This is a genomic window from Streptomyces sp. NPDC050211 (assembly GCF_040656035.1).
In the GTDB taxonomy this organism is placed as follows: domain Bacteria; phylum Actinomycetota; class Actinomycetes; order Streptomycetales; family Streptomycetaceae; genus Streptomyces.
In genome coordinates, this window is record NZ_JBFALC010000066.1 from 1 (window position 1) to 53137 (window position 53137).

The 53137-nt window shown below is 70.0% G+C and carries 45 protein-coding genes and 4 pseudogenes; 16 read left to right on the plus strand and 33 right to left on the minus strand.

Annotated elements, in window-relative coordinates; translation table 11 throughout:
• Positions 1-1262 precede the first annotated feature (1262 nt).
• On the plus strand, positions 1263-3827 hold the full coding sequence (locus AB0I98_RS40515) for a DUF4157 domain-containing protein (protein ID WP_362950735.1): 2565 nt from the start codon (positions 1263-1265) through the stop codon (positions 3825-3827).
• A 138-nt stretch (positions 3828-3965) separates the two neighbouring features.
• Here AB0I98_RS40515 and AB0I98_RS40520 read toward each other — a convergent pair whose 3' ends face one another.
• From AB0I98_RS40520 to AB0I98_RS40530, 3 genes are all read right to left on the minus strand, one after another.
• A complete protein-coding gene (locus AB0I98_RS40520) occupies positions 3966-4343 on the minus strand; it encodes a hypothetical protein (protein ID WP_362950663.1) in 378 nt (125 codons plus the stop codon).
• Positions 4344-4669: 326 nt separating this feature from the next.
• Entirely contained in the window at positions 4670-5854 is a 1185-nt protein-coding gene (locus tag AB0I98_RS40525) for a GDSL-type esterase/lipase family protein (RefSeq protein WP_362950665.1), read from the minus strand.
• 16 nt (positions 5855-5870) lie between these two features.
• The gene (locus AB0I98_RS40530; RefSeq protein WP_362950666.1) at positions 5871-6449 is read right to left on the minus strand and encodes a TetR/AcrR family transcriptional regulator; all 579 of its coding nucleotides are present in this window, start codon (positions 6447-6449) and stop codon (positions 5871-5873) included.
• Positions 6450-6659: 210 nt separating this feature from the next.
• Here AB0I98_RS40530 and AB0I98_RS40535 point away from each other — a divergent pair, with 210 nt between their 5' ends.
• Positions 6660-7076 carry a DUF6010 family protein gene (locus tag AB0I98_RS40535; protein WP_362950668.1) on the plus strand — a complete coding sequence of 139 codons (417 nt, stop codon included), beginning with the start codon at positions 6660-6662 and terminating at the stop codon, positions 7074-7076.
• Between the two features lie 67 nt (positions 7077-7143).
• The gene (locus AB0I98_RS40540) at positions 7144-7806 is read left to right on the plus strand and encodes a lipoprotein (protein WP_362950670.1); all 663 of its coding nucleotides are present in this window, start codon (positions 7144-7146) and stop codon (positions 7804-7806) included.
• Positions 7807-8010: 204 nt separating this feature from the next.
• On the opposite strand, the gene AB0I98_RS40545 is transcribed toward AB0I98_RS40540, so the two are convergent.
• The 4 genes and pseudogenes from AB0I98_RS40545 to AB0I98_RS40560 form a co-directional block, all read right to left on the minus strand.
• Entirely contained in the window at positions 8011-8643 is a 633-nt protein-coding gene (locus AB0I98_RS40545; RefSeq protein WP_362950671.1) for an SRPBCC family protein, read from the minus strand.
• Positions 8636-8998 (minus strand): metalloregulator ArsR/SmtB family transcription factor, encoded by a 363-nt coding sequence (locus tag AB0I98_RS40550; protein WP_362950673.1) that lies wholly within the window; start codon positions 8996-8998, stop codon positions 8636-8638. Before AB0I98_RS40550 ends, AB0I98_RS40545 begins: the two co-directional genes overlap by 8 nt.
• Positions 8999-9115: 117 nt before the next feature.
• Positions 9116-9523, minus strand: a pseudogene (locus AB0I98_RS40555) (alkaline phosphatase family protein); the annotation flags it as partial.
• Between the two features lie 92 nt (positions 9524-9615).
• Positions 9616-10512 (minus strand): LysR family transcriptional regulator, encoded by an 897-nt coding sequence (locus tag AB0I98_RS40560; protein WP_362950674.1) that lies wholly within the window; start codon positions 10510-10512, stop codon positions 9616-9618.
• A gap of 104 nt (positions 10513-10616) precedes the next feature.
• On the opposite strand from AB0I98_RS40560, the gene AB0I98_RS40565 reads away from it, so the two are divergent.
• Complete coding sequence (locus AB0I98_RS40565; RefSeq protein WP_362950676.1) at positions 10617-10967, plus strand: DoxX family protein; 351 nt, start codon at positions 10617-10619, stop codon at positions 10965-10967.
• A 171-nt stretch (positions 10968-11138) separates the two neighbouring features.
• On the opposite strand, the gene AB0I98_RS40570 is transcribed toward AB0I98_RS40565, so the two are convergent.
• The 4 genes from AB0I98_RS40570 to AB0I98_RS40585 all read right to left on the minus strand — a co-directional run bounded on the left by AB0I98_RS40570 (position 11139) and on the right by AB0I98_RS40585 (position 14244).
• Positions 11139-11585, minus strand: a complete 447-nt coding sequence (locus tag AB0I98_RS40570; RefSeq protein WP_362950678.1) for a hypothetical protein — start codon at positions 11583-11585, stop codon at positions 11139-11141.
• 33 nt (positions 11586-11618) lie between these two features.
• Positions 11619-12071 (minus strand): SHOCT domain-containing protein, encoded by a 453-nt coding sequence (locus tag AB0I98_RS40575; RefSeq protein ID WP_362950680.1) that lies wholly within the window; start codon positions 12069-12071, stop codon positions 11619-11621.
• 134 nt (positions 12072-12205) lie between these two features.
• Complete coding sequence (locus tag AB0I98_RS40580; protein ID WP_362950682.1) at positions 12206-13549, minus strand: hypothetical protein; 1344 nt, start codon at positions 13547-13549, stop codon at positions 12206-12208.
• A gap of 32 nt (positions 13550-13581) precedes the next feature.
• Positions 13582-14244: a DUF308 domain-containing protein gene (locus tag AB0I98_RS40585; RefSeq protein ID WP_362950684.1), complete on the minus strand. Its 663-nt coding sequence runs from the start codon at positions 14242-14244 to the stop codon at positions 13582-13584.
• A gap of 217 nt (positions 14245-14461) precedes the next feature.
• On the opposite strand from AB0I98_RS40585, the gene AB0I98_RS40590 reads away from it, so the two are divergent.
• Positions 14462-15871: a DUF2252 domain-containing protein gene (locus tag AB0I98_RS40590; protein WP_362950686.1), complete on the plus strand. Its 1410-nt coding sequence runs from the start codon at positions 14462-14464 to the stop codon at positions 15869-15871.
• A gap of 3 nt (positions 15872-15874) precedes the next feature.
• Here the strand turns inward: AB0I98_RS40590 and AB0I98_RS40595 are convergent, their stop codons facing one another.
• The 11 genes and pseudogenes from AB0I98_RS40595 to AB0I98_RS40645 form a co-directional block, all read right to left on the minus strand.
• Positions 15875-16072 (minus strand): hypothetical protein, encoded by a 198-nt coding sequence (locus tag AB0I98_RS40595; RefSeq protein ID WP_155056339.1) that lies wholly within the window; start codon positions 16070-16072, stop codon positions 15875-15877.
• A gap of 126 nt (positions 16073-16198) precedes the next feature.
• Entirely contained in the window at positions 16199-16714 is a 516-nt protein-coding gene (locus tag AB0I98_RS40600) for a hypothetical protein (protein ID WP_362950688.1), read from the minus strand.
• A gap of 15 nt (positions 16715-16729) precedes the next feature.
• Positions 16730-18346 carry an MFS transporter gene (locus tag AB0I98_RS40605; RefSeq protein ID WP_362950737.1) on the minus strand — a complete coding sequence of 539 codons (1617 nt, stop codon included), beginning with the start codon at positions 18344-18346 and terminating at the stop codon, positions 16730-16732.
• 147 nt (positions 18347-18493) lie between these two features.
• Complete coding sequence (locus tag AB0I98_RS40610) at positions 18494-21151, minus strand: LuxR C-terminal-related transcriptional regulator (protein ID WP_362950689.1); 2658 nt, start codon at positions 21149-21151, stop codon at positions 18494-18496.
• A gap of 110 nt (positions 21152-21261) precedes the next feature.
• A pseudogene (locus tag AB0I98_RS40615) lies at positions 21262-22297 on the minus strand (trehalase-like domain-containing protein).
• A gap of 723 nt (positions 22298-23020) precedes the next feature.
• Positions 23021-23995 (minus strand): formylglycine-generating enzyme family protein, encoded by a 975-nt coding sequence (locus AB0I98_RS40620; protein ID WP_362950691.1) that lies wholly within the window; start codon positions 23993-23995, stop codon positions 23021-23023.
• Positions 23992-25476, minus strand: a complete 1485-nt coding sequence (locus AB0I98_RS40625; RefSeq protein ID WP_362950739.1) for a sulfatase-like hydrolase/transferase — start codon at positions 25474-25476, stop codon at positions 23992-23994. The genes AB0I98_RS40620 and AB0I98_RS40625 overlap by 4 nt, the downstream gene beginning before the upstream one ends.
• Positions 25477-25564: 88 nt before the next feature.
• A complete protein-coding gene (locus AB0I98_RS40630; RefSeq protein WP_362950693.1) occupies positions 25565-26551 on the minus strand; it encodes an aliphatic sulfonate ABC transporter substrate-binding protein in 987 nt (328 codons plus the stop codon).
• A 67-nt stretch (positions 26552-26618) separates the two neighbouring features.
• On the minus strand, positions 26619-27398 hold the full coding sequence (locus tag AB0I98_RS40635) for an ABC transporter ATP-binding protein (protein ID WP_362950695.1): 780 nt from the start codon (positions 27396-27398) through the stop codon (positions 26619-26621).
• Positions 27395-28207 carry an ABC transporter permease gene (locus tag AB0I98_RS40640; protein ID WP_362950697.1) on the minus strand — a complete coding sequence of 271 codons (813 nt, stop codon included), beginning with the start codon at positions 28205-28207 and terminating at the stop codon, positions 27395-27397. The genes AB0I98_RS40635 and AB0I98_RS40640 overlap by 4 nt, the downstream gene beginning before the upstream one ends.
• Before the next feature lie 19 nt (positions 28208-28226).
• Positions 28227-29468: an ROK family transcriptional regulator gene (locus AB0I98_RS40645; protein ID WP_362950699.1), complete on the minus strand. Its 1242-nt coding sequence runs from the start codon at positions 29466-29468 to the stop codon at positions 28227-28229.
• 291 nt (positions 29469-29759) lie between these two features.
• Here AB0I98_RS40645 and AB0I98_RS40650 point away from each other — a divergent pair.
• A pseudogene (locus AB0I98_RS40650) lies at positions 29760-31081 on the plus strand (family 43 glycosylhydrolase).
• On the plus strand, positions 31065-32366 hold the full coding sequence (locus AB0I98_RS40655; RefSeq protein ID WP_362950700.1) for a hypothetical protein: 1302 nt from the start codon (positions 31065-31067) through the stop codon (positions 32364-32366). The pseudogene AB0I98_RS40650 and the gene AB0I98_RS40655 overlap by 17 nt, the downstream one beginning before the upstream one ends.
• A gap of 36 nt (positions 32367-32402) precedes the next feature.
• Here AB0I98_RS40655 and AB0I98_RS40660 read toward each other — a convergent pair whose 3' ends face one another.
• Both AB0I98_RS40660 and AB0I98_RS40665 read right to left on the minus strand, forming a co-directional pair.
• Positions 32403-33704 (minus strand): alkyl sulfatase dimerization domain-containing protein, encoded by a 1302-nt coding sequence (locus AB0I98_RS40660; RefSeq protein WP_362950702.1) that lies wholly within the window; start codon positions 33702-33704, stop codon positions 32403-32405.
• Positions 33704-34411, minus strand: a complete 708-nt coding sequence (locus AB0I98_RS40665) for a DUF3159 domain-containing protein (protein WP_362950704.1) — start codon at positions 34409-34411, stop codon at positions 33704-33706. The genes AB0I98_RS40660 and AB0I98_RS40665 overlap by 1 nt, the downstream gene beginning before the upstream one ends.
• 195 nt (positions 34412-34606) lie before the next feature.
• On the opposite strand from AB0I98_RS40665, the gene AB0I98_RS40670 reads away from it, so the two are divergent.
• Genes AB0I98_RS40670 through AB0I98_RS40700 form a run of 7 tightly spaced genes read left to right on the plus strand, consistent with a single transcriptional unit; the run spans position 34607 to position 42761 of the window.
• Complete coding sequence (locus tag AB0I98_RS40670) at positions 34607-35530, plus strand: MBL fold metallo-hydrolase (RefSeq protein WP_362950706.1); 924 nt, start codon at positions 34607-34609, stop codon at positions 35528-35530.
• A 40-nt stretch (positions 35531-35570) separates the two neighbouring features.
• A complete protein-coding gene (locus tag AB0I98_RS40675; protein ID WP_362950741.1) occupies positions 35571-36704 on the plus strand; it encodes a VOC family protein in 1134 nt (377 codons plus the stop codon).
• The gene (locus tag AB0I98_RS40680; RefSeq protein WP_362950708.1) at positions 36701-37660 is read left to right on the plus strand and encodes a fumarylacetoacetate hydrolase family protein; all 960 of its coding nucleotides are present in this window, start codon (positions 36701-36703) and stop codon (positions 37658-37660) included. Before AB0I98_RS40675 ends, AB0I98_RS40680 begins: the two co-directional genes overlap by 4 nt.
• Positions 37657-39561, plus strand: a complete 1905-nt coding sequence (locus tag AB0I98_RS40685; RefSeq protein WP_362950710.1) for an acyl-CoA synthetase — start codon at positions 37657-37659, stop codon at positions 39559-39561. The genes AB0I98_RS40680 and AB0I98_RS40685 overlap by 4 nt, the downstream gene beginning before the upstream one ends.
• On the plus strand, positions 39558-41078 hold the full coding sequence (locus tag AB0I98_RS40690) for a bifunctional 3-(3-hydroxy-phenyl)propionate/3-hydroxycinnamic acid hydroxylase (protein WP_362950712.1): 1521 nt from the start codon (positions 39558-39560) through the stop codon (positions 41076-41078). The genes AB0I98_RS40685 and AB0I98_RS40690 overlap by 4 nt, the downstream gene beginning before the upstream one ends.
• On the plus strand, positions 41075-42082 hold the full coding sequence (locus tag AB0I98_RS40695; protein WP_362950714.1) for an amidohydrolase family protein: 1008 nt from the start codon (positions 41075-41077) through the stop codon (positions 42080-42082). Before AB0I98_RS40690 ends, AB0I98_RS40695 begins: the two co-directional genes overlap by 4 nt.
• Positions 42075-42761, plus strand: coding sequence for a TetR/AcrR family transcriptional regulator (locus tag AB0I98_RS40700; protein ID WP_362950716.1), 687 nt, complete (start codon positions 42075-42077; stop codon positions 42759-42761). The genes AB0I98_RS40695 and AB0I98_RS40700 overlap by 8 nt, the downstream gene beginning before the upstream one ends.
• Before the next feature lie 47 nt (positions 42762-42808).
• Here AB0I98_RS40700 and AB0I98_RS40705 read toward each other — a convergent pair whose 3' ends face one another.
• The 9 genes and pseudogenes from AB0I98_RS40705 to AB0I98_RS40745 form a co-directional block, all read right to left on the minus strand.
• The gene (locus AB0I98_RS40705; protein WP_362950718.1) at positions 42809-43966 is read right to left on the minus strand and encodes a serine hydrolase; all 1158 of its coding nucleotides are present in this window, start codon (positions 43964-43966) and stop codon (positions 42809-42811) included.
• A 138-nt stretch (positions 43967-44104) separates the two neighbouring features.
• Positions 44105-44314 (minus strand): 4-oxalocrotonate tautomerase family protein, encoded by a 210-nt coding sequence (locus AB0I98_RS40710; protein WP_362950720.1) that lies wholly within the window; start codon positions 44312-44314, stop codon positions 44105-44107.
• A gap of 159 nt (positions 44315-44473) precedes the next feature.
• Positions 44474-44917, minus strand: a complete 444-nt coding sequence (locus AB0I98_RS40715; RefSeq protein WP_362950722.1) for an SDR family oxidoreductase — start codon at positions 44915-44917, stop codon at positions 44474-44476.
• Between the two features lie 142 nt (positions 44918-45059).
• A pseudogene (locus AB0I98_RS40720) lies at positions 45060-45167 on the minus strand (hypothetical protein); the annotation flags it as partial.
• 113 nt (positions 45168-45280) lie between these two features.
• Positions 45281-46939: a sulfatase gene (locus AB0I98_RS40725; protein WP_362950743.1), complete on the minus strand. Its 1659-nt coding sequence runs from the start codon at positions 46937-46939 to the stop codon at positions 45281-45283.
• Positions 46822-47814, minus strand: a complete 993-nt coding sequence (locus AB0I98_RS40730) for a hypothetical protein (RefSeq protein ID WP_362950724.1) — start codon at positions 47812-47814, stop codon at positions 46822-46824. Before AB0I98_RS40730 ends, AB0I98_RS40725 begins: the two co-directional genes overlap by 118 nt.
• 32 nt (positions 47815-47846) lie before the next feature.
• On the minus strand, positions 47847-48455 hold the full coding sequence (locus AB0I98_RS40735; RefSeq protein ID WP_362950726.1) for an N-acetylmuramoyl-L-alanine amidase: 609 nt from the start codon (positions 48453-48455) through the stop codon (positions 47847-47849).
• Positions 48456-48485: 30 nt separating this feature from the next.
• Positions 48486-49964, minus strand: coding sequence for a sulfatase-like hydrolase/transferase (locus AB0I98_RS40740; RefSeq protein WP_362950728.1), 1479 nt, complete (start codon positions 49962-49964; stop codon positions 48486-48488).
• 55 nt (positions 49965-50019) lie between these two features.
• Positions 50020-51381, minus strand: coding sequence for a family 43 glycosylhydrolase (locus AB0I98_RS40745; protein WP_362950730.1), 1362 nt, complete (start codon positions 51379-51381; stop codon positions 50020-50022).
• Between the two features lie 386 nt (positions 51382-51767).
• Between AB0I98_RS40745 and AB0I98_RS40750 the strand changes: the two genes are divergently transcribed.
• Together AB0I98_RS40750 and AB0I98_RS40755 are read left to right on the plus strand one after the other, a co-directional pair.
• Entirely contained in the window at positions 51768-52403 is a 636-nt protein-coding gene (locus AB0I98_RS40750; protein ID WP_362950732.1) for a chorismate mutase, read from the plus strand.
• Positions 52404-52800: 397 nt separating this feature from the next.
• Positions 52801-53137 (plus strand): amidohydrolase family protein (locus AB0I98_RS40755; RefSeq protein ID WP_362950734.1); only part of this gene is annotated, 337 nt, incomplete at its 3' end.

The following is a 53137-nucleotide window of genomic DNA, read 5'->3' on the forward strand; positions in this document are numbered from 1 at the left end:
GGCGGATCTCCGCCCAGTCCTCCACGCTGATCACCCATCCTCCCGGCCTGACTCAACGAGTCAGGCCGCCAAGGAGGGCCACAATTCATCCGGTGGAAGTGGTCTCACATTGAGCCGTTGCCGACACCCATCACCTCGGCCACTCGTTGAGGTTGGTGGGGCGAGCCCATTCCGCGGTGACCTCTTGATACGCCCGAGCCTTCGAGCTCCCGCGCAGACGCGGACGCGACGAGCGCCGCACTGTGGCCTCTGTCTGTAGATGGCCATTTGCTCTTGGCGACGGTGGGGCCGTTGAAGCCTGCCCGGCATGCCGGTCGTTCGGGCATGCGCAATGGTATGGATGGCGTTTCTGCTCGGCATCGGAGTGTCCCTTGCGGCAAACGTCTCGGCGGCACCCACACTCGCCTGGAAGCCGGTGCTCGTCGCGGGATGGCCGCCGGTCGCTCTGCTGTTCTCGGTGGAACTTCTCGCACATCGCTCCACCAGTTCGCGACAGGCGACGGGCTGCGTGGCGTGGTGGCGGTACCCCTCATGCTCGGCGCCGGGCCTGCCCATGCGCTCGCCCCGGACTTGCTGCTCAAGCCGGTACTCGTGGAACTCGGCGCCATCACGCGCTGTCGGGAACGCAGGGAGCGCAGCCAGGAGAGGCTTGACGCGCCCCCGACGGAGCGCCCCGCCTGCCGTTCAGCGCCGCTGGTGACCGAAGCGAGCACCGTTCAGGGTGAGGCCGTGCACGGCGGGGTCCACACGACGTTGGGAGTGGGTGCGGACGTGGCGGGCTCGATGACGGCCAAGGGCTCGCCCCCACTCCAACACCGGCGCCGCCGCCATGTTGGCAGCCGGGGGAGATCGTGATCCCCAAAGCACTGACTGCATCGGCGTCACCGTTCTCCTGGTCCTGCTCGACCGCAGCCACCAACGGTGGCTTGTCGAGCAAGACGAGACCGTCTCGGGATGAGGCATGACGTCTGCCCCCCTTCCCGCGTGCCCGGTCATTGCCCGATCGGGCGCCAAAGTCTGCCCCCGCAGCCCTGGTCGTACACCGTCACCCGCATGTATCAAGAAAGGTCGCGACGTTAACCGTGGGGGATGAGTACTCAGTGCGGACGCAGGGCAACGACAGATCGGGCAACCAGAGGAAGCCGGACCGGGGCCCCGCCTCAACGACAGGAGCGTCGGCCGCCACGCAGCGACGGGGCGCGTCATCGCCGCAGGGACTGCTCGCGCTGCAGAGCACGGTGGGTAACGCAGCCGTGGTCCAGATGCTCCACCAGGTCGGCCATCATCGGGCCCACGAGGAGCACCAGCACAGCGACAGTTGCGGCCACCAGAGCACCGCACCCCCCGCCGTACAGCGCTCCGCCGTCCACAACGTCCTGCGCGCCCTCGGCCGGCCCCTGGACGATGCCACCCGCACCGACATGGAATCCCGCCTCGGGGCGGACTTCTCCGACGTCCGCATCCACACCGACGGCGCCGCGAAGGCCTCCGCCGCCGAAGTCGGTGCCCGCGCTTACACCTCGGGCAGCCATGTGGTCGTCGGCGAGGACGGCGCCGACAAGCACACCCTGGCGCACGAGCTGACGCATGTCATCCAGCAGCGGCAAGGGCCGGTCGCTGCCACTGACAACGGTGAGGGTCTGCGGATGTCGGACCCTTCCGACCGGTTCGAGCGGGAGGCGGAGGCCAACGCCCGTCGGGTGATGAGCGGCCCCTCCCCGCAGGGCCGCCTCTCGGGCGCCGACGCGCCCCCAGCGTCGGGCGGTGGGGACTCCGCGTCGTCGCTCCCCGTGCAGCGGGTCTTCCAGGGCGGCCTGAGCGGCTACAACACCCCTCAGGCGATAAGGGAGTTGAAGGAGCAGATCCCGGGGTCGGCGCCGAAGTGGAGTGCGGTCGATGCGGCACGCACCGGCGCGACGCCCTATGACAGCCTCAGCGGCCTCGCGTCGGCACTGGGTCTCCTGCCGCCGCAACAGCCCGGGGCCACGTCGGCTTCGGGGGTTGCTCCGGCGTCCACCACCTCGGCCGCGACCGCCCCGGCCCGCCGCCCGCGGCCGGTGCCCAGGCTCAAACCGGCCGGGCTCACCAGGGCTGGGCAGCAGCCGAGCTCCGCGGCCACCCAGCAGCAGATCCCCCCGGCCTCGGCGCCGGCCCTGGCAGCGCACGCCCCCATCACCGAGCCGCCGGCGCCGGTCGAGGAGCGGGAGAAGGGGGTCGCCGATCAGATCTCGGTGGAGGACTTCGCGGCGAACTCCGCGCAGGCCCGGGACGAACTGGAGAAGGAGCGAGCCGCTCCGCACAAATACCTGCGCCGACGGGCCGCAAGCCAGTTGAACGACGCGGTGTTCCAGCAGATGGCCGGATCTGTGAAGATCACCAACAAGAACAAAGTCATGCCGCACCTCATCGACCAGCTCTACAGCTGCCTGGAGTGGACCGGCCGCGCACCCATCGCGGTCTTCACCCATGAGGCCCAGGGCAAGGGCGACCTGATGCTCGGCGTCAAGACCGCCGACGCCCTGCGCGAGAACTTCCCGCGGACCGATGCGAACCAGAACGACATCGCACTGCTGACCGCCGAGGCAGCGCACAAGAAACAGCCGGGCGTCTTCGAGGGCTCCGGCCACCCATTCACGGTGCTCGACGGCGCCACCCCCATCGCTCCACCACTCACTCGCGGCAAGGGCCCCACCCACGCGGTCGTCGCTCCGCAGCTGGCCGCTACCAAGAACTTCCAGAAGAGCGTCAACCAATGGGGCAGCACGGTCTCCGCGATGACCGAGTACTCCAAGAAGGAGTCGCTACCGCCGGACGCCGCCGGGACCGGCTACACCACCGGACTCGGTGAGGGAGAGGTCGGCATCACCTTCGACGCCGGCCTGCGGGCCTACAAGCAGAACCAGGACAGCATTGCGGGCGAGGAGAACAAGCGGGCCGCCCGGCTGGAGAACCTCCAGGCGCTGAAGTCCAAAGATCTCCTGACCGCACTCTTCCCGGAGGACCAGGAGCAGGCGGCGAAGGACTATGCCGCCGCCGCCACTTCCCGGCTGTACTTCGCCTACTCCAACAAGAGCGCGATGCGGTTCGCGCTCACCGTGGCCGAGGTCGAGAGCGGCAAGAACAACGACGTGCACGTCGTCCAGTCCTCGCCCACGCAGATGCCGACGCTCGATGGCACCGTGAAGGACGACCTCGCGGGGCTCGGGGTGGCCAAGGTCCGGCTGGTGGAGGTGTCCTCCCAGAAACCTGCCCCGACGGTCACAGTCCACGAAACCGGCGGCGCCGGCAAGACGATGCACTGGATCATGACCGACCGCGTCCCGCACGACGACATGCTGACGCTGATCAAGGCGAGCGAGCCGATCGTGATGACGACCGGCAACCAGAGCACCTCCGAGGCGCTGTCGGCCGGCAAGACCATCATGTACGAGAGCATCGGCATGGAGCAGAGCAAGGCGTTCCGGCAATCGCTGTACGCCGGCGCCGGGGTCAAGCAGCCGGATATCGACAGCATTGCCGCCGTCAGCGGGGACTACGACCAGCGGGGCACCCCCCGCCCCGGCCAGCCTCAGTTCAAGGCCGCAGCGGCAGCTCTGCAGAACATGCAGCAGGAAGACAAGATGGGGGCCTTCAGCGACAAGGCCTCCGCCACCAAAGATCTCGGCCGCTGGATCGGCGGACAGCACCTGCGCGACTTCCTGATGAAGACCGAGCTCGCCTCCGACCTGCTGAACAGGGAAGAGAAGCTCAAATCGGACTACCGGAAGGCCGATGCCTACAAGAGCTTCGTCGACCACCTCCTCGGACTCCCGCGGAGCGAGTCGTAGCCTTTCTGGCTGGCGGGGCGGTGGCACCAATCGGGTGCCGCCCCGTTCAGTCTCCCGGGCCCTGTTGCCCACTCGGCCGCATCGCACCAGTCCGGCTCCGTCGGTCCTGTGACGCTCGAGCCGCGCAATGTGCTGTCGTCACTCGATCCAACGGGCGGCGGCCTCGTAGGTAGTGGCTGGGGTGCTGTTGAACGCGATGGCCGCATTGGGTGCGTGCCGCCGAACCAGGTTGATTACCTGCTCGAGGAGTTCAACTTGCTCGTCCGAGTGCCGCAGGCCGCCGCCGACGGTGACGCACTCCCACGGATGGGCTTGCAGCGCACTCCCGACGATCGCTTCCACGTCGTCACTTCCATCGAGGCCGATCAGGCAGATCTCGACGCCGACGTCATGTTCGGCGAACTTGGTCAGCCCCGCCTCGATCGCCTTGGCCACCGGCTCGGGATCCCACGGTCCCGGCACCCGATACGGGTCAAGTCCGATGACGAGGACGCGGGGTGAAGCAGTGGCGTCCATCTCTGGACCATACACGTCGAACGACCCGCGAATCAGGACGTGATGTTCAAGCCGCGTGACACGCCGATCCACAGATCTTGACTGTTCCTCGGAGACGGCAGCAGGGCTGCTGCGCGCAGTTGCTGGATGCGGTGCTTGAACGTGTAACGCCCGCCAGTCCATCGCCTCTTGCTCACTCAGCACGCCATCGGCCGAGGGGCTTCGTCGGTTCCGTGTCCTTCCTTGCGCGAGTCCCGTATGAGCCGGTTGAGCATGTCTCGTGGCTCTGCGGAGACACGACGGTCCGATCACACCGGCACGTCGGAGCGCCCGGCCGGCTACCGGTCTCAGGAGCCGTCGTCCGCGAAGGGGCCGTCGGCGGTGAAGGCGCGTGCGGCGAAGCGTTCGCCCATACGGCGGTGGGTGGCGGCGTCCGGGTGGAGTTCGTCGGGGAGCGGCAGTTCGGCGTAGTCGGCCTCGCCGTAGAGTTCGCGGCCGTCGAGGTAGTGCAGGTTCGGGTCGTCCGCCGACCGTTGCGCCACGATGCGGGCCAGCTCCTCGCGGATCACGCGCAGCGTCAGCTTCCCGCTCGCGCGTTCCGCCGGATCGCCCAGGGCCCCGAACCGCAGCCGCCCCTCGCTGATCTCACTGAAGTCGGGGAAGGCGGGGCCCGGCGTGTCCTCGTGGATGGGGCACAGGATGGGCGAGACGACCAGCAGGGGCGCGGTCGGGTGGCCCTCGCGGAGGGTGTCGAGGAAGCCGTGGACCGCGGGACCGAAGGCGCGCAGGCGCATCAGGTCGGCGTTGACCAGGTTGATGCCGATCTTGACGCTGATCAGGTCGGCGGGGGTGTCGCGCATCGTGCGGGCGGTGAACGGGTCGAGCAGGGCGCCGCCCCCCAGGCCCAGGTTGATCAGCTCCACGCCGCCGAGGCCGGCGGCCAGCGCGGGCCAGGTCGTGGTGGGACTGGCCGCGTCGGAACCGTGGCTGATGGAGCTGCCGTGGTGGAGCCACACCCTGCGGCCCGGGTCCCGCGCGGGCTCGACGGGGGCGTCGGTGCGCAGGGCCAGGACTTCGGTGGTCTCGTTGTGCGGCAGCCAGATCTCGACGTCCTTGTCGCGCTCGGGCAGGCCGGTGAAGCGGATGGTTCCGGGTGGGCCGGGCTGTATCTCGGCGGTGCCCGCGGTCATGTCGATGGTCACGGTGTTGCCGCCCGTGACGCTTGCCTGCCCGGCCGGACGGCCGTCGACGATGAGGTCGTACACCCCGTCCGGGCGGGGCGGTGCGCCCACGTAGGCCCGTTTGGTGGGCAGCGTGTCCAGCTCGATCGCGGTGGCGCGGGTACGGAAGACCAGCCGTACGCCGGAGGGCTGGGACTCGGCCATGGCCAGCTGGGCGTCGGTGCTCTGGGCGCGGGCCCACGCGGGCAGCCGGTGCGGCAGTACCCCGTGTTCGGTGCGCTCCACGTCGAGGGCGCCGCGCAGGAGCCCGGCGGTGACGGGGGTGGTGATCCAGTCGTGCTCGGTGTTCATGTCCTCAGCCTGTCGATCAAGGGGTGGGGCGGGCGGGCCAGTTGTGCAGCAGGGTGTCGAGGGCGTCCAGGACCCGCGCCCAGGACTCCTCACTGTCGGGGGCGCTGTGGCTGAAACCGCCCGCGCCTTCGAGGCTCGCGTAGCCGTGGAAGACGCTGCCCAGCAGCCGCACGGCGTGGGTCTCTTCGGGTTCCGCCAGGTCGTAGCCGCGCAGGATCGCCCGTGTCATCCGGGCGTGCCGGACGCCGGCGCTGGCGGCCGCCGTCTCGGGGTCGAGCCTCATCCGGGCGGCCGCGGCCCGGCCGGGGTGCTCGTGGGCGTAGTCGCGGTAGACGTTCGCGAACGCGGTCAGGGCGTCCTTGCCGGCCCGCCCGGCGACCGCGTCGGCGGACAGGTCGGCCAGTTCCTCCAGCGCGAGCAGGGCGATCCGGGTCTTGAGGTCCTGGGAGTTCTTCACATGCGAGTACAGACTCGCGACCTTGACGTCGAACCGACGGGCGAGCTCGGAGACGGTCACCTGATCGAAGCCGACCTCGTCGGCCAGTTCCGCGCCTGCTCGGATCAGGCGTTCTGTTGTCAGCCCCACTCGTGCCATAACCGTCCTCCCGTTCGCCAAAACTCAGTATGCACTTGCCTAATACCTTTAGGCAAATCACCTGACTTCAATGGGCTTCGCTGTGTGGTGGCGGCATCCCGTCGGAAGGTGTCGGTAATCCCCCTGGGGCGCGACCCGGTACGGACCTAGCGTGTGAGCCGTCCCGCCGCGCGGCCGACGTACCGTCAGGTCCCAGGAAAAGGCACACGCATGCACGTCATCGCACCGATCTGCATCGGCGTCCTGTGCGCCCTGCTCATGTCCCTCATCCGCGAACCGCACCGACGCCGCTTCAACGCGGTCATGGTCGCCGGAGCCGGTGCCGCCTACCTCGGTACCGGAGGTCTGGGCGGGTGGGAGTTCGCCTTCACCGCGCTCGTCACCTACGTCGCCTTCCGCGGCCTGGACTCGTGGACGTTCATCGGCATCGGCTGGCTGCTGCACACGGTGTGGGACGTCATCCACCACATCAAGGGCAGCCCCCTGATCCCCTTCCTGCACGATTCGTCGCTGGGGTGCGCCATCTGCGATCCCGTCATCGCGCTGTGGTGCCTGTCCGGCGGGCTGTCACCGCGCGAGTTCCTCCGCCGGGGAAGGCCCGCTGTCGTCCAGGACCAGACCGTGTGACGTCCGCGAGCATCGCCGGCGTGCCTCCGATACAGTGTCCCGCCTGGATCACTGGGGAGGGGTTTCGATGCAGGTCAGGGCGGGGATCGCGGGGCGTGGTGCGGTGCATGTGGCGTTGCTGGCGGGGGTGGTGACGGGGGTGCTGACGGGGTGTTCGCAGGCCGCGCCGGAGGCGCCGGAGGACAAGCGGGCTTCGGCGTCGGCTTCGGCGAGCGCTGAAGGGACGGTTGCCGCCAAGGGTGGCACCATCGGCGCCGAGGGCTCCTCCTGCGAGCTCCCGGTCACCTTCGACATCGCCGAGAAGTGGAAGGCCGAGACCGTGGAGGGCGGTCCTGCCGGGGACATCGCCGACACGCTCCTCCGTCAGGGCCCGGTCGCCCTCACCTGCGAGATCGACGCCAAGCCCGCGGGGAACATCGGCTACCTCCGCGTCTGGACCGGCGAACCGGCCAAGGACGACGCGCGCGCCGTCCTGGAGGCATTCGTCGAGGCCGAGCCTGGCGCGAGCAAGGAGACGTACCGGACGTTCAAGACGGGCGTCCTCGACGGTGTCGAGGTGGAGTACCTCTACACCAGCGAACTCCTGGACGAGACCAAGAAGGAACGCGCCCTCGCCGTCGTCACATCCGACGGACCGGTCGTCGTGCATCTCGGAGGCCTGGACACCGAGGAACACGAGGAGATGCTCCCGGCGTATCAGCTCGCCAAGCGGACCCTGCGCGGCAACTGAGCCCGGCGGCCGGGGCCGCCGCGCCGGGGTGCGGGTGTCAGGACGCCGTGCGGGAACCGAGCGTCGGGGCTGCGGTGCTGCCGTTCTTGATGACGGTGCAGCCGAAGCTCGGGGAGAGTCGACGCCCAGGTCCGCGAAGCGCTGCAGGTTTGCCTGGTAGTCCGACGGCACGGGGTTCCCGGCGGCCGCGGCACCTGGCGACTCCTACGCTGCCGTGTAGGCCGCGATCGTCGCCGCCGTCGTGGAGGCCACGATCTGCGCGTCCGCACCGGAGGCGGCATACGCGGCACCCCACTCCTCGCCCGAGCGCGTCGCGAACTCCTTCCCCTCGGGCGACTTGCTCCAGGCCTCCGCTTCCTCCCTGCCGATCTCGCCGCCCGCCAGATGCCTGGCGAGACCGAGGAGTCCCAGGTCCCAGCCGATCCCCACCGCACCAGGCCCGAACTGGCCCCAGAAGTCGTCCGGCACCACGGCCACATGCTCGAGCTCCAACACCGTACGGTCCTCGCCCTCCGGCGTGAGTCGCACCTCGACCTCGCTGCAGCCGGAGTCAGGCCCGTACAGCCAGCTCACGCGCAGCCGGGTCGGCTCGGTGCACTCGAGGATCTCGCCGCCTGCGTTGCCCTCCAGCTGGTAGCGACCGCCGAGCTTGAACTCGCCACTGACCGGCAGGAACCAGCGGCTGATCCGCTCGGGCGAGGTCACCGCGTTCCACACGTCGGCAATGTCGGCGTCGAAGCTCCGCCGCAGGAGCACCGTCTTCGCCTCGCCCGCCTCGACCTCGCGGACGCCGACCTTACGGTGGCGACGGTTGATCTCGTCGACGATGTCACTCATCCCCGCTCACTCCCCTTCCTTCCTCTCTCAGCCTGCGATCGCGCTTGCCCCGCGCGAGTTCCGTCCCGAGCGCGTCGAGCCGCTGCTCCCAGAACCCCCGGAACCTCTCCAGCCAGGCGTCCACCTCGCGCAGCGGCGCGGCGTCGACGGCGTACAGCCGCCGGGTGCCTTCCGCGCGCACGGACGCGAAGCCGCTCTCCCGCAGGACCCGCAGGTGCTGCGAGACGGCCGGCTGGGAGATCCCGAACTCGTCCCGGATCACGGCACTGATCTCGCCCGACGCCTGCTCACCGGATGCGAGCAGCTCCAATATCCGGCGCCTGACCGGATCCCCAAGGACATCGAAGGCGTGCACAGGAGCGACTATGCCATCGCCGACTTATATAAGGCAAGGCTTAAGTAGAGCGACCGGGGCCGTGAGCAATGCCCACGGCCCCGGTCCGGCTCAGACGTGCGGTCGGCGCCCCCGTTCCTAGTGCGGGAACATCTGGTCCGCGCCCGGCAGCGTCGGCTTCGGCAGGGTCGCCACCTCTTCCTTCGCCTTCTCCAGCTGCTCGGCGGTGTCGTCGGGCAACCGGGGCGGACGGGGGCAGGCATCCGAGAAACGGAACGCTGAGGTGAAGTCGCCGAAGGTGGCGCGTCGCCAGTCGGTGATGTTCGGCTCCTCGACTCCCGTGAAGCGCTCCAGGAACCGTAGCGCCGAGGTGCGGTCGAACGTCTCCGAGGCCACCCAACCACCCACGGTCCAGGGCGAGATGACGATGGCCGGGACGCGGAAGCCGCCGCCGATCGGCAGCCCTTGGACGAACTCGTCCGCCGTGTCCGCGGGTGAGGTCGGCGGGGCCACATGGTCGAACTGGCCGTCGTTCTCGTCGTAGTTGAAAGGGACTGGCCAAGCCGTGACCTGCAATATTGGCTCACTGCCGGGGCGTTGCCCCGCCTTGGGGTGCGGATGGCGGCGCCATGAAGAGGTCAGTCCGCGACGCCGTACTCCAGGCAGCAGTGGACGAAGTCCTGGACGGCCGGATGGGTGTCGTCGGCGGGCGCCCAGGCGACGGCCACCTGGCTGGGGCCGATGCCGCTGACGGGGCGGTAGACGATGCCGGGGCGGGCATAGAAGCGGGCGGCGGATGCGGGGGCGAGGGCTACGCCGTAGCCGTTGGCGATGGCGTTCAGCCAGTCGTCGGGCAGGTCGGTGACGGCGCCGATGCGGACGGGGTGGCCCTGGCGTTCGTCCATGGCCAGCCAGTACTCACGCCACCGGCCGGTCTCGGCCGGTGCGGCGACGAACGGCTCGTCCCACAGGTGCTGGAAGCGGATCTCGTCGTGGGCGGCGAGGGGGTGATCCGCGGGCAGGGCTACCCAGCGCGGTTCGGTGAAGAGCGGCTCCGTGCGGAGTGTGTCCTGGCCCGGGAAGGGAAGCCGTACCAGGGCCACGTCGACCTCTCCGTCGGCGAGGCCGCCGCTCGGGTCGGACCAGGAGGCCTGGCGCATGTCCGCGCGCCAGCCGGGGCGGCGGTGGGAGAACTCCGCGACGATGCGTGGGGTCGCCTCGTTGGCGGCGCTGGCGAGGAAGCCGACGCGCAGCACGCGGTCCGCCCGGCTGGCGGTGCTCTTGGTCTCCCGCGACACCTGGTCCCACACGGCCAGCAGGGCGGGCGTCCGCTCGGCCAGGGCACGGCCCGACGCCGTGAGGGTCATGCCGGTGCGAGAGCGTGTGAACAGCCGTACGCCCAGCTGGGTTTCGAGTTGCTTGATCTGTTTGGTGAGCGCCGGTTGGGAGACATAGAGGCGTTCCGCGGCGCGGGTGAGGGTGCCCTCCTCCGCGACGGCGACGAAGGAGCGCAGCAGCCGGGTGTCCACATCCATTCCGTCAGGTTATAGACGCAGGTATTGGACGTCGCCGTGCGGCGCGACGAGGCTGTTCAGCGAGCCCGGTCGAAGGGAAGGCACCGAAGGGAGGGCGAGACCACATGGTCACCGCCTACGTGTTCATCACCGTCGTCACGATCCTGGCCAACGCCGCGATCGCGGGCGCCGATTTCGCGAGGGCCCGATTCGTGTTGGCGAACTCGGCCGCGGTGGGCGTCCCGCAGTCGTGGCTTCCGTGGCTCGGTGCGCTCAAGGCCGCGGGAGCCACCGGTCTGCTCCTCGGTCTGCTCGGGGTCCCGGGCATCGGGATCGCCGCCGCCACGGGGCTCGTGTTGTTCTTCGTGGGCGCCGTGGCCGCGCATGTCCGGGCCCGCGTGTATGCCACGATCGCGTTTCCGGGCGGCTTCCTGGCGCTGGCCGTCGCGGCGCTCGTGCTGGGTGTCGCACGCTGAGCGCTCCGCGGGAAGTGCAGCGATCGGCCGTCTTTCGGCCGCGGGACCGTTGTGGCTGGTCGCGCAGTTCCCCGCGCCCCTTCGGGGCTGCCGAACCGCAGCGGAGTTGGACACCAGTTGCGAGGGCCCGTTGCAGCGCGGGTCGATCGACCAGCCGGTGTGGCCACGTCGTCAGGTCTGCCGGGGCGATCCCTCGGCCCTTGCAGCGGACCGGTCGTCACGAGACACGCAGAGGGCCCAGATGATGAAGCCGGAGATCGCGATCATCACGACCGACCAGACCGGGTAGTACGGCAGGGAGAGGAAGTTGGCGATGAGGACCAGCCCGGCGATGGCCACGCCCGCGACGCGTGCCCACATCGCGGCCTGGAACAGACCGAAGCCGATGAGGACGGCGACCGCGCCGAGGGCCAGGTGGATCCAGCCCCAGCTGGTGAGGTCGAACTCGAAGACGTAGTCCTGGGTCGTGACGAAGACGTCGTCCTCGGCGATCGCGGCGATGCCTCGCAGGATGTCGAGGACGCCTCCAATCATGAGCATGACGGCTGCGAAGACGGTCAGGCCGCCGGCCCATGCCTGGCCGGCCGTCCGCGGGTGTGCGGGGTGTGTGGCGGTCATCCTGCTGCCTCGATTCCGTGTGGTCCGGCGCGCTCAGCGGCCGGAGGGGGGTGACGGGGGTCCGTAGTCACTCAGAACCAGTTCCTTCGCCCTGCTGAACTCCTCGTCCGTGATGTCACCGCGGGCACGGATCTCCGACAGCTTGGCGAGTTCGTCCGCGCTGGTGGGCCGGTGTTCGCCGGCGCCGGCGGTCTCCCGGACGTACTTGTCGAAGGCCTCCTGCTGCGCACGCGCCTGCGCCACCTCGCGGTGCCCCATGTTCTTGCCGCGGGCGACCACGTAGACGAAGACACCGAGGAAGGGCAGGACGATGCAGAACACCAGCCAGCCGGCCTTGGCCCCGCCGCTCAGGTCGTCGTCACGGAAGATGTCGACGATGACCCGGAAGAGCAGGACGAACCACAGGATCCACAGGAAGACCACGAAGATGGTCCAGAAGGCGCTCAACAGCGGATAGTCGTACGCGAGGTACGTCTGTGCGCTCATGTCTCTCCTCCGTCGAGGGCGCTCCCCCGGAAGCCGTTCTCCGTCCAGGGCGCTCGCCCGGCAGCCGTTCGGTTTTCAGCGTGCCCACGGCAAGGATCAGGTGGCCTCACCCGAAGCGGGTGAGCGTGAGGTCGTCACGGTCCTGCTTCCGCTCGGCCCGGTTCGCCGTCGGCCACGCCGGTCGCAGCGAGCACCTCGATGACGGCCAGCACCACCAGGACCAGGACGAGAACGAGCACCACCACACCGACCGTGGGGTGATTCCAGAGCAGGAGCGCCACGGCGCCCGCCCCGATGACGGCGCCGCCGGTCCACGACCGGTGCGCGTCCAGCCAGCGCCCCGTCGAACCGGTGCGCACCACGGGGGTGCCGCTCAGCGCCCGCCCGGCCGCTGTGGCGCCCCGCCGGGCCAGGCTCCGTACACCGCGGGCCACCCGGCCCGGACCGTACATGTAGGCGGCCAGGGCCGTGATCACGGCGACGACGAGGAGCGTGCGGGCGCTGTCGCGCAGGAAGCGGAGGAAGGTGTCGAAGATCGCCGCGGCGGCGTCGGTCGGCAGCGTCGCCGGAGGGACCGAGTCCAGGTAGACCCGCCGTACGACAGCCAGCGCGACGAGCAGCGCCACCATCATCACGCCGATGCCGACGGCCGTGATCATCAGCATCACGCGGTGGGCGGGAGCGGTCCACACGGCGAGGGCGGCCAGGGCGACGGTCAGCACGGGCAGCCAGGTGCCCATGATGTCCAGCAGGCGCATCGCGTCCTGTGCCTGGCTCAGTTCCTCGGTGTGGAACAGCGTGACGGTGCGGTCGACGTCCGGGATGGCGGCGGCCTTGTCGAAGCCCTGGTCGACCAGCCGCTGCCGTACTTGGTCGACCACGGTGCCGATGTCCAGCTGGACGGTGTCGCCCGTGGCCCGCAGCGCGCCCTCGCGCTCTCCGGTGAGTACGTTCACCACGGCGGCGTGCGCCTCTCGGTTGGAGGTCTCCCAGGCCTGCCGGAACGCGTCGCTGGTGATCACGCGCTCGACGTTGTTGTGCACGACGGTCGTCACGGCGGCGCGCAGCGGACCGGCGAGGTACTGCGACGCCTCCACCACCCGAGGTGGCGCCCCGGCGTCGGCCAGCGTCTTCGACAGCGCGGCGGCCACCGCCTCGACGTCCACCTGAGCGACCACGCGTTTGGTCAGCCGGTCGGTCACGACCTTCTGGACGGCCGGGTCGGATGCCAGCGGGGCGACGGTCTTCACGTACCGACCGGTGTCGGAGACCTCGTCGTCGACCCAGGCCGCGACGACGGCCAGCGGCGCGAGCAGGAGGGTCAGCACGAACAGGACCGCGGCGCCCGCCTTGCGCGCCCGCCGGTGCCGTACGGTCGCGGCCCGGCGCAGCCGCTCGTACTCGGCGCGCTCCTCCGGGCTCAGGGTGTGGCCGGTTCCGCCGGAGTGGGGCGCGTCGGGGGTCTTGTCCGGGGCCATGGATCCTCCCGGGTCCTGTCTCCCCCCGAGGGCTATGGAGTTCCGGCGGAACCACCGGCCACCGGGACGCCCGCCCTGCGCAGTGCGGCCCGCCAGGCGAAGGCGACCGCCGCCTCGGCGAGGCCGAGCAGGACGAGCCAGAGACCGAGCAGCCGGGTCAGCGCACGCGCCGACTCGGACGGCAGGGCCAGCACCACGATCCCCGCGACGATGCCGATCACCGCGACGCCGACGACGAAGCCCCGGTGCGGCAGGTCTCGGGCGGCGATGGCCGTGTGGAGGGTGAGGATGCCGGACACCAGCCAGACGACCCCGACGATCAGCGAGAGCGCGGCGATGGTCTGCAGCGGGTTCCTCAGGCAGAGCACTCCCGCCAGGACGTACAGCAGGGCGTGGAGTAGCCGGGTCACGCGTTCGCCCGGCTCTTCGCGGGCGAAGGCCTCGACGAACCGGAAGGCCGCCATCACGAGCAGATACAGGCCGATCAGGACCGCCAGGACGTGCAGGGTTTCGTCCGGCCAGACCAGGATCAGGATGCCCGGCACGACCGTGGCGATCGCCGAGCCGAGGGGCCACGTCCAGGAGCGTCCGAGCGCCGCGAGCGCTTCCGCGGGGTCACCCGTCGGTCCGGGGACCGCCCCGCCCGGTATGTGCTCCGGTCCGGGGCGCGGTGCCGGACCACGCGGCACGGTCATGGCTCCTCCTCGCGTGATCGGGCGGATCGCTCCCGGACCGCCGGCGGGGCGGCGTACGGAGACCTCACCGGCCAGCGTCCCGCCCTGCGCAGGCGGCCGGGTCACCCGCGGCGGGTGATCCGGGCACACCACCGGGGCGATGAGGTGGGTGGGAGGGACGTACGCGCGACGATGCCCGGACGGCCGGCGGCGGGCTGCTCCTCCCGGAGGTAGAGCCATGACCACATCCAGCGACTTCACGGCCTCCCTGTCCCCCGCCGACAGAGCGGCGTACGGCAGGAACGCGCGCAAGCGCGCCCCTCGTTCGCGCCAGGAGTGGTTCGAGACGGGACCGGAGTGCCCCGACCCGATCGAGGTGATCGAGCGCCAATCGGCCGCGCGTGTGCCGGAGTTGGTCCCGATCCGGTACGGCCGCATGCTCGAGTCCCCGTTCCGCTTCTATCGGGGAGCGGCAGCGATCATGGCGGCGGACCTCGGCCCTCTCCCGAACAGCGGGCTGACGGTCCAACTCTGCGGCGACGCGCACCTGCTGAACTTCCGGCTGCTGGCCTCGCCCGAGCGCCGTCTCGTGTTCGACATCAACGACTTCGACGAGACCCTGCCCGGGCCCTTCGAGTGGGACGTCAAACGGCTGGCGGCCAGCTTCGCGATCGCCGGCCGGGCCAACGGATTCTCGGTCGGGGAGCAGGACGAAGCGGTCCTGACCTGCGTGCGCGCCTATCGGCAGCGCATCCGGGAGTTCGCCGGTATGCGCACCCTGGACATCTGGTATGCGCAGGACGACGCCGACCGGATGGGGGAGCTGATGGCGGAGTCGATGAGCAAGCAGGCCCGGCGCCGCACCGCCGAGGCGACCGCACGAGCCCGTACCCGCACCTACCTCCAAGCCGTCGGCAAACTCACCCGGATCACCGAGGAGGGCCGCCGGATCGCACCGGACCCGCCGCTGATCACCCCGCTCCAGGACCTGTTGACCGACCCCTCGGACGACGCGCAGGAGAAGGAACTCCAGGGCCTCCTGGAGGACTACGCGCACACCCTGTCGTCCGAGCGCCGGCACCTGCTGCGCCACTACCGCCTGGTCGACATGGCCCGGAAGGTGGTGGGCGTCGGCAGTGTCGGCACGCGGTGCTGGGTCCTGCTCCTGCTCGGCCGGGACGACGACGATCCCTTGCTGCTGCAGGCCAAAGAGGCGCAGGAGTCGGTGCTCGCCGCCCACACGGGCGGTGCCGCCTACGACAACCAGGGCCGCCGCGTGGTGACCGGACAGCGGCTGATCCAGACGACCAGCGACATCTTCCTGGGCTGGACGCACGTCGTGGGCCTCGACGGGCGCGGCCGGGACTTCTACGTACGGCAGCTGCGGGACTGGAAGGGCATCGCGCGACCGGAGACCATGGACCCCTATCTGCTGCGCCAGTTCGGGCAGTTGTGCGGAGGCAGCCTTGCGCGGGCCCACGCCCGCTCCGGTGACCCCGTCGCCATCGCCGCCTACCTCGGCGGGAGCGACCGCTTCGACCGCGCCCTCACCGGATTCGCCCAGGCCTACGCCGACCGGAACGAGCGCGACTTCGAGGCGCTCGGCGCCGCGGCCCGCTCCGGGCGGGTGCGTACGCAGAGCCTGTGAGGGTCACTCCGGCAGCTGGCGCATCTCCACGACCCGCAGCCCCAGCGACTGGCAGCGGGCCAGCAGACCGTACAACTGCGCCTCGTCGACGACGGGACCGAACAGGACGGTCTGACCGGACATCACCACATGGTCCAGCTCCGGAAAGGCCTTGGCCAGCGTCTCCGACACATGTCCTTCGACGCGGATCTCGTAGCGCATGAGCTGCCCTCCCGCGGAGGCCTGGGATGGGCGGAGTCCGTCCTCACCTGCGATCCTCCGCGTCATCGCGACGCCCGCCCTCACCCGGCGCAGGTGAAGTGCCGGCTTCGCCGCGGCCGGGTTCGATCAGTGGGTCAGGTAGATCTTGAACGAGATGATCAGCAGACCGAGCAGCAGATTCACCGAGGCGGTGGTGGCCATCAGACGACGAGAGGCATCGGCCCGTCGCGCCGCAGCCACCGACCAGCCCACCTGCCCGGCGACGGCCACGGAGACCGCCAGCCAGAGTGCACCGGGAACATCGAGGCCGAGCAGAGGGCTGACGGCCACAGCGGTGGCGGGCGGGACGACCGCGTTGACGATCGGCCACTCCTCACGGCACACGTCCAGCACGGTACGGCGGTCCAGTCGCCGCTGTGCCAGACGCGCGCCGAAGAGCTGGGCATGCACGTGCGCGATCCAGAACGCCACCCCCGTGAGCAACAGCAGCAGCACCAGTTCCACGCGGGGAAAGTGGTCCAGGGTGCCGCCGGCCCCGACGACCACAGAGGCGGCGAGCATCGAGCCGTAGACGCCGCCGGTGTAGTCGGCGCGGGCCCGGCGCCCGGCACTGCTGTGCGCGACATGCCCGGTCCTGGACATCGCGGCCTCCTCGAGTCAGCGGGGCGGGCTCGTCGCGTCGGCCGGTGTCGCCTTCCCCGCCTGCGCGGGCCGGGTCGGGAGATGCGGCGTGACGAGGAAGCTCGCGAGGGTGATTCCCCCGGTGGCGAGGATCGCCGCTTTCAGGCCGTCGAGTTGAGCCGACGCGTAGGACTCCACGAGGGCGTCCACCTCGGGCGGCGGCAGCCCGGCGCGTTCGGCCGCCGAACGCGCCTGCTCGGTGGGGACGAAGGAGATGCCGGCATTGAGGGCGATGCCGGTCTGCCGCCGTGCCTCCTCCGACAGCCGTGGGTCGTTCTCCACCTGCGCGGTGAAGGCGTGTGCCAGGGCTCCGATGAGCAGCGATCCGATGAGCGCGGTGCCCAGCGCGGAGCCCAGCTGCTGGGCCGTGAACTGCAGTCCGCCGGCCTCGCTGCGTTCCTCCTCGCCGACGCTGGACTGAACGACATTGCCCAGCTGCGAGGCGAGCAGACCCATCCCCACGCCGAGCAGAGCCATCGCCCCGGCGAACTGCGCGTCGTCGATGACCGGATCGATGGTGGCCAGCAGCCACACGATGGCCGCGGCGAGGGTCACCAGGGCCAGCCGGACCACCCGGCGCGGTCCCGCCAGCCGCCCCAGCCGGGCGGCGATCAGGGAGGCCGCGAGCATGGTGGCGGACACCGGCAGTAGCCGCAGACCCGTCTCGAAGGCGTCGAATCCCTGAACCACCTGCAGATACAGCGGGATGGCGAAGAACAGTCCCAGCAGGATGAGGTTCTGGCTCAGCAACGACATCAGACCGGCCCGCAGTGCGGGCTTGTGCAGCAGAGCCAGATGCACCAGCGGCTCGGTGCCGTGCGCCTCGCGTCGCCGCTCCCAGTGGGCGAGGACGGCGAGTACGGCCGCTCCGGCGCCGATGACGAACAGCGTCGGCGCGAATCCCAGCACGGTGAAGGGCGGGTTGCGTGGCTGCACCCATCCCCAGGAGCTGCTCTGCAGCACACCGAATACACCCAGCGCCAGCCCGGCCGCCGACAGTGCGGCGCCGACCCCGTCCAGCCGGGTACGCGGGCCGGTCCGGGGCGCTTGTGTGATCACCCGGTGGCAGCACAGCATGGCCGCGACGACGACGACCTCGCCGGCGAAGACCAGCCGCCAGGTGAGATACGTCGTCACCCAGCCGCCGAGCAGCGGGCCGACCGCGATCCCCGCGCCGGCCAGTCCCCCGATGACGCCGTAGGCCACGGCCCGGTCCCTGCCTCGGTAGGACTCGGCGACGAGGGCCGCCATGGCGGGCAGCACCATCGCAGCGCCCAGTCCTTCGATGACCGACCAGCCCAGCGCGAGCACCCACAGGGTGGGCGCGACGGCGGTCAGGGCCGATCCGGTGCCGTAGACGACGAGCCCCAGGAGAAACAGGCGACGTCGTCCGAGGATGTCTCCGAGCCTGCCGCCGGTGATCATGAACGCCGCCATGACCAGTGCGTACAGCGTGATGACGGCCTGGATGGCGGTGACCTCGGTGTCGAAGTCCTCGACCAGCTGGCTGATGGAGACGTTCATGACGGAGGTGTCCAGGACCATCAGGAACTGGGCGGTACCCAGGACGATCAGAGGCCGCCAGTGGGTCACGGTGTCTCCCTCGCCGAGTCGGCCCGGGATGCCGGCGGAATCGGCCGGGCAGCGGCCGGCCTGGGCCTGCCGCCGCTTCCATGCCATCCGAACCGACCGCCGGGCGCCTCACCCGTCACGGGCGAGCCGCTCCTCACCGAGGTGCGGTCACAGCAGCCGCAACTCGCGGGCCCGGCGGACCGCGTCATTGCGCCGGTTCACCGCGAGTTTGCGGTAGACGCTCTTGAGGTGCGTCTTCACGGTGTTCACCGACACGTACAGATCAGCGGCGATGTCCTCGGTCGACATCATATGGGCCAGCCGTTGCAGGACATCGCGCTCGCGTCCGCTCAGCTCCTCCACGACCGGTGCCCACGGCTGCGCCTGGGCGGGTGAGGGGCCCGGGGTCAGCCAGCCGGCGCCCAGCCCGCGCAGGGGTTCCGTGCTCAGCAGGGGCCGCAGCCAGGGGCCGGCTTCGAGGAAGGGACGCCGCAGCTGCTCGCGCCGGGCCTCGAGGAGAGCCTGGCCGACGTGTCTGCGCGCGGTGGCGGAGTCCCCTGCCGCATCGGCGGCCCGCGCCCTCACGAGCGCCGCCCGGACGGTCACCGCGGGGCCGACGCCCTCGGGGTGCGCACCGTCGAGCAGATCCATCGCTATGTCCGCTCGCCCCGCGGCGAGTTGGGCCCGCGCGGCCCCGACGACGCACGCCGGGTGGCCGTCGGGCACCGCCTGCAGGATCCTGGCGGCGGCTTCCGGTCGGCCTTCGGCCAGGTGTACGGCTGAGGCGACGAGAGCCGTCTGGCCCTCCGCCCAGGGTGAGACGACATCCGCCGGGACTGCCGGTTCCGCCGCTTCCAGAGCGGCCTGTGTGTGGCCGCGGGCCAGCAGCAGCCGCGCTGTGGCGATCGCCCGGCCCGCCTCGGTCACCGGGTCCCGCAGCGCCGGGGGCGAGTCGGCCGCGGCGTCGAGGAGGGACTGGGCCTGCGTGAGCTCGTTGCGGTCCACGGCCACCGCGGCAAGGACCATCCGATCGATACCGGAGCCGGACGGCGGGTCCCGGCTGAGCCGCTCCGTCTCGTTCATCGCCGCCAGGGCCTTGCGCTCCGCCCTGCCGGGCCAGCCGTTCAGGTAGTCGATCAACGCCAGGTGCCCCAGGGACTCCTCGCGCGGGAGGGCCGTGGCCGCTCCACCGGCCGTGTCGGCCACCGTGGCCAGGGCGGCTCGTGCGTCCTCGAAGCGCCCGGCCCACAGCCGTGCCGAGCCCAGATGGGTCTGCATGAGCGCGTTGAGCTCGGGATGCTTGTCCAGAAGGTGCGCGGGAACCTCCTTGCGCAGCTGCCGGGCCGCTTCCGCGGCCTGCTCCGCACGTCCCGGCGATCCGGTCAGCCGGGCCGCCAGGACTTCCAGTAGCGCGCAGCTCAGCTGGGCCGCCGCAGCTCCGGGCGCGTCCGCGGCCAGGCTCTCCTCGGCGTGGTGCAGATGGGGCAAGCCACGGTCGAGGTCGCTCCGGGACAGCTCACGGGCCGCGCGGACCAGGCTTGTGGCGGGGCTCTCGGCCTCGGGGCCCATCCGGGAAATCAGCTCGGCCAGGTCGGTGGAACGCAGGCCCGTGAAGAGCTGACCGATCGCGAGATCCTCGACCAGGGCACCGGCGGTGAACTCCCAGTCGCCGGCGGCCGCGCCGTGCGCGAGCATCTCCGAGAGGAACCCGGAGTGGCGCAGCCACCGTGCCGCCCGCCGGTGGAGTTCGGGCTCCAGTCCGGGAGCACGCACCCGCAGGTGTGCGTGCAGGATCTCCCCGAACAGCGGGTGGAGCCGGTACCAGGCGTGCCCCAGGTGCTCGACGAACGCGTTCGCGCGGTGCAGCCCGGCCAGCAGCGGCTCGGCATCGGTGCGCCCCGTCAGTGCGTTCGCCAGATCGGGGCAGAAGCGCTCCATGACGCTCACCCGCAGCAGCAGGTCCTGCGTCTGGGCGCTCTGCCGCTTGAGCACCTCCGCCAGCAGGAAGTCGGCCACCGTGCTGCGGTCCGCTTCGAACTCCTTCAGGTAGAGCTCGGGGTCCGGGCTGTCGAGCGCGGCCAGGACGCACAGGCGCAGGCCGGCGGCCCATCCGCGGGTGCGCTCGACGAGCGCGTGCACCGCGGTGACGCCGAGGCGCAACCCGTGCCGGGCCACCAGCGTCGCCGCTTCCTCGGGAGTGAAGGCGAGCTCCGCTCCCCTGATCTCCGTCATGGCGCCGACGGTCCGGTAGCGGTGCAGGGGCAGCAGCGGTTCGGTGCGGGTGACCAGGATCAGACGCAGGCCCGCACCCGCGTGGTGCAGGACGAATTCCAGTTGATCGGCGATCTCCGGTGCGGACACACGGTCGTACTCGTCGAGCACGACGATCACAGGACGATCGCGGGTGCTCAGATCGGCGGCAAGTCGGGCGAGCAGCGTGTGGTCCACGCGGTGCGTGTCCGAGGGACGCCCGACCGACGCGGGCACCGGTGTGCCAGAGGCGTGCAGGGCCTGCATCAGATACGCCCAGAACATCCCGGGCCCCTGGTCCGCCGCGTCGGTGGTGAGCCAGGCGACAGGCCGGTCCAGCCCCGCGGCCCAGTCGGCGACCAGCAGCGTCTTGCCCGCGCCGGCGGCTCCGTTGACCATCGTCAACGGCGTCAGGAGAGCCTGGTCGAGGTGCTGGACCAGCCTGTCCCGCCGGAGAAAGGTGGCAGGCCGCGTGGGCACGGCGAAACTCGCGGGCAGGAAGGGGTCTCCCAGGGGATCGGCGCACGGACTGGTCGGTCCCGCCCCCTTGTCCTCGGTGCCGGACACATCGGTCACCCCCACGGTCCGTCAGGTCATGGGCAGCGCTCTTCTCCTCAGGATCCCAGTGTTTCTCAGCATGCGCGCGCTGTCCCTCAGGCCCCTTGCGCCACAGGTCCCGCGCCGACTCAGCGGACGGCGTCCATGTGGTGGTCGAGCGAAAGGGCGGCCGTGATCAGTGCCAGGTGGGTGAAGGCCTGCGGGAAGTTTCCGAGCTGCTCCCCGGTCGGGCCGATCTCCTCGGCGAACAGGCCGGCGTGGTTGGCGTAGGTCAGCATCTTGTCGAAGGCGTATCTGGCCGGCCCGAGTTGTCCGGACTGCGCGAGGGCGTCGACGTACAGGAAGCTGCAGAGCGAGAAGGTGCCCTCGCTGCCCCGCAGGCCGTCCGGGGACGCCTCCGGGTCGTAGCGGTAGACCAGGCTGTCGGACACGAGTTCCCGCTCCATCGCCTCCAGGGTGGACAGCCAGCGCGGGTCCCTGGGCGAGATGAATCCGACGGACGGCATGAGCAGCAAGGAGGCATCCAGGGTGGTGTCCTCGTACTGCTGGACGAAGGCCATCCGGCAGCGTCAGTGGCGGCGGGGGTGTGTCGTCGAGGTCCCCGACGGTCAGTACGACCGCTGCCAACTCGTCTTGTCCCAGGGACACTTCGCCGTGGACGTCATCGCCCTCCCGGCTCCAGGCCACCGGGCCTGCGGTCTGCAGCGCGGCCCGGCCCGCGGCCGAGTCGAAGCGGATCACGTCCTCCGCCAGGTCGAGGCGGTGCCCGGCACGGCCGTAATCGAAGCGTGGGTGGCATTCCAACGAGAAGCGGACCCGGCCACGGGTCACCCGCAGGATTCTGACCAGCCGATGCCGGCGTGCCGGCTGCTCGGGCTGCTCCACGGGCATGAAGTCGATCACCTCGCCGACGCCCTGCTCCGTGAGGAAGCGGGTCACCAGCAGCGCGGTGTCCTGCAAGTACAGCTGAACGGGGGGCCGGTTGCTGTCTGCGCAGACGGCGAAGTGCCCGCCGCGGTCGTGGTCGAGGAGGGAGGCGAACACGCTGGGAGAGTCGAACCTGGGCGCGCACAGCCAGTCGACAGTTCCGTCGGAGGCGACCAGCGCGGCGGTCTGCAGGTCTCCGATCAGCCCGTGGTCCGCGATCGGCGGATAGCGTCGCATGACCAGTGCTCCTTTCCGGCCGACGCGCCCCGGGCGTCGGCGTCCCGGCACGGTCTCGCGTCTGTGTATCTCACAACTTCGTCGTGCCGGACGGCGACGGCCTCCCCCGTCGCGGGTGAGATCAGGCGCCGATATCGGTCGGCACGGCGTCGATCTGGCTCGTGGTGGCCATGCCATGTCGAGGTCGGCGCCGTCGGAGAATCCGTCTTCCAACTCCAGTCGGTGCGGGGCGTCGACGGACCTTCCCTGGCTGACAGGCAGCCGGCCGAGCTCGGACCGAGACGGTGCGTGGCGCCGGTCAGCAACCGTTCGCCCCGGAACCGGCCCCGCCGTAGCCGGAGGTCAGTCGAGACACGCCGGCCCGTGGCACCGTGAGCCGGGACCAGGGGCCGTCGGCGCTGACGCACGCTCCGTCGGCCCGCCGCAAGGAGAGTCCAACCGACCGTTCCCAGTGCCGAACACCGCCCGCCCGGAGGCGCGGCACATCCCGGGAAGAGCATGGGCGCCAGGCAAGACCGGAAGGTCAGGACCATCCGTCACGCGTCGGCCGGGCAGGTCACGCCTACGGTGAAGCGTCCAGTGAGGCATCCAGTGAAAGGCTCGCCGTACGGCCTCGCCGACACCCGTAAGGACCTGTGGCCGCGTGCACACTGCCCCGCTGCGGCGAGTGCGGACGCGCATGCCGCCACGTCGGCAGCCGCACCAGAGGGCCAGTGGAACTGTTCACCCTGCTTCTGGGGAGGCTCGCGGGCCGTCGGTGGGGTAGGCGACCCGGAAGCCGAGGTTGCCCGTCGTGCTGTCGGCGGTGTTGGCCGTGCGGGCGGCGACGCGGTAGCGGTTGCAGTACGAGTCGTGGCACAGGTACGAGCCTCCGCGCATGACCCTCAGCTCCGGGGACTTGGGCTCCCACGGGTCGGCGCACCACTCCCACACGTTTCCGCAAACGTTGTAGAGCCCGTAGGCGTTCGGCGGGAAGGCGTGGACGGGCGCGGTGCCGGTGTAGCCGTCCTCGGCGGTGTTCTTGGTGGGGAAGGTGCCCTGCCAGATGTTGCAGCGGTACTCGCCGTCGGGGGTGAGTTCGTCGCCCCATGGGTAGCGGGCCTGGTCGAGGCCGCCGCGGGCGGCGTATTCCCACTCGGTTTCGGTGGGCAGCCGTCCGCCGGCCCACTCGGCGAACGCCTTGGCATCGGACCAGCCGACGTGGGTGACGGGATGGTCCCAGCGCCCTTCGAGGTCGCTGCCGGGTCCCTCCGGGGTGCGCCAGGTGGCTCCCCGCACGCCGCACCACCACGGGGTGGCGTCGGGGCGGGGGGAGACGCGCCTCAAGTCGCCTGGCAGGAAGCGGGCGAAGACGTAGCTCCAGCCGTGGCGCTCGGCCTCGGTGCGGTGCCCGGTGTCCGCGACAAAGGCGGCGAAGCGGGCGGTGGTGACGGCGTAGGCGTCGATGGCGAACGCGTCCACGGCCACCTCACGGATGGGGCCCTCCCGGTCGCCGGGGTTCGCGTCCGCGTCCTCGGTGCCCATACGGAAGGTTCCGCCGGGCAGGGTGACGCGGGTGTCGTGGCCGGGCGGCCAGGTGCGTGCGGTGGGCGGCGTCGGCGCGAGGGCGACCGGCCCCGCGCCGTCGGCATCGGCGCCGGCGCGGGAGGGGGCGCAGCAGGAGGGATGGGCCCGGCCCGCGCTCGGTGCGCTGCTCATGCCGCGCCGCCGGCCTTCTCGGTCTCGAACGACGACAGCGTGGTGTCGTGGTCGGTCGGCACGTCGTACATGGGTGTCATCCAGTGGAAGAAGTTGTCGCCGCGGTCCCGTAGCAGGCGGTACAGGCGGTGCATCAACTGTGTGCGTACGTCCCGGAGTTCGGGGTGGTCGTAGCGGTTGAGAAGCTCGTCCGGGTCGGTCTGCAGGTCGTACAGCTCGTTGCGCGACTCGGGGTTGACGACCAGCTTGTAGCGCCGGGTGCGGAGCATGCGCTGCGGGTACGGGAAGTGGTGGCCGTGGTACTCGGCCAGGTGGTGCTCGTCCCAGGCCGGTCGTTCGCCGCGGGCGAGGGGCAGCAGGCTGCGGCTGTCGACGGCCGGGGCGGGGTCGCTGCCGGCGAGTTCCAGGATGGTCGCCGTGTAGTCGGTGAGGGAGACGAACTCCTCGCGCACCTGGCCGGGTACGGCGCCCGGCACCCGCAGCAGCCCGGGGATGCGGTAGATGTCCTCGTACATGGCGGGGCCCTTGTCGTGCAGCCGGTGGGCGCCGGTGAACTCGCCGTGGTCAGCGGTGAAGCACACCGCGGTGCGCTCGTCCAGGCCCAACTCCCGTACGGCGTCGAGGATGCGGCCGATCTGCTCGTCGATGAGCGTGACGTACCCCCAGTAGACGGCGATGAGTTTGCGGCTGTCCTCGATCGGCATGGTGTCGAACGCCCACAGCTTGCTGTAGTTGCGCTGCACGGGTGGCTTGCCCGCGAAGGTCTCCCCGATGGATGCGGGCAGCTCCACCAGGTCCGGGTCGTACAGGTCGAAGTACTCGTCGGGGAGGATGTACGGCAGGTGCGGGCCGAAGAAGTGCGTGGCGAGGAAGAACGGGGCGCCCTCCCCCGCCTGCTCACTCCCGGCGAAGCGGTGGAGCATCTCGATGGTGCGGGTGGCCAGGTAGTACTCGAAGGTGGCCTCGACGGGCTGGTGCAGCCGGGCCGCGAGGAGGTTGCCGGGGCTGCCGTTGGGGGTCGTGCCGCGCATCCGGCCGCTGATGGCGTAGCCGGGCAGGCCGTTCTCCTTGAGGTAGGCCTGGTAGTCGGGGTGATCGACGGGGTTGTGCCAGCCGGCGAGGTCGGGGCCCTGGAAGCCGTAGTCGGCGGCGGTGCGCCGGACGCCGCCGTGCCACTTGCCGAGGAGGCCCAGGTTGTAGCCCTCGCTGCGCAGTTGCTCGGCGAAGGTGAACTGGCCGTCGGCCAGGTCCTCCAAGTACCCCACGTTGCGCTCGTAGTTGGCGAGCAGCTTGTGTCTGAAGGGTGCCGCGCCGGTGAGCAGGCTGGCCCGGGCCGGAGTGCAGATGGCGGTCGGCGTGTAACAGCTGTCGAAGCGGGTGCCCTGCGCGGCGAGCCGGTCCAGGTGGGGGGTGCGCACGTGCGGGTTGCCGTAGGCACCGAGGGTGTCGACGCGATGCTGGTCGGTCATCAGGAAGAGCATGTTGTGGCGCAAGACTGTTGCCTTTCGGGTCGTACGAGGCGTACTCGCGTTGCCTCACGGGCGGGTCGGGACGGTGCAGGAGCCCGCCCTACTCGCCGCTTTGCGCCTTCTCGTAGAGCTCGCCCGCGTAGTACTCGCCGGGATCGGGGTTCTCCTCCAGCTGCTTGTTGCGTACGAAGAAGTCGCCAAGTGTCTTCAGCCACTTGTCCACTTCACCGCTCTTCGACTTGGCGACCAGGTCCGCGGTGGAGAGGGTCTGCACGTGGGAGGCGTCGGCCTTCGTCTGGGCCTCGGAGACCTCGAGCATTTTCGCGGTGAGCGCGATGGTCTCCTCGGGGTGCTCCTGACGCCAGTCGTTGGCCTGCTGAAGGACCTTGACCACCTTGCTGTTCTTCTCCTCGGGCACCTTGTTGCCGGCAACGAACGCGGTGGGGAAGGAGTCCCCGGTGTCCTTGGTGCTGGCGACCTCCACCAGGTCCGGCACCTTCTGCTTGATGGTGTCGATGGCCGGATAGAAGAAGCCGGCGCCGTCGATCTGCCCGGAGGAGAAGGCGGAGACGATCGTGGACGGATCCATGTTGACCTTGGAGATGTCCTTGTCGGTCATCCCGGCCTCCTCCAGCGCGATGTTGAGGATCATGTCGCCGGAGGTGCCCTCTGGCACGCCGATCCGCTTGCCCTTGAGGTCCTTCATGGTCTCCATACCGGGCTGGCCTATGACCCGGTCCGCGTACGTGAGCGTATTGATGGCGATGATCTTGGACTGGCCGGAAGCAGGCAGCCACACGGCGCCGGGGCCGATGTAGCCGTAGTCCAGGTCGCCGGCGCCGAGCGCCTGGATCTGCACCGGACCGTTGTTGAACGCCTTCACCTCCGCGGTCAGTCCGGCCTCCTTCCACAGACCCTGCTCCTCGGCTATCGCCAGCAGACTGGCCCCGTTGTAGTCGCCGATGTAGCCGAACTTGACCGTGGAGTCGTCGCCGGAGCCGCTCCCGGAACACGCACTCACGGACAGCGACAGCATGAATACGGCGGGCAAGGTCGTGAGGGCGTGCCTGACCGTGCTTCGGGACATGGTGGGTGGATCCTCTCGGTGCAGTACGAGGCAGTAAAAGGGTGGGTACCGGAAAGCCGACCGGTGGTTATGCGGCCGAGGCGGCTTCGTCCTGGTGGTAGACGGACGTCCAGACTTCGTTGCGGATGCGGCGGAACTCCGCGGACAGCCGGATCTCCTCCGTACGCGGATAGGGCAGGTCCACGTCGATGACGCGGTGGATGCGCCCGGGGCCCGCCGCCATGACGACGACACGGTTGGCCAGGTAGGCGGCCTCGTCCACGTCATGGGTGATGAACAGCACGGTCCGCTTCTCCTGACTCCAGGTCGCAAGCAGCTGGTCCTGCAAGTGCACCCGGGTGAGCGCGTCGAGAGCGCCGAACGGCTCGTCCATCAGCAGCACTTGAGGGTCCACCGCGTACGCGCGGGCGATGGCGCAGCGCTGCTTCATGCCGCCGGACAGTGTCTTGGGCAGGGCGTCGGCGAACTCACCGAGTCCGACGAGGCCGATGGCCTCGTCCGTGCGCCGCCTGCGCTCCTCGGCGGGTACGGAGGCGAGTTTGAGCCCGAACTCCACGTTCTGCCGCACGGTCAGCCAGGGGAACAGGGCGTACTGCTGGAAGATCACCCCCCGGTCGGGGCCGGGACCCGACACCGGCTTCCCGTCGACCAGGACGCTGCCCGAGTCGGGCTCCTGCAGTCCCGCGGCCATGCTCATCAGCGTGGACTTGCCGCAGCCGGACGGGCCCACGACGGTGACGAACTCCTGGTCCGCGATGTCCAGGTCCACTCCGCCAAGTGCCGTGAAGGTGGCGCCCTTCAGCGGGAAGGTCTTCACCACGCCACGGAAACTGATCTTGCTGTTCATCGTCGCTCCTGCCAGCCGGTGAGGCGTCGCTCGGCCAGCAGCAACAGCCGGTCCATGACGAGCCCGAGTACTCCGATAGTGATCAGCGACACGAAGATCGCGTCCATGTCGAACCAGGTGGCCGCCTTCTGCATCCGGTAGCCCAATCCCTCCTGCGCACCGATCAGTTCGGCGGCGACCACGGTGGCCCAGGACGCGCCGAGGCCGATCCGCATGCCGACGAGGATGAACGGCGTGGACGCCGGCACGACCACCTTGGCGAAGATGACGCGGTCCGAGGCGCCCAGCACCCGGGCGGCGTTGATCAGGGTCTTGTCCACGTCGACGACGCCCTGGAAGGAGGCCACGACGCAGGCCATGAACGAGGCCAGGTAGATCACGGCGATCTTCGGGACCTCGCCGATACCGAGCAGCACCACCGCGAGCGGGATCATCGCCAGCGGCGGGATCGTGCGGAAGAACTGGATGTACGGCTCGATCACGGCGCGCACCGCCGGGTACCAGCCCATGAGGAAGCCGACCGGGACCGCCACGACCACGCCGAGGGCGTAGCCGATGAAGACCCGGCGCAGGCTGGCGAGCGTATCGGAGGCCAGCGTGCCGTCGGAGATCATGGTGCCGGCCTTGCTCGCCACCGCCGCGGGCGTGGGCAGGTTCTCGACCAGTCCAAGGGCGGCCACGACGGCCCAGGCGGCGACACCCGCCGCGAGCGCCAGGCCGCCCAGGACCAGGGGTCGGACGGTACGACGCGGTTGTTGCTGCCGCTGCGCAGGGGCGGCGGTCTTGTCGAGAGGGGTGATCACAGCCATGGGTTCCTCACTGGTGGCCTCATGCGTTCTCCTCGGAGACGGGCTGCGGGTAATGGGTGAGCAGGGGGGTTTCATGGAGTACGAGGGCGATGCCGCCCAGGGCGCTGCCGGCCTCGCCGAGCGTCGCGCGCCGTACGTCCACGTGGTGGCGGGCCAGCGGCATCAGGTGCTGCCGTAGGGCCTGTTCGACCGGTTCGAGCAGGGCGTCGCCGGCCTGGGCCAGTTCGCCGCCGACGACGATGACGCCGGGGCCGACGGCGTGACAGACCGCGGCGAGGACTTCGCCGACCTCGCCGCCGACGCGGGCAAGGACCTCAAGGGCGGGCGGGTCGGCTGCCGTTGCCGCGTCCAGGAACTGCGCGGGGGTGTCCGCTGTGCCGCCCGCCGCCCGGTGGCGGCGCAGTACCGCATCGAGTGAGGCGAGGGTCTCCAGGCAGCCGGTCTTGCCGCACTCACACCGCTCGCCGGCCGGGTCCACGGTGATGTGTCCGAACTCGCCGGACAGTCCGTGTCTGCCCCGGTGCAGCGCACCGCCCACGACGAGGCCGCCGCCCACACCGTGCGACAGGCGCAGGTAGAGCACGTCGCCGCTGTCCGCCGCCGCGCCCCACACCGCTTCGGCGAGCGCGGCGAGGCGGGTGTTGTTGTCGAGCAGCACCGGCACCCCGAACCGCTTGCGCAGCAGGTCCGGCAGACCGTCGATGCCCTGCGCGTGGGCGCTCTCACTGCCGGGGTCGGTGGTCGGACCGACCACGCCGACGCCGATCGCACGGAGCGCGCCGAGATGAACGGCCTGTGCCCGCCCCGGGCCGCCAGGCCCCGGCTCCCCCGGCGCACCGGTCGTCAGCGAGTCGAGCAGCCGTACCGCGATGTCCACTCGCTCGGGCCAGGACAGGTCCCCGGCATGCCCCTCACTGGCCGAACCGACCACTTCGTGGGCGAGGTTGACCGCGGCGACATGCACGGCGCGGCGCGCGAAGTCGATACCCACCGCCTCCCCGGCGGCCGGGTTGAGGCTGAGCTTCTCCACCGGACGCCCCCGCTTGCGCGCCTCGACGTACGGCGTGCCGGCGACCACCGCACCGCTGGTCACCAGGCCGGCGACGATGTCGTAGAGCGTGGTGCGGGAAAGCCCGCTGCGGGTGCCCAGCTCGGCACGGCTCAGCGGACCGTACTTGCGCAGTTGCTCGAGTACGGCTTGCTCATGGCTGCGCCGGAGCCGGGTCAGCGGACCGTCGTGTGGGTGCATGCCGGACAGCATGTGAGTGCCGATTATTTTCGTCAATGAGTCGGACGAAATAACTTTGGTGCCCCCACCCTCCGGGGGTAGCCGGACTCAACCCTGGTGACCTGGGGACACTTGAAGATCTTACGTCGTCGTCCAGATTGCAACGCTTCGATAACGCACGAGGGTTGAGGCACCCTGGCCGAAACCACACCCCGGGAGCACCCGATCCGGATTAATTTTCCGGGCTGTTGACGAAATACCGCTGCCGTTCGCATCCTGGGCGTCATGCCGTCCCCGGGCGGCCTGACGAGGAGGACATGGCGGATGATCGACAACACGAACCGGCCGCCCATCGGCCGGAGGACCCTGCTGGCAGGTGCCGGCGCGCTGGGAGTGGCGGCGGCGCTGCCCACGGCCTCCGCACAGGCGAACCCGGCGACGCGACGTGGACCCGCCGCGGCCTACCCGGCGAACTGGCCCGACCTGGAACCGTACGGCCTCGCCGACACCCGCCCCGATCTCTGGCCGCGCGACGACAACTCCTTCATCCTCCCGCTCGAACTGCGCCCCCGGGACAAGGAGCGCGGCGTGGTCTGGATGCGGGACACCTACGTCAACTGCTTCGTCGTCGGGGGCCGTCCGCTCTACGTCGCCACGGGCACCACCCGGGTGCCGGGCCTCGACGCGGCCGCGCCGTGGAACGACGGCATCTTCGTGTGGGTGTCCCGGTCGCTGCGCGGACCGTGGCGGCTGGCCGACACCACCGGAATCCGTCCCGGCGCCGAGCGCGGCAAGGTGTGGTCGCCCGAGTTCGCGGGCGAGAACCGGCCCGGGCGCACGGTCGTCGCCCCCTGGCAGCAGTACTGGCACGACGAGGGGTTCGGCAAGCGCGGCAACGTATGGGCACCGGAAGTGCACCATGTCCGCGGCCGCTGGTACATCGTCGCGTGCATGGGTGACCACTCCCGCAAGGTCGGCTCGTTCCTCCTGGTGAGCGAGGGCGGGGTGGCGGGTCCGTACCGGCTCGCCAAGGGCAACCTCGACAAGCCGTTCGGCGAATCGTTCATCGGCGGGCCGTCGTTCATCGCACCCGGCGCGTACCACCACATCGACGGCAGCATCTACGCCGAGGGCCACGACGCCTGGCTCGTGCTGCACAACGACCTGTACGCCAAGTTCCGCGCCGACATGGAGGACATCGTCCCCACCACGGACCTCCCGAAGTTCCAGCAGTCGCCCTACTCTCCGGAGCCGTACCTCGAAGGCGCGTACGTCTTCAAGCACGGCGGCAAGTACTACCTCCTGCACGCCGCCTGGAACCGCTCGTCCGTCGCCCCGGACGGCAGCACGCGCTACGCCTACGACCCACCGGGCACCGGCCGCACGCAATACCAGTACGACGCGGTCGTCGCCGTCGCCGACCACTTCGAGGGCCCGTACTCCCGGCGCTGGACCGCGGGTGTCGGCGCGGGCCACAACAACTTCTTCGCCGACCACGCGGGGGGCCTGTGGCCACGTTCTTCCGCAACCCGAACGCCGGCTACTGGTCCGATCCGTCGCGCATCGCGAACGCCGCCGTCCCCGGCGTCGTACGCCTGGAGTGGACGGGACCGGAAGGGGAGCGCCTCTATGTCCGACGTCGTTAAGACCGGCCGAATAACGCCTGAGCACGATGTGCCGAACACCGAGCTCGGGGCCGCTCGCCCGGGTCCCAGCCGTCGCGGGCTCCTCGGCCTCGCCGGCGGTGGCGCTCTGCTGCTCGCGGGGTGCCGATGGGACGGAACGGGCGGGTCCGCAGGCGGCGGCACCCGCGATTCGGACAGCCCCACCAGGCAGGCGAGTCGTTCCGCGGCCCCGGAGGGCGTGCTCGGCTCCAACTTCAACGAGGAGCCGCGGGGCATGACCGCCGCGGTCCTCGACGACCTGCGCACCAAGTGGGTGCGCGGCTTCACCCCGATGCCCGAGCTGGACAGTGTGGAGGCGGCCCGGCAACCGGCGATCAGAACCCTGCTGTCGTTCGCCGGCTCCGGCTACGGCACCGTGCTGTCGTTGAAGTTCCCCTACCAGAACAAGCCTCTCCCGCGGCCGGGCACCAGCGCGATGGACATCGAACTCGCCCGCGTCGACAAGGCTTTGGGTGCCGTCCTCGACAAGGTCGACATCCTGGTCATCGGCAACGAGCCGTTCATCGAGACGCGCGAGGAGGACCGCGCCACCCTGCTCAACCCCTTCTACGAGGCCGTCGCCGCGCATGTGATCGCCGAGCGCGAGAGGCGTTGCGGGCCCGAGTGTCGTACCCGCCTGTACATGGGCGCCCTCAACCGCCTCCACGAGCCCGCCTGGCAGACCCCCGCCGTCAACCGCTGGCTGGGCCACGTCAAGGCCGTCCCCGAGATGGAGGGCGTCGACATCCATCCGCACGTCTCCTCGATCGAGCAGGCCAAGGCGTTCACGGATTACGTGCTGCCCCGGATCCGCCCCGAACAGCGCTTTCTGGCCACCGAGTTCTCCCTGGTGCACTGGTGGAAGCAGCATTGGAGCGACCCGGTCCCCGCCACCTACGCCGACCGCTACGCGGTGCCGACCGGAACCCCGTTCTGGCAGGAAGTGCGAGACGCGGCCGCGGACCCGTTTGCGCAGCAACGGTGGCACGACCTGCTGATGAACAGCCCGTGGTTCGCCTCGCGCAAGGACTATCTGACCACCCAGGTACGGCAGTTCCGCGCCACCGGACGGCTGGCGGTGACGACTTACGGCACGCTGCAGGGACCTGCGATGATCCGCGACATCGGGCCGGACAAGACGCCATGGCTGCTGAACAGCCTGTACGCCAACCTCGTCGCCCGGCCTTCCGCGAACGGCGACATGGCGCACAACCCGGCGTTCTTCGACGCGTTCCGCGCCCTCCAGAACTCCTTCAGCGGGTCCTGAACAACGGGCCGCGCGCCGTGGCGGCAGGCCGCGTGCTCAGCGTGGCCGCGCCGTCGAGGCGAGCTCGGTCATGGTGTCGGTGCCGGCGATCACGCCCCGCGACTCGGCCTCGGCCCAGGTGAAAATGCCGGTCGACATGGTGCTGCGCTCCTGGACGGCACGCAGCGCGTAGACCTCGGCGCGGGCGGTGTGGACGGCGGTGTCGTCCGGTGCGGCGTCACCGGCGAGCTGGGCGAGGTGGCACGCCAGCCGGTGCGAGCCGGCATGGGCCAGCTCCAGCGCGCGGTCGGCGAGCATCTGGGCGCCCCCGCTCAGTGCGGCGATCTCGCTCGCGAGCTCCTCGTCCGGGGCGGGCTTGAGGTGGGCGGGGTTGCCGTCGTACCAGCCGGCGAACTGGCGCCATACGTTGCGGACGACGAACTCCGGCTCGTCGTAGAGCGGTTGCAGGTAGTGCAGCGCCGTCAGCTCGTCCGGCACCCGCACCCGGTGCAGGGTCTCGACCAGCGTCGCTCCGTCGTTGAGGCAGGCGATCGTCTGGTCCACGAGAGTCTCCAGGTAGTGCGCGGTGTTCTCCAGGGCCTCGCGGACGCGGCCGGCGCCGACGACCGGGATGCCGTGGCTGCCGAGCATGAGCTCGGCGTCGAGCGAGGCCATCCACCGCAGCGCGACAGCCCAGTCGACCGGGTAGCGCTGCACCTTCTGCGGGTTGCCGGCGTTCGGGGCGACGCCGAGGAACAGGTCGCCGGGGAAGAGGACCCGCTTTTCGGGGAGCCAGCCGACCACGTGGTCGTCGGTCTCGCCCCGGTGGTGGGTGAGTTCGAGTCGGAGGCCACCGACCTCGATCACGTGGGTCTCGGCGAAGGTGATGTCCGGCTGCCGGAACTCGGCGGGCCAGACGAGGTCGGGACTGCGGAACTGCCGGCGGTTGATGACCGTGTTGTAGCCCTGCGTCTCGGCGTACCGCCGGAATCGCGCGAGCACGTTCTCGTGCGCGACCACCACCGGGCGCGGTCGGCCCTGGGCTTCGGCGTCGGCGTCGAAGCGCCCCAGGCCGCCGACGTGGTCGACGTGGCCGTGGGAGTAGACCGCGTGGGTGACCGGCCCGGAGTCCCACTCGGTGACCTGCTTGTGCAGCCCGTCGGCGAACAGCGCGAGGCCGGTGTCGAAGAGTGCGAGTCCGTCGGCGTGCCGGATGGCAAAAGCGTGTCCGAAGCCGGGCACCATCAGCACCCCGTCGGCCACCTCCTCGGCATGGGTCATGGTCGGTTCGACTATCGAGGTCGGCTCACGGTCGCCGTTCCACATCTCGGTGGCCTGCTGGAGGATCGAGGTCTTCATCACGGGTCCTTTCGGTGAGGCGCACTGCGGTCGAGGGAGGCGGCAGTGACCACGTCCTGGTTCAGTGGGGCGCCGGGCACGGTCGGGCGGTGCCGTACGGCGCGGCGCACTACCACCACGGTGAGGGCGACCGTCGCCAGCATCGTCGGCTTGGCGAACAGCGCGCTGATCAGCGTGAGTCCGACGACCGAGTCGATCGCGTAGAGGTAGCCGAGCGGTACGAGGTGGGTCGCCCAGAGCACGGTCCAGGCGGCGGTCAGGCGAAGGTGGCGACGCCGGGCCGCCGGATCGCCGGCCGTCGACGCCGGCTCCACCCGGACCCTGCGGCACACCGTCTCGGTGATCGGGCGCCCGATCAGCAAGGAGCCGACGCACACCACCAGACCGGCGGCGTTGACGACGAGCTCGGGGAAGTAGAACGCGCGCCCTTCGCTGAAGGCGATGGCACTCACGCTGTGGAAGGCCACGATCGACGTCGACACAGTGACGACGAACAATGATTCGCCGCGGTGGCGGCGGAGCGCGGCGACCACCAGGGCGACCAGTAGCGCGACGAGTGCTCCCCACTCCGGGCCCCAGCGGGACTCGGCGAACAGGAACGCCACCGGTGCGGCGGCCGCGTCGACGAAGTGCCGCGCGATGTCGGCCGGGCGGCGCGGTGGGCCGGGGATCGGTTTCCATGCGTCGCCCGTGTCGGGGTCGTACATCGTGCCCTCCTGTCATCGTCCCGGACGCCCCGGACGGGCGGTCCGTCCTCGGCGCCCGCCGTGGTGATCTGCTTCTCAGCTATGCTTGACACATCACAACTGATAAATCAATCATTGTAAAGAGGGTGCGGAGCCGCCGGGCACGCGATGCCGTTCGCCGCCCGGCCAGGCGCCCGAGACGAGAGGAGCCAGCAGATGACGACCACCGTGACGCTGACCGGCACCGGCGTGCCGTTCCCGAGCGCGGAGCGGGCGGGGCCGGGCGTGTTGGTGAGCTACGACGGCGTCCATCTCCAGATCGATGCCGGCCGCTCCACGCTGATGCGGCTGGCCCAGGCCGGGATCAGCGCGCACCAGCTCTCGGCGCTGCTGCTCACTCATCTGCACAGCGACCACGTCAGCGACGTCGCCGACCTGGCACACACCCGGTGGCTCCTGGACCACATGCACGGCACCGGCCCACTGCCGGTGGTGGCGGCCGACGGGCACGCTCCCGTGTTCGTCCAGCGAGTACTGACGGCGAACGAGTACGACGTGGACGTGCGGGTGCGGCACGTGCAGGACGGCTCGCCGGAGGTGACCGGCCACTGGTTCGACCTCCCGGACACGCCGACCGAGGTCTGGCGCAGTCCGTGTGGGCGTGTCGGCGTCGCGGCCGTCCGCGTACGGCACGAGCCCGTCGAGCAGGCCGTCGGCTACCGGATCAGCACCCCCGACGGCGTGGTTGTCGTATCCGGCGATACGCGGGTCTGCGAGGAGGTCGCGGCGCTGGCGGCCGGCGCCGACGTTCTGATCCACGAGGCGTGCCGGCGCACGGCGTTGGCGGAGTTCGTCAAGGGCACGCGCTTCGAGACCATCTTCAGCTACCACGCCGACACCGTGGAGCTGGGCGAGATGGCGCAGCGCGTCGGTGTGCCGCACCTGGTGCTGACGCACCTCATCCCGGAGCCGACGTCGCCGGAGCAGGTGGCCGAGTTCGAGGCCGAGGTCCGCAAGGGCGGATTCGAGGGGCGGGTGTCGGTCGGTCACGACCTCATGCCGGTCACGCTCGGCGAGGCTCCCGACGCGGGGGCGACCACGACGATGCCGCCCGGCGCTTCCCCGCTTCATCAGACATGACCAGAAGATCCACCGAGAAGGGAGTCAGCCGGTGATCGAGATCAATGTCCCGGCCGGAACTGCCCCGGCCGACGTCCACCACGGGCTCCACAGCGAGCTCGGCGCACTGCGGGGGGAGCACCCGGGCCGCGCCCGGAACCCGGTGATCAAGGTGGTCGAGCTCGGGTGGCTGGAGTTCGTGAAGCCCGACCTCGACCGGGCCGAGCGGTTCGCCCGCGACTTCGGCTTCGTGGTCCATGAGCGCACGCCCGACCGGCTGAGCCTGCGCGGCACCTGGACGGCCCTGCCGTGCGTGGTCGTCCGCCGCGGGCGGGGGGCCCGCTTCGTCGGGCCGACGTTCGTCGCGGAGTCGGTCGCCGACGTGCGCCGGCTGGCTCGCTGGGCGGGTGCGAACACGCTCCCCTTCGGGGACGGGCTGGCCGTCCAGCTGACTGATCCGAGCGGCTTCCCGGTGCGGGTCGTCGCCGGCATGCACCGGCCGGCCGCCCTGCCCGAGCGCGACCCGCTCGTGCTGAACCTCGGCGCGAAGCCGGTCCGGGTCAACGCGGCCCAGCGGGCTCCACGAGCGGCGGCGGAGGTGCAGCGGCTCGGGCATGTCGTGCTGGAGACGACCAGGTTCCAGCGAGCCCTGTCGTGGTATCTCGAAGCGCTCGGCCTGATCGTGACCGATTTCCTCTACCTCGACGAACTCCGCGACCGCGGGCCCACGATGGCCTTCCTGCGCTGCGACCTCGGGTCGGTGCCGGCCGATCACCACGCGCTGGCCATGCACCTCGGGCCGCGCGTCGGTTACGTGCACTCGGCCTACCAGGTCACCGACCTCGACGCCGTGGCGGCGGGCGGCGAGTACCTCGCCGACCAGGGCTACCGACGCGTCTGGGGCATCGGCCGGCACATCCAGGGCAGCCAGATCTTCGACTACTGGCGCGACCCCGACCGGATGATGGTCGAGCACTACGCCGACGGCGACCTCTTCGACTCTTCCACCGAACCCGGGTGGGCACCGATGAGCGCCAGCGGGCTCTCCCAGTGGGGCCCGCCCGTCTCCCGCGACTTCCTGGGCAGCAAGCCCAGGCCCGGCATGGTTCCCGTCCTGCTCAAGGCTCTCGGCGACAAGACCAACGAGATCGACAGGAACGTCCTCAAGGCACTGGTGAAAGCGATGGCAGCATGAGCACGAACGTGGCACGCACGGACGCCGGATGGTGGGTCGAGAACGACGGCCGGCTGACCCGGATCAAGACCGACGCAACCACCACCAAGGAACTCCTCGCCGATCGGCCGGCGGTCGAGAAGGCCGCGAGTGCCCCCGATTCCGAGGGGCCAAGGCTCGCGGACTCCGACCTGCTCTCCCCCGTCACCGTGCCGGCCCGGGTGGTCGCCCAACTGGTCAACTACCGCAGCCACGCCCACGAAGCCGGCTTCGATCCCGACACCATTCCCCCGACCTTCTTCCGCAAGGCGTCAAGCTCGGTCTGCGGGCCCACCGACGACATCCGCTGCCCCGACCACGTCGGGTTCCTCGACTACGAGATCGAGCTCGGCCTGGTGATCGGGCGCCGGATCGACGTCGGAACCGTGGTGGCCGAGGACGACCTCGCCGACGTGGTCGCGGGCATCGTCGTCACCAACGACGTCAGCGCCCGTGACATCCAGATGACCCGCGGGCAGTACTACGAGGCGAAGTCCTACCCGACCTTCACCCCGGTCGGCCCGTTCCTCACCCTGCTCGACGGCGACGAACTCGCCGCCCTGGAACGGCTGCGGCTGACGCTGAGCGTCAACGGCGAGGTCCGCCAGAACAACACCGTGGCGGACATGATCGTCAAGCCCGTCCGTGCGCTCACGCTGCTCGCCCGGTTCCAGCCACTCGACGCCGGCGACCTGGTGCTCACCGGCACGCCGGGCGGCACCGCCATCAAGTCGCCGGGAGCGGTGGTCGAGAAGATCGGTGCCCTCCTGCCACCGGCGGTGAAGTGGAAGGCGTTCTTCAAGCGCCAGGCAGGCAACCCGCTCTACCTCGAGGACGGTGACGTGGTCGCCGCGACCATATCCGACCCCATGCAGGGCATCGACCTGGGCCAGCAGACCAACGTGGTGCGCAAGCTGGTCCAGAGGGCGGCGCTGTGACACCGGCCGACCTCCCACCGCTGACGTCGGTCGCGGACCTCCACGCCCTCGAGAGGATCCCGCTCGCCGACCGCGACCTCGCGCTCACGACGTACGACCTGCTCGTCCGTGCCGCGCAGCGGTGGCCCGACGAGCCGTGCTCTCTGTGGATCCCCGACGCGGCAGCCATCGAGGACCACGTGGTGGTCACGTACGGCGCACTGCTCGATGACGTGCACGCGATCGCCCACGCCCTGCACGGGCTGGGCGTCGGGCGCGACGACGCGGTCACACTGATGGCCCCCAACTGCAGCGACCTCCTCGCCGTCACCCTGGCGGCCGAGGCCGTCGGGATCGCGGCCCCCGTCAACGCCGCGCTCGACGTGCGCAACGTCGCGCACATCGTGCGTCTGACCGGCTCCCGTGTGCTGGTCACGGGCGGCCCCGAGCTCGACGAGGCGCTGTGGAAGCGGCTCCTCGACTCTGCCCGCGACCTCGGGATCGAGGTCCTTGTCGCGCTGTCGCCCGACGGCGGTGACCAGGGCCCGGCGGCCGAGTTGGAGACGCGTCCGGGGCTGCGCACCGTGCGGCTCGACGACCTGGTGGACAGCGCTCCCGCCGGACTCCCGACCGCAGCGCCGGCGCCCGACGACCTCGCGGCGTTCTTCCACACCGGTGGCACCACCGGCACCCCCAAGGTGGCCGTCCACACCCACCGCAACCAGGCGGTGATGGCGTGGAGCCTCGCGCTCGCCGGCGGCTCCGGTACCGGGCAGAGCATCGTGGCCGGTCTGCCGCTGTTCCACGTCAACGCACTCCTGGTGACCGTTCTGGCGCCGATGGTGAGCGGAGCCCGGTCGATCTGGCCGAGTCCGCTGGGCTACCGCGACCCGAAGCTGTACGCCGCGTTCTGGCGGCTCGTCGAGCACTACCGGCCCCGCGCCATGTCGGCGGTGCCGACCGTCTACGCCTTCCTCGCGGCCGTACCGGTCGACGCCGACATCAGCTCGCTGGAGAGGCCGGTCGTCGGTGCCGCGCCGCTGCCGGACGGCGTGCGGCGGATGTTCGCCGAGACGACGGGGCTTGAGCTCCTCGAGGGCTACGGGCTCACCGAGGGCACGTGCGCATCGTCGGCGACCCTCACCGGTGACGTGCGCCCCGGGTCGGTGGGGCAGCGGCTGCCCTACCAGGCGGTGGCGGCGGCGGAGGTGGACGAGGGGAGCGGCCAGGTGCGGCTGCTCCCCTCGGGCGAGACCGGCGAGCTGGTGATCAGCGGCCCGACCGTGTTCGCGGGGTACCTGCGGCGCGACGGTGCCCACAGGTGGGTGTCCGACGGCGACGTCGTCGTCGACGGCTGGCTGCGCACGGGCGACCTGGGCTTCGTGGCCGACGAGCGGATCCATCTGCGTGGCCGGCAGAAGGACCTGATCATCCGCGGCGGCCACAACATCGATCCCGCGGTCATCGAGGACGCCCTGCTCGACCATCCCGCCGTGACCGCCGCCGGTGCCGTCGGCCGACCCGACCGTTCCTCCGGCGAGGTCCCGGTGGCGTTCGTCGCGCTCGCCACCGACGAGGTCACCGTCGAGGAGCTGATGACCTGGGCGACCCTGCACATCAGCGAACCGGCAGCGCGCCCCAAGGCGATCACGGTGCTCGACTCGATCCCGCTCACCGAGGTCGGCAAGCCGTTCAAGCCCGCGCTGCGCGAGGCGGCGGCCGCCCGGTGCTTCCGTGACGAGCTCGTCGAGCACGGCATCGACGGCGTCGACGTCGGTGTCGGTCACGAGGCCGGACGACTGGTCGTACGACTGACCGGCGGTGGCGAGGCCGACAGAGCCGCCGCCGTCCTACAGAGCTACGACGTCGACATCCGCACCGAGGCCAAGGAGAGGGACCAGACCGAGGAGAGGGACCAGTGACATCGACCGAGCCCAGTCCGCCGGCCGGTCCATGGGATGTGATCGTGGTCGGCGGCGGTCCCACCGGCCTGTCGGCGGCGACTCTGCTGGGCCAACGCGACCTGCGCGTCGCGGTCGTCGAGCGTCATCGCGACGTCTACCCGCTCCCCCGGGCCGTCCACCTGGACGACGAGGTCTACCGGATCCTCCACCAGCTGGGCATCGGCGAGGAGTTCGCCGCCCACACCCGTCCCGCGGCGGGGCTCCGGCTCGTCGACGCGCACCACCGCGAACTGGCCACCTTCACCCGTGAGCGGGTGACCGCCTCGGGACTTCCACAGGCCAACATGTTCGACCAGCCCGACCTCGAACGCCTGCTGCGTGACAACCTCAAGCGCCTCCCCGAGGTGAAGGTCCTCGGCGGTCACGAACTGCTGCGCCTCGACACCACCGACGCCGCATCGGTGACCGCGCATGTGTGCCGCCCTGACGGCACTCCCGCCGACCTGCGGGCGCCCTACATGATCGCCTGCGACGGCGCCAACAGCACGGTCCGCGGTCTGCTCGGCATCGAGAGCGACGACCTCGGGTTCGAGCAGCGCTGGCTCGTCGTCGACGTCCGCTGCGGACTCGACCTCGATGCCTGGGACGGCGTGCACCAGGTGTGCGACACCCGTCGGGCAGGCACGTACATGCGCATCGGTCCCGACCGCTACCGCTGGGAGTTCCAGCTGCTCGAAAGCGAGACTCCCGCCGACTTCAGAAACATCCCGACGCTGCGCCGATTGATCGGGCCCTGGGTCCGCAGAATCCCTGACGACCAGTTGGACCTGCTCAAGTGCCAGGAGTACACCTTCCACGCCCGGGTCGCACGACAGTGGCGCGCGGGCCGCGTCTTCCTCGCCGGCGACGCCGCCCACGTCACGCCGCCGTTCATCGGCCAGGGCATGTGCGCCGGTCTGCGCGACGCCCAGAACCTCGCGTGGAAACTGGACACGGTGCTGCGCGGCCACGCCGCGCCGAAACTCCTGGACTCCTACGAAGCCGAGCGCAGGCCGCATGCGACGACGATGATCAAACGGGCCAGGACCATGGGCCGGCTGATGACCGGCGGCGGACGGGCCGCCTCCCTCACACGCCGGCACCTCCTGCCCGTGCTTGCCCGCTCCCGGCCGATCCGGCGGGTCCTGCTCGACAGCCGCACCCCGGCGCTCACGCCCAGCCCTCGCATCCAGCGGCACACACCCCGCCGCGTACGCGGTGCACTCCTCCCCCTCGTGCGCCTGCCAGGACCGGACGGTGAACTCGTGCTGGTCGACCGGGTACTTGGCGACCGCACAGCCGTCGTCGCGCTCCCCGGCGTCGACCTCGCGGCCGTCCCCGACGCGCTGCCGTCGGCGTGGCTGACCGTCGACCCGGAGGGCAGCGAGGGCGAGCGGCTCCTCGCGCGATGGCTCCACAACGCCCACGTCGGATGGGTCGCAGTCGACCCTGACCGGGTGATCAGGACCGCAGGGCCGGCGGAGGTGCCGCGGTGAGTGAGGGCGTGATCGACTTCCACAGTCACTTCCTCCCGCAGTGGTACGTGGACCTTGCGAGGGCTGCCGGTCACGAGCTGCCCGACGGAATGCCGGCCTGGCTGGCATGGAACGCCGACGACCATCTCGGCTTCATGGCCGAGCGGGGCATCGCCCGGTCGCTGCTGTCACTCTCCAGCCCCGGCGTCGCGCTCGGCGGCGGGGTCGATCCCGTCGACCTGGCCAGGCGCGTCAACGAGTACGGCGCGATGGTGGTCGCGGACCACCCCGACCGCTTCGGACTGCTCGCCTCCCTCCCACTGCCGGACGTCGACGCCGCGATCGCCGAGCTCGGGCACTCGACCGACCATCTCGGCGCCGAGGGGGTCATCCTCCCCACGCACGCACTGGGCACTTACGTCGCCGACGCCTCCCACGAGGCGCTGTGGCGGGAGCTGGCCGACCGGGAGTGCGTGGTGCTCCTGCACCCCACTTCGCCGGTGGGCTGGGAGGCCACCGCGCTGGGCCGGCCGCGCCCGATGGCGGAGTTCCTGTTCGATACGGCCCGGGTGGTCCTGGCCCTCGCGATGCGCGGGACACTCGGGCGCCATCGCGGGCTTCGCCTCGTCGTACCGCACTCGGGCAGTCTGGTACCGATGCTCGTCGACCGGGCCGCGATGTTCCAGCTCGGGCAACGTCTGGCCCTGCCGGCGGGCGACCCGGCCCACACCGAGCCCACGGTCACCGACGTCCTCGGCGAGCTGTGGTGGGACCTCAGCGGCACGCCGACCCCCACCCACCTCGACGCGATCGTCGACCGGGTGGGAGACGATCACCTCGTCTACGGCAGCGACTTCTGCTTCACCCCGCCGGTCGCGGTGGACCTCCAGCTCGGCCTCCTCGACAACGCCTGGCCGACGAGCAGGACCGGACTCGGACTGCCGCCGTGGCGAGAGAAGACCAACGCCAACGCCGTCCGGCTGCTACAGGCTCCGACCCGCTGCGCCCGGGGGACCGATGGGTGAGCCGACGGTCGGCCCGGATACGATTCCGACCATGTCAGAACGGCCACCGTCGCGTGGGGAGCGACGCAAACTACGCACGCGCGCGGCGCTGATCGAGGCTGCGCAGGAGATCTACGCCCAGCGCGGTGACCTCGAGGTCAGCATCCAGCAGATCACCGAGGCGGCCGACGTCGGCTTCGGCTCGTTCTACAACCACTTCTCGTCCAAGGCCGAGCTGCTCGACGCGGCGATCGTCGAGGCACTCGAGGCCCACGCCGCATGGCTCGAAGGCCTGCTCGCGGACGTCGACGACCCGGCCGTGGTCTTCGCGACGTCGATGCGGCTGACCGGCCGACTGGTCCGCACGCGCCCCCGGATGGCGCGGGTGCTGATGAGCGGCAGGGGTGCGCTTCTCTCCGCGTCCTACGGCCACGCGGCCCACGCCCGCCGCGACATCGAGGCGGCGATCGCCGCAGGCCGCTTCGTGACCGAGGACGTTGACGTCGCGCTCGCCTGCACGGCAGGGTGCCTGATCGCCACAATGCACCTGTGCGACGTCGACCCGCAGGCCCCGGTCGATCACATCGCCGACCAGGGCGTGCTCAACGTCCTGCGGATGTTCGGCATGGAAGACGCCGAGGCGCGCCGGATCGTCGCGCTGCCATTGCCCGTCGACGAGCCGCCAGCAGCGGCCATGTGAAGCCCGCCGGTATGGCGCTCACCTCCCGGCCGGAGCGGCGAGCAGGGTCATCTCGGCCGCCGGGTGATCGCGCGAAGGAAGTCGACCGTTTCCAACTCGCGGTTGGCGGACTCCTTCGTGGACGTGCCGTACCTGCGGTTGGCCGACAGTTTGACGATGGTGGTGCGGGCAGTCGGATCGACGTACACGAATTGGTTGTAGACACCGATCGCGCTGAACTCGCCGCGGTCCCCGTCCGGGATCCACCACTGGTAGCCGTAGCCCAGTGACAGCCGGTGGCCACCGACGATCGGGCGTCCCGGCTGCAGGTGCGGGGCACCGGCAGTCACCGAGTCACGCACCCAGTCGGCGGGGATGATCTGCTCGTCCCGCCACATGCCTCCGTTGCGGTACAACTCGCCGATCCGGGCGTAGTCGCGTGCGGTGAGGTTGAGTCCGCCGTACGCCATCTCCATCCCGGCCGGGTCGACGACCCAGCGGCCAGGTGAGGTCATGCCGAGCGGCTCGCACAATTTCTCCTGCATGTAGTCGGCGAGCGTGCGGCCCGTCGCCCGGGCCACAAGGGCGCCCAGTACCTGCGTCTCACCGGAGTTGTAGCGGCAGAGGGTGCCCGGCTCGCTCTCACGCGCCATGGTCGCGACGAAGTCGTCGAGTGTGCTGCCGATGCCCAATGTGGCCATGCTGAGCAGGTAGATGTCCGAGGTCGGGTCGCTGTAGGTCTCGTTCCAACGAGCACCGGACGACATCTGCAGCACGTCCCGGATCGAGACGCCGTCGTACGCGGAGCCGGGCTGGACCGGGACGAAGGCGCTGATCGGTTCATCGATGCCGCTGATGTGGCCCTCCTCGACTGCGATGCCGACGAGGGCAGAGACGAAGCTCTTGGCCACCGACATCGACAACCACGGCACGTCCGGTCCTCCGGTGAGCAGATACTGCTCGTGGCGAATCTCGCCGTCTATCAGCACGAGCAGGGCCGCCGTGTCCGTATCTGCCAGGAATTCCTCGGTCGACCGGACGGCGCCGTCGAACTCGTACGTGTCGGGCAAGGCGATCGCCTCACCTATCGGCCAGGCATGCGGTTTCGACGCGGGCACCATCTCGCGCGTCTCTGCCAGGTCCTTGACCCGGCAGAAGTTCTCGTACTGCGGTGCACCGGTGAAAAGACCGATCTCGGCAAGAGTCCGGGGCAGTTGGGGCGACATCGTTGTCCTTCCATCGCTCTGTAGAAAGGTGAGGCTCCATCACAGCACGGGGCGAGATTTGCTCCCTGGCGCGGTCATGCATGACGGCCCGGCCGTCCGTCGGTTCCGGGCCGTTACGCAGAGCGGGAAGGTATGGCGTCAGTCGTCGCCGTTGAGCATGGCGGCGGTCAGGACGTTGCCGGCAACACCCCAGCCGCCGTCGACGACCTCGTCGACGAGGACGACCGTGGTCGGTCGCGCCCGGTCTCCGTAGATCTCGGCGAGCAGGTCGGTGGTGCGCTCGATGAGCTTCTTCTTGTCCTCCGCGGTGATGGTGCCGGCGGGGACCTTGAAGTGAGCGAACGGCATGGTGGTTTCTCCTAGGGTTGCTTCCGCGCGTGCGGAGGTTGGGCGGGGTACTGATGATCGATTTGCCAGAGGCCGGTCAGAGGCGGGAAGAGTTCCTCGCTGCCGTCGCGACTGGGGTTGGTCCGGGCGTGGAACGGCCGCTGCCGGTCGGGCCGGACATCACACCATGCCGCCGTTCGCGCGCAGGATCTTGCCGTTGATCCAGTGGCCCTCGGCACTGGTCAGGAATGCGACGACACTGTCGGGCGTGAGGCCTGCGGTGAATCCGGTGTCGAGCGTGAATCCAGGGTGGACGGCGTTGACCCGCACCTCCGGGGCGTGATCCATCGCCATGGCGCGCGTGAGGTTGGCCACCGCCCCCTTGGCAGTGCTGTAGGCGACCATGCCGTAGTCGGCGTGAAGTGCTGCCATTGATCCGACGTTGATGACGGATCCCCTGGTGTCGCGCAGATGCCGGATCGACGCCCGGCTGGTGTGGAACAGGGCGTCCAGATTGATGGCCAACGCCCCGCGCCACTCCTCGGGCGTGACGGTTTCGACCGTGCCAAGGCTCGGAGCTCCCGCGTTGTTGACCAGAACGTCCAGCCGCCCCAGATCGGCCACAAGGGATTCGACCAAGCGTCGACCTCCTCGGACAGGGTGAGGTCGGCGGTGCGCGTGAGCACGGTCCCCCTCCCCCGGCGGGCGCCGCCGCGGCGGTCTTGTCAAGCTTCTCCTGCGTCCGCCCGACGGCGACGACGGTGGCGCCTTCAGCGGCGAACCGGTGCGTGACCGCGGCGCCGATGCCCGAGCCCGCTCCGGTGACGACGACTACTTGATCTGCAAAACGGTTCACGATTTCAGTCCTCCCCATCAGAGTTGCCTCAGCTCCCGTTCCCTTCAGAGAGGCCGCAGCCGCAGGAGAGCTGCCTGTGACAGCACAACGGCAGCGGAGCCCGACGGTTCAACTACTCGGCCTGCGCTGCCTCACCTCACTGGCTCAGGCAGCTTCCCGACCTCCACGTTGTTGCATTCGTCGCCCGCGCACCCCTGGAGCTTGCTCAGCGCCTTCTCCAGCCCGTTGCGCACCTCCGCGTACTCGGGGTCGTCGTGCTTCGAACTCAGCTCGTGCGGATCGGTCTTGAGGTCGTAGAGCTCCCTGCCGCCCTTGGTGTAGCGCACGTACAGATACCGCTCCGTACGGATGGACTCGTACGCGGCGGAGTAGACCTGCCCGTGCCTGGGCGCTCGTTTCCGGGTATTTGCAGGTGAAGCCTCGCCGTCCTGGTCCAAATCGCCCTCGGCGGCGCGCCGTCCGGAAGCGGCGTCGCCTCCCGACACCGGGCCGTCCTCGGGCACCGGCCCGGGCCGCGCGCCCTCCGCCGCCTCGTGCAGGATCGGCCGGTCGGTGCGCCGATGTGGATCGCGCGTGAACGGCAGCAGGGACCGCCCGTCGAGCGTGAGCCCCGGCTTGGCGTCGCCGATGTCGGCGATCGTCGCGGCGAGATCGACATTGCTGCTCATCTCGCGCGACGGAGTGCCGCCCTCGATCCCGGGCCCGCGCATCATCATCGGCACGTGCCCCGACGCCTCGTGCGGCAGGAACTTCCCCGTGGGAACGCGGTGTTGGCCGAAGAAGAAGCCGTTGTCCGCGGCGAAGAGCAGATACGTGTTGTCGAGCTGACCGGCCTCGCGCAGCGTCGATACGAGCTTCTCGACGGCTTCGTCCACGGCGAGCAGCGACTCCAGCCGCCCCCGGTAGCTCTCGGTGATCTCCTGCGTGGTCTCCTCGTCCAGCTTCGGATAGTCGCGCAGGAACGCAGGCTTGTCAGACATGTCTTCTTCGCCGTACGCGGGCATCTCGGGCAGCTGCTCGTCGGCGAACTTGCCCTTGTGCCGCGGCGCGGGCCGGGGAGCGCCCCCCACCTGCGGCTCATCCGCGCCCTGCTTCCCCGCCTCCTTCTCCTCCGGGCCAAGGAGTTCCCCGTGCGGCGCCAGGAACGCCACGTCCAGGAAGAACGGCTTGTCCTCCGCCGCCTTGCGCTTGATGAAGTCGGCCGCCTTGTCGCGGTACACGTCCGTCTGGTACAGCTTCGGATCCTCGACGTTCGGGTCCCCGTACGTCTTGAGCTTGCCGTTCTCGTTGAGCCGGTACCCCCACATCCGGTACGTCGTCGGATCCACCGAGCCGCGCCACTCGTCCCAGCCGGGCGGCACGTCCTTGGGGTCCTTCTTGCCGTAGCCGTTCGGGTACTTGCCGATGTGCGAGGTCGCATACCCGGCCTTCTGCATCCAGACCGGCAGCGTGTTCTCGTCGTCGAGGTTCGCGTAGCCACCCAGCGGCGACGAGTTGTGCCGCACACCGTTGTTGTGCGCGAACTGGCCGCTGAGGAACGTCGATCGCGAAGGACAGCACAGCGGCATCGACGGGTAGTACCGCTCGAACGTCACTCCCCCGTCCCCGAAGACCTCGCGCGTGCCGTCCATCACGCGCATGGACTCCAGCCACTGATCGTCCGTCATGATCATCACGACGTTGGGCTTCCGCTTCGCATCCGCGTCCGAGCCCGCGTCCTCTCCGAGCCCTGCCCATCCGTACCGCTCGGCGGCGAGCCCGCACGCGACGAGTGCGAGAACGGCAGCCAGCGCCATCCAGATCCTCGCCCGACCCCCTGGACCACGCTGAAAGCGCGACCCCGCCTTCCCGCTGTTCGCTTCCATCCGGACAGGATCGCGGGCAAGCGCAGACCACTTCCCGACTGCTGCAACCCGTTCTGCTTCAGAGAACTCTTCTTCGTCGGGCACCTACGACTCCCTTCGTGCCTCCTGCACGGTCCAACGCACCTCGGGGGCACGCCTCCAGGCAAGCAACGGATACGCGCCACACGGCGGCCCTGCGGCGCCTTCGCGACCTGCCGGGTCACCAGATGCGCCATCAGCCGGGCCGGCAAAGGACGGAAGGGCCGCGGCGCCGACACCACGGCTATGAGGGCGGCGGGCACCTCCAGCTGGAAGACCACGGCGTCACCGGCCGCGCGGTGGACGTCTGCGATCTGCTCGGCCGTCGCGTCACGGAACGCGCGGGCGTGGCGCAGGACACCGGCCGGTCCGAAGCTGAACAGGGCCATGTCGAGGTAGCCCGGTACGCCGATCTGCAGGGGCAGGTCGGCGGATGCCGGCGTGCCCAGGGCATCCAACGCGGCCAGCTCTTCCCGGGCGTACACACCCAGCCGCATCGGAATGTCCCCGGGCATGAGGCGGCCACCGCGTTCCACCGCCAGCCGCTCCATGTCGTCGTAGCCGGTCCACTCACCGTCCTGCACGGTGCGGATCTGCGGCAGATCCTTGAGCGCCTTGATCAGCGGCACGATCCACTGGAGTCGAGGTCCGGTCTCCCCGCCGGACAAACGCCGCACCAGTCCAGCGAGTTCATGCTGCTGCCACCGGAACGCGGACGTGGCATCGTCGAACTGCGGCAGGCTGCCGACGAAGTGCAGACGGCGACGTTCGGCCAAAGCCACAGGGGAACCCTGAGTCCGTCGGGGCGTTCGGTTCACGCCTTCCGTACCAGTTCAAGGTAGTGGTCCCAGTCCCAGTTGGATCCGGGGTCGGTGTGGGTGGCGCCGGGCGCCTCGTTGTGCCCCAGGATGTGGGTGCGGTCCAGCGGAATCGCGTATCGCGCACACACGGCCGCAGTGAGTGCCGCCGACGAGGCGTACATCTCCTCGGTGAACCAGGCAGGGTCATTGACCCAGCCCTCATGGGCGATGCCGATGCTGCGGTTGTCGTAGTCGTCATCGCCGGCGTGCCAGGCGATGTCCTTCTCCCGGACGCACTGGCCGATGTGGCCGTCTTTCGAGCGGATCACATAGTGGGTCGAGGTGTGCCGGCCGGGATTCCGGAATACGGCGACGGTGTCGTCGAAATGCTCGTGCGTGACGTGGATGACCACATAGTCCACGGGATGGCTGCTGGGGCGCTGCGAGACGCGGTAGTTGGCGGGAGAGGCAGGCAGCCACTGTGCGCCCGGGTGGTCGACGGCACCAGGGGAAGGGCCGGCGCCGGCCGCGGCACCGGCACCCGGGCCGGTGGTGGCTGCCGCGGTGAGCGTGACGGCGGCACCGCGCAGGACTGTGCGGCGGGAGGGGGCGTTCGGGGGCATGGTGTCTCCGGTGGGGAGCTGGAAGCACGGTCAGGTCCGGTGCCAGTTGTGCCGGGGCAGTTTGGGGTTGTACTTCCCCTTGGGCAGGTCGTCGGTGAGACGCAGGGACCAGCGCTGCAGCCGGTCCAGCAGTTCGGCCTGCACCTTCCGCAGTTTCGGGTCGTCCCAGCGGTTCGTCAGCTCCATCGGATCCGTATCGAGGTCGTAGAGCTCGCCGGTGCCGTCGACGTGGGAGTACAGCTTGTAGCGGTCGTGCCGCAGCGCCCGGGAGGTGCCGCTCTGGGTGACGGCGTTCAACTCGTCGTAGCGGGTGCCCTCATACGGGAAGTGCAGCTCCGGCCGGGCGTCGTCCGCGTAGGGCAGGCCGCCGTAGCCTCGCTCGACGACGATGTCGGCGAACTCCGCGGCCGGGTAGTCGGCGCCGGTCAGCAGCTGCCACATGCTGCGGCCCTGCACCCCCAGCGGGATCGGCCGGCCGACCGCCTCGCACACGGTGGGCAGCAGGTCGGCGAGCGAGACGAAGTCCCGCTTGTTGTCGCGGGCCTTGACGCCGCAGCCGTGCACCACCATCGGGACGCGCGCGAGGACCTCCGGCATCCCGGCCCCCTTGCGCTGCAGGCCGTAGTCGCCCACATAGTCACCGTGGTCGGAGAGAAAGACCAGCAGGGTGTTCTCCCACAGGTTCTGATCCTTGAGATGCTCGACCAGCCGGCGCAGCTGGTCGTCGATCAGGCGGAGCATGCCGCAGTACGTGGCACGGTAGCGGCGCCACAGCTGGTCGTAGCCGGGCCGCTTCTCCTCCACCAGATCGCGCAGCCACTTGTACGCGCCGCCCTTGCCCTCGGCCGCCTCGGGGCCGCACGCCCGGTCCGGGACCTCGTCCTCGCCGAAGAGCGAGAAGTACGGCTCCGGCGCCTGATACGGGTTGTGCGGCTCGGGCATCGACACCCAGGAGAAGAACGGCTTCTCCTGGTCCCGGGCGTCGATCTGCTTGATGGCGTCGGAGACGATCCGGTGCGCGTACTGCAGCTCCACCGGGAACGGGGTGGGGTCCTTCGTCGGCCCGTGCTCGATGGACTTCAGCCACTGCGAGAACGCCCGCTGCTCGGTCGTCTCATCCGGCCCCGACTCATGCCCGTACGGGCCGGCGAAGGCGTCGAAGTCCTCCTTGCCGCCCCGGTACATGTGCGTCTTGCCCGCGTAGAACCGCTGGTAGCCGGCCGCGCCCAGCACATCCAGCAGGTCATCGCCGCGCGTCACGTGCTCCGGCTCGGTGTTGGAGTTCTGCCGCACCCGATGGGTGCTCGGCCAGCGCCCGGTCAGCAGGCTGGTCCGTGCGGGAACACACGCCGGGGCGGTGGTGTACGCGCGGCGCAGCCGCATGCCGTCCTGGGCCAGCGAATCGAGAAACGGCATGGTGTCGAGCGGAAAGCCCTCACCGGCGGTGAAACCGGCGCGGTGCTGGTCCGTCATCACGAACACGATGTTCGGAGGCGTCGGGCAGCTCACAATGTCCCTTTCCGGTACGGGCAACGCGGTTGGATCGATCGGATGGAGGAGCGAATCAACTGGCCGGTCCTCGGCTCTGGCGCCGGACGTACAGGCGGTTGCCCTCCGGTCCGGTCCACTCCAGGCGTACGACGCCGGCCACCGCGGCGTCGTCGATGCGCGCCGGATCGGCCCAGTAGCCGAAGGCGGGATTCCGGAAGAACGTGGCCCACAGGCGGCCGTTGTGGTCCCTGAAGAAGTTGTTGTGGCCGGCGCCGACGCCCGCGGTCCAGCGCTTGGAGTACGGCCCCTCGAAGCGGTCCGCGACGGCGACGACGGCGTCGTACTGGTATTGCGTGCGGCCTGCGCGGGGCGGGTCGTAGGCGTAGCGGGTGCTGCCGTCGGAGTTGGTGGACGTGCGGTCCCAGGCGGCGTGCAGCAGGTAGTACTTGCCGCCGTGCTTGAAGACGTACGCACCCTCGAGATAGGGCTCGGGGTCGTAGGCCACCTGCTGGAACGAGGGGAGATTCGTCGTCGGGACGATGTCCTCCATGTCGTCCCGGAACTTCGCGTAGAGGTTGTTGTGCAGCACCAGCCACGCGTCGCCGCCCTCGGCGTAGAGGCTGCCGTCGATGTGGTAGCGCTCGGGCCTGCCGGGGTTCAGGTCACCGAAGGGCTTGGCCAGGTTGCCCCGGACGAGGCGGTACGGCCCTTCGACCCCGCCCTCGCTCGCGAGCATGAACGACCCGGTCTTGAGCGCGTTGTCGCCCATACAGGCCATCAGGTACCACGTGCCGCGGAAGTAGTGCAGCTCCGGCGCCCAGACATTGCCGCGCTTGCCGCTCTCGTCGTCGTACCAGTGCTCCTGCCAGGGGGCGACGACCGTACGCCCGGGCCGGTTCTCGCCGACGAATTCGGGCGACCACACCTTGCCCTTCTCGGCGTCGGGGCGGATGCCCGTGGTGTCGGCCAGCCGCCACGGACCGTGCAGGGACGGCGCCGTCCACACGAAGACGCCGTCGTTCCACGGGGTGGCCGTGGTGAGCCCGGGCACCCGGCTGGTGCCCGTCGCCACGTACATCGGACGGCCCTTGACGACAAAGCAGTTGACGTAGGTGTCACGCATCCAGACCCGGCCGAGCTGCTCGTCGCGGGGGCGCAGCTCAAGGTCCAGGAGAAAGGAGTTGTCCGCGCGCGGCCACAGGTCCTCGCGGGTGTCGGCGAGGCCGTACGGCTCCGGGTCGGGCCAATTCGCCGGGTACCGCCGGCCGCCCGGTGCGGCCTGCGCCGGTACCGCCTGGGCAGCCGCCGGTGACAGCGCTGCCATCCCCAGCGATCCCGCCATCCCGGCGAGGCCGGCCGCACCGGCCGTCCTGACCGCACCGGTCAGCAGCGCCCGTCGGCCGATCCGCGGCCCGTTCTCGGGACCCGTACTCATCAGTCGTACTCCCCTTCTTCGTCCAGCACTGCGGTGTGCCGACCCGGTCCAGCGCCTCCACCGGTCGCCGGCACTGCCGCGCCCAACTGTGCGTCCCTGGCTGTGGCGTACGGCCCAGCATGCGAAGGCCCGCCGATTTTCGTCAACAGGTCGGATAATTAATCCGGACCGTTCGGCACTCGACTCACCATCCACGATCTGGGAGACGACGTGATGCGGCTGACCCAGGGCCGGCCAGACCTTCCCTGGCACCTGGGCATCCGCCGGCTCGGAGCCTCCACCCTGTTTTGAACCGTTTCCCCACGGAGCCCGTTGCAGTGTGCGGGACCGCCGTGACGCCCTGGTACCTGCCCGAACACCCGCCGAGGAAAGGTAAGTAATTGAATTTGCGCAACAAGACAGTCCGTGGCACAGCGGTCACCGCATTACTGATGGTCGCAACGTCGCTGACCGCTTCTCAGGCCATCGCTACGGACGTCGAAATGCACGTCAAGTCATCACGCAATGCGATCGAGACGACCAAGTCGCTCGGCAGGCTCGGCTCGCTGACAGATCTCGTCATTGAGCGCCTCCAAGTAAGTGACGACGTGGCAGCTTCCAAGTTCGGCACCGACTCGCCGATCGATGACCCGGCTCGCGAGCAGCAAGTACTGGAGCAAGTCCGGGAGCAGGCCGGCGCTCTCGGACTGAATCCGGACCGAGCAGTAGCGTTCTTCCAGGACCAGATCACTGCGAGCAAAGCTGTACAGAAGGGATTGTTCGCGCGCTGGACCGCTCACCCGGACGAAGCCCCTACGGAGCGTCCCGACCTCGACCAGATCCGCACCCGACTCGACCAATTGACCACGGACTTGCTTCACGAGCTCAAGGCCACAGAGAAATTGCGCAACAAGCCGATCGATTGCACGGTGCAACTCGCCTTGGCTGTCGGCTCGGGGTCGACAATGGAACGGCTGGACCCGCTCCACCGTCAGGCGCTCAACACGGCGACGCATTCTGTCTGCGCCGATCCCGTGATGTGACCGGCCAAAGACCAAATGTCGTTGCCGATGATCGAGAGCGGGCAGGCCGAGCTGCCGTCTCGGGCGCGCACCCGGACGCGGACGGCTCCACTCCGGCCGACCCGAAACGCGATACGTTCTCACGCGAACTCCGGCCGATCTACGTGGAGTTCGTCCGGGCGACGCTCGCGGTCAGCGGCCTGGACTGCGGCCGCCGGCACGCTAGGGCTCCGGTCCGGGAACGGTGTTCACCGCATTCACCGCCTGTGTTCGCGAGTTCGGCCAGTCATCCAGCCGGTGACGAGCGGTCACCCGGCCGCGTACGAATGGACGTTCCCGCGTGTACCCGGGACGCCCCCTTACCCCACCCAGCCCCACCTGCGCAAACGGGGGCCGAACAGGATCAAGAGGAGTGATCATGCAACTCTCACGCCGTTTCCACGCCCCCGTCGTCCTTCCCGCGGACGCGAAATGCTCAGTGGTCCGGGACGGTGTCGTCGACGTACAGGACGACGGCCACATCGCCTACTGCGGGCCTCGGACCGATGCGCCCCCGGCTCCCGGGACGCCCGTGACACGGCTCTCCGGAATACTGATGCCCGGCCTCGTCAACGCACACGCGCACAGTGCGATGACACCCCTACGGGGCGCGGGCGGAGGTCTCCCGCTGATGTCCTGGCTGAACGACGTCATCTGGCCCGCAGAGGAGCGCATGCGCCCGGCGGACGCCTACGCGGGCATGCTGCTCGGCTGCG

What these genes read in the sequence shown, in the direction of transcription:
- AB0I98_RS40515 (WP_362950735.1), top strand. Translation starts at nt 1,263, where the DNA reads ATGCTCCACCAGGTCGGCCATCATCGGGCCCACGAGGAGCACCAGCAC.
- AB0I98_RS40520 (WP_362950663.1), bottom strand. Translation starts at nt 4,343, where the DNA reads ATGGACGCCACTGCTTCACCCCGCGTCCTCGTCATCGGACTTGACCCG.
- AB0I98_RS40525 (WP_362950665.1), bottom strand. Translation starts at nt 5,854, where the DNA reads ATGAACACCGAGCACGACTGGATCACCACCCCCGTCACCGCCGGGCTC.
- AB0I98_RS40530 (WP_362950666.1), bottom strand. Translation starts at nt 6,449, where the DNA reads ATGGCACGAGTGGGGCTGACAACAGAACGCCTGATCCGAGCAGGCGCG.
- AB0I98_RS40535 (WP_362950668.1), top strand. Translation starts at nt 6,660, where the DNA reads ATGCACGTCATCGCACCGATCTGCATCGGCGTCCTGTGCGCCCTGCTC.
- AB0I98_RS40540 (WP_362950670.1), top strand. Translation starts at nt 7,144, where the DNA reads ATGCAGGTCAGGGCGGGGATCGCGGGGCGTGGTGCGGTGCATGTGGCG.
- AB0I98_RS40545 (WP_362950671.1), bottom strand. Translation starts at nt 8,643, where the DNA reads ATGAGTGACATCGTCGACGAGATCAACCGTCGCCACCGTAAGGTCGGC.
- AB0I98_RS40560 (WP_362950674.1), bottom strand. Translation starts at nt 10,512, where the DNA reads ATGGATGTGGACACCCGGCTGCTGCGCTCCTTCGTCGCCGTCGCGGAG.
- AB0I98_RS40565 (WP_362950676.1), top strand. Translation starts at nt 10,617, where the DNA reads ATGGTCACCGCCTACGTGTTCATCACCGTCGTCACGATCCTGGCCAAC.
- AB0I98_RS40570 (WP_362950678.1), bottom strand. Translation starts at nt 11,585, where the DNA reads ATGACCGCCACACACCCCGCACACCCGCGGACGGCCGGCCAGGCATGG.
- AB0I98_RS40575 (WP_362950680.1), bottom strand. Translation starts at nt 12,071, where the DNA reads ATGAGCGCACAGACGTACCTCGCGTACGACTATCCGCTGTTGAGCGCC.
- AB0I98_RS40580 (WP_362950682.1), bottom strand. Translation starts at nt 13,549, where the DNA reads ATGGCCCCGGACAAGACCCCCGACGCGCCCCACTCCGGCGGAACCGGC.
- AB0I98_RS40585 (WP_362950684.1), bottom strand. Translation starts at nt 14,244, where the DNA reads ATGACCGTGCCGCGTGGTCCGGCACCGCGCCCCGGACCGGAGCACATA.
- AB0I98_RS40590 (WP_362950686.1), top strand. Translation starts at nt 14,462, where the DNA reads ATGACCACATCCAGCGACTTCACGGCCTCCCTGTCCCCCGCCGACAGA.
- AB0I98_RS40595 (WP_155056339.1), bottom strand. Translation starts at nt 16,072, where the DNA reads ATGCGCTACGAGATCCGCGTCGAAGGACATGTGTCGGAGACGCTGGCC.
- AB0I98_RS40600 (WP_362950688.1), bottom strand. Translation starts at nt 16,714, where the DNA reads ATGTCCAGGACCGGGCATGTCGCGCACAGCAGTGCCGGGCGCCGGGCC.
- AB0I98_RS40620 (WP_362950691.1), bottom strand. Translation starts at nt 23,995, where the DNA reads ATGAGCAGCGCACCGAGCGCGGGCCGGGCCCATCCCTCCTGCTGCGCC.
- AB0I98_RS40625 (WP_362950739.1), bottom strand. Translation starts at nt 25,476, where the DNA reads ATGCTCTTCCTGATGACCGACCAGCATCGCGTCGACACCCTCGGTGCC.
- AB0I98_RS40630 (WP_362950693.1), bottom strand. Translation starts at nt 26,551, where the DNA reads ATGTCCCGAAGCACGGTCAGGCACGCCCTCACGACCTTGCCCGCCGTA.
- AB0I98_RS40635 (WP_362950695.1), bottom strand. Translation starts at nt 27,398, where the DNA reads ATGAACAGCAAGATCAGTTTCCGTGGCGTGGTGAAGACCTTCCCGCTG.
- AB0I98_RS40640 (WP_362950697.1), bottom strand. Translation starts at nt 28,207, where the DNA reads ATGGCTGTGATCACCCCTCTCGACAAGACCGCCGCCCCTGCGCAGCGG.
- AB0I98_RS40645 (WP_362950699.1), bottom strand. Translation starts at nt 29,468, where the DNA reads ATGCTGTCCGGCATGCACCCACACGACGGTCCGCTGACCCGGCTCCGG.
- AB0I98_RS40655 (WP_362950700.1), top strand. Translation starts at nt 31,065, where the DNA reads ATGTCCGACGTCGTTAAGACCGGCCGAATAACGCCTGAGCACGATGTG.
- AB0I98_RS40660 (WP_362950702.1), bottom strand. Translation starts at nt 33,704, where the DNA reads ATGAAGACCTCGATCCTCCAGCAGGCCACCGAGATGTGGAACGGCGAC.
- AB0I98_RS40665 (WP_362950704.1), bottom strand. Translation starts at nt 34,411, where the DNA reads ATGTACGACCCCGACACGGGCGACGCATGGAAACCGATCCCCGGCCCA.
- AB0I98_RS40670 (WP_362950706.1), top strand. Translation starts at nt 34,607, where the DNA reads ATGACGACCACCGTGACGCTGACCGGCACCGGCGTGCCGTTCCCGAGC.
- AB0I98_RS40680 (WP_362950708.1), top strand. Translation starts at nt 36,701, where the DNA reads ATGAGCACGAACGTGGCACGCACGGACGCCGGATGGTGGGTCGAGAAC.
- AB0I98_RS40700 (WP_362950716.1), top strand. Translation starts at nt 42,075, where the DNA reads ATGGGTGAGCCGACGGTCGGCCCGGATACGATTCCGACCATGTCAGAA.
- AB0I98_RS40705 (WP_362950718.1), bottom strand. Translation starts at nt 43,966, where the DNA reads ATGTCGCCCCAACTGCCCCGGACTCTTGCCGAGATCGGTCTTTTCACC.
- AB0I98_RS40710 (WP_362950720.1), bottom strand. Translation starts at nt 44,314, where the DNA reads ATGCCGTTCGCTCACTTCAAGGTCCCCGCCGGCACCATCACCGCGGAG.
- AB0I98_RS40735 (WP_362950726.1), bottom strand. Translation starts at nt 48,455, where the DNA reads ATGCCCCCGAACGCCCCCTCCCGCCGCACAGTCCTGCGCGGTGCCGCC.
- AB0I98_RS40745 (WP_362950730.1), bottom strand. Translation starts at nt 51,381, where the DNA reads ATGAGTACGGGTCCCGAGAACGGGCCGCGGATCGGCCGACGGGCGCTG.